Annotated in this window: 50 protein-coding genes and 1 pseudogene (2 of these 51 only partly in view); 28 read left to right on the top strand and 23 right to left on the bottom strand. The window is 72.8% G+C overall.

All coding sequences use genetic code 11. The features are described 5' to 3' along the window. Positions 1–714 carry the 3' portion of an oxidoreductase gene (locus tag ACIG87_RS19320; protein WP_396852013.1) on the top strand. Its footprint begins 189 nt before the window's first position, so 714 of the gene's 903 nt are visible here — the last part of the coding sequence; the start codon falls outside the window, past its left edge; its stop codon occupies positions 712–714. Positions 715–749: 35 nt separating this feature from the next. On the opposite strand, the gene ACIG87_RS19325 is transcribed toward ACIG87_RS19320, so the two are convergent. Continuing rightward, positions 750–1,625, bottom strand: a complete 876-nt coding sequence (locus tag ACIG87_RS19325) for an LLM class flavin-dependent oxidoreductase (RefSeq protein WP_396852014.1) — start codon at positions 1,623–1,625, stop codon at positions 750–752. A gap of 24 nt (positions 1,626–1,649) precedes the next feature. Further along, entirely contained in the window at positions 1,650–2,669 is a 1,020-nt protein-coding gene (locus tag ACIG87_RS19330) for an aldo/keto reductase (RefSeq protein WP_396852015.1), read from the bottom strand. Between the two features lie 190 nt (positions 2,670–2,859). Here ACIG87_RS19330 and ACIG87_RS19335 point away from each other — a divergent pair, with 190 nt between their 5' ends. Continuing rightward, positions 2,860–3,438 (top strand): TetR/AcrR family transcriptional regulator, encoded by a 579-nt coding sequence (locus tag ACIG87_RS19335; RefSeq protein ID WP_396852125.1) that lies wholly within the window; start codon positions 2,860–2,862, stop codon positions 3,436–3,438. 52 nt (positions 3,439–3,490) lie between these two features. Here the strand turns inward: ACIG87_RS19335 and ACIG87_RS19340 are convergent, their stop codons facing one another. Next, on the bottom strand, positions 3,491–4,534 hold the full coding sequence (locus tag ACIG87_RS19340; RefSeq protein WP_396852017.1) for a hypothetical protein: 1,044 nt from the start codon (positions 4,532–4,534) through the stop codon (positions 3,491–3,493). A gap of 105 nt (positions 4,535–4,639) precedes the next feature. Here ACIG87_RS19340 and ACIG87_RS19345 point away from each other — a divergent pair, with 105 nt between their 5' ends. After that, positions 4,640–5,269 (top strand): TetR/AcrR family transcriptional regulator, encoded by a 630-nt coding sequence (locus ACIG87_RS19345; RefSeq protein WP_396852018.1) that lies wholly within the window; start codon positions 4,640–4,642, stop codon positions 5,267–5,269. Positions 5,270–5,448: 179 nt separating this feature from the next. Here ACIG87_RS19345 and ACIG87_RS19350 read toward each other — a convergent pair whose 3' ends face one another. The 12 genes from ACIG87_RS19350 to ACIG87_RS19405 form a co-directional block, all read right to left on the bottom strand. Beyond that, on the bottom strand, positions 5,449–6,141 hold the full coding sequence (locus tag ACIG87_RS19350) for a hypothetical protein (RefSeq protein WP_396852019.1): 693 nt from the start codon (positions 6,139–6,141) through the stop codon (positions 5,449–5,451). Continuing rightward, the gene (locus ACIG87_RS19355) at positions 6,141–7,106 is read right to left on the bottom strand and encodes an NAD-dependent epimerase/dehydratase family protein (RefSeq protein ID WP_396852020.1); all 966 of its coding nucleotides are present in this window, start codon (positions 7,104–7,106) and stop codon (positions 6,141–6,143) included. Before ACIG87_RS19355 ends, ACIG87_RS19350 begins: the two co-directional genes overlap by 1 nt. Beyond that, complete coding sequence (locus tag ACIG87_RS19360; protein ID WP_396852022.1) at positions 7,103–8,479, bottom strand: nucleotide sugar dehydrogenase; 1,377 nt, start codon at positions 8,477–8,479, stop codon at positions 7,103–7,105. Before ACIG87_RS19360 ends, ACIG87_RS19355 begins: the two co-directional genes overlap by 4 nt. A gap of 47 nt (positions 8,480–8,526) precedes the next feature. Continuing rightward, positions 8,527–9,423 carry an NAD-dependent epimerase/dehydratase family protein gene (locus ACIG87_RS19365; protein WP_396852024.1) on the bottom strand — a complete coding sequence of 299 codons (897 nt, stop codon included), beginning with the start codon at positions 9,421–9,423 and terminating at the stop codon, positions 8,527–8,529. Continuing rightward, positions 9,420–10,244, bottom strand: coding sequence for a sugar phosphate nucleotidyltransferase (locus tag ACIG87_RS19370; RefSeq protein WP_396852126.1), 825 nt, complete (start codon positions 10,242–10,244; stop codon positions 9,420–9,422). Before ACIG87_RS19370 ends, ACIG87_RS19365 begins: the two co-directional genes overlap by 4 nt. A gap of 37 nt (positions 10,245–10,281) precedes the next feature. After that, on the bottom strand, positions 10,282–11,814 hold the full coding sequence (locus tag ACIG87_RS19375; RefSeq protein ID WP_396852025.1) for a hypothetical protein: 1,533 nt from the start codon (positions 11,812–11,814) through the stop codon (positions 10,282–10,284). Then, on the bottom strand, positions 11,814–13,613 hold the full coding sequence (gene pelF, locus ACIG87_RS19380) for a GT4 family glycosyltransferase PelF (RefSeq protein ID WP_396852026.1): 1,800 nt from the start codon (positions 13,611–13,613) through the stop codon (positions 11,814–11,816). Before pelF ends, ACIG87_RS19375 begins: the two co-directional genes overlap by 1 nt. 46 nt (positions 13,614–13,659) lie before the next feature. After that, positions 13,660–15,795, bottom strand: coding sequence for a hypothetical protein (locus ACIG87_RS19385; protein ID WP_396852028.1), 2,136 nt, complete (start codon positions 15,793–15,795; stop codon positions 13,660–13,662). Between the two features lie 261 nt (positions 15,796–16,056). Continuing rightward, entirely contained in the window at positions 16,057–16,236 is a 180-nt protein-coding gene (locus tag ACIG87_RS19390; RefSeq protein ID WP_396852029.1) for a hypothetical protein, read from the bottom strand. 584 nt (positions 16,237–16,820) lie between these two features. Then, positions 16,821–18,014 carry an MFS transporter gene (locus ACIG87_RS19395; RefSeq protein ID WP_396852031.1) on the bottom strand — a complete coding sequence of 398 codons (1,194 nt, stop codon included), beginning with the start codon at positions 18,012–18,014 and terminating at the stop codon, positions 16,821–16,823. Between the two features lie 133 nt (positions 18,015–18,147). Then, on the bottom strand, positions 18,148–18,765 hold the full coding sequence (locus ACIG87_RS19400; RefSeq protein WP_396852128.1) for a DUF3515 family protein: 618 nt from the start codon (positions 18,763–18,765) through the stop codon (positions 18,148–18,150). A gap of 153 nt (positions 18,766–18,918) precedes the next feature. Next, on the bottom strand, positions 18,919–19,152 hold the full coding sequence (locus tag ACIG87_RS19405; RefSeq protein ID WP_067305404.1) for an Lrp/AsnC ligand binding domain-containing protein: 234 nt from the start codon (positions 19,150–19,152) through the stop codon (positions 18,919–18,921). Between the two features lie 122 nt (positions 19,153–19,274). Between ACIG87_RS19405 and ACIG87_RS19410 the strand changes: the two genes are divergently transcribed. Both ACIG87_RS19410 and ACIG87_RS19415 read left to right on the top strand, forming a co-directional pair. Next, positions 19,275–20,213, top strand: coding sequence for a thiamine-phosphate kinase (locus tag ACIG87_RS19410; RefSeq protein ID WP_396852033.1), 939 nt, complete (start codon positions 19,275–19,277; stop codon positions 20,211–20,213). A gap of 22 nt (positions 20,214–20,235) precedes the next feature. Continuing rightward, complete coding sequence (locus tag ACIG87_RS19415) at positions 20,236–20,697, top strand: GNAT family N-acetyltransferase (protein ID WP_396852034.1); 462 nt, start codon at positions 20,236–20,238, stop codon at positions 20,695–20,697. 166 nt (positions 20,698–20,863) lie between these two features. Here the strand turns inward: ACIG87_RS19415 and rpmB are convergent, their stop codons facing one another. After that, entirely contained in the window at positions 20,864–21,055 is a 192-nt protein-coding gene (rpmB, locus tag ACIG87_RS19420) for a 50S ribosomal protein L28 (RefSeq protein ID WP_007456456.1), read from the bottom strand. Between the two features lie 285 nt (positions 21,056–21,340). Between rpmB and ACIG87_RS19425 the strand changes: the two genes are divergently transcribed. Together ACIG87_RS19425 and recG are read left to right on the top strand one after the other, a co-directional pair. Beyond that, positions 21,341–22,957, top strand: a complete 1,617-nt coding sequence (locus ACIG87_RS19425) for a DAK2 domain-containing protein (protein ID WP_396852035.1) — start codon at positions 21,341–21,343, stop codon at positions 22,955–22,957. Continuing rightward, positions 22,954–25,158, top strand: a complete 2,205-nt coding sequence (gene recG / locus ACIG87_RS19430; RefSeq protein WP_396852036.1) for an ATP-dependent DNA helicase RecG — start codon at positions 22,954–22,956, stop codon at positions 25,156–25,158. Before ACIG87_RS19425 ends, recG begins: the two co-directional genes overlap by 4 nt. A 132-nt stretch (positions 25,159–25,290) precedes the next feature. Here the strand turns inward: recG and ACIG87_RS19435 are convergent, their stop codons facing one another. Further along, complete coding sequence (locus ACIG87_RS19435; RefSeq protein ID WP_396852037.1) at positions 25,291–26,577, bottom strand: hypothetical protein; 1,287 nt, start codon at positions 26,575–26,577, stop codon at positions 25,291–25,293. Positions 26,578–26,883: 306 nt separating this feature from the next. Between ACIG87_RS19435 and rsmD the strand changes: the two genes are divergently transcribed. From rsmD to ACIG87_RS19480, 9 genes and pseudogenes are all read left to right on the top strand, one after another. Continuing rightward, a complete protein-coding gene (gene rsmD / locus ACIG87_RS19440) occupies positions 26,884–27,447 on the top strand; it encodes a 16S rRNA (guanine(966)-N(2))-methyltransferase RsmD (protein ID WP_396852039.1) in 564 nt (187 codons plus the stop codon). Beyond that, a complete protein-coding gene (coaD, locus tag ACIG87_RS19445; RefSeq protein ID WP_396852040.1) occupies positions 27,444–27,929 on the top strand; it encodes a pantetheine-phosphate adenylyltransferase in 486 nt (161 codons plus the stop codon). Before rsmD ends, coaD begins: the two co-directional genes overlap by 4 nt. Positions 27,930–28,082: 153 nt before the next feature. Then, positions 28,083–28,580 (top strand): hypothetical protein, encoded by a 498-nt coding sequence (locus tag ACIG87_RS19450; RefSeq protein ID WP_328339164.1) that lies wholly within the window; start codon positions 28,083–28,085, stop codon positions 28,578–28,580. A 110-nt stretch (positions 28,581–28,690) separates the two neighbouring features. Next, positions 28,691–29,254 carry a YceD family protein gene (locus ACIG87_RS19455; RefSeq protein ID WP_396852041.1) on the top strand — a complete coding sequence of 188 codons (564 nt, stop codon included), beginning with the start codon at positions 28,691–28,693 and terminating at the stop codon, positions 29,252–29,254. A 5-nt stretch (positions 29,255–29,259) separates the two neighbouring features. After that, on the top strand, positions 29,260–29,433 hold the full coding sequence (gene rpmF, locus ACIG87_RS19460; RefSeq protein WP_030335284.1) for a 50S ribosomal protein L32: 174 nt from the start codon (positions 29,260–29,262) through the stop codon (positions 29,431–29,433). Between the two features lie 114 nt (positions 29,434–29,547). Further along, entirely contained in the window at positions 29,548–30,573 is a 1,026-nt protein-coding gene (locus ACIG87_RS19465) for a phosphate acyltransferase PlsX (RefSeq protein WP_396852042.1), read from the top strand. A gap of 109 nt (positions 30,574–30,682) precedes the next feature. Beyond that, positions 30,683–31,414, top strand: a pseudogene (gene rnc / locus ACIG87_RS19470) (ribonuclease III); the annotation flags it as partial. A gap of 253 nt (positions 31,415–31,667) precedes the next feature. Continuing rightward, positions 31,668–32,525 (top strand): bifunctional DNA-formamidopyrimidine glycosylase/DNA-(apurinic or apyrimidinic site) lyase, encoded by an 858-nt coding sequence (gene mutM / locus ACIG87_RS19475; RefSeq protein ID WP_396852043.1) that lies wholly within the window; start codon positions 31,668–31,670, stop codon positions 32,523–32,525. A gap of 222 nt (positions 32,526–32,747) precedes the next feature. Next, positions 32,748–34,955 carry an MMPL family transporter gene (locus tag ACIG87_RS19480; RefSeq protein ID WP_396852045.1) on the top strand — a complete coding sequence of 736 codons (2,208 nt, stop codon included), beginning with the start codon at positions 32,748–32,750 and terminating at the stop codon, positions 34,953–34,955. Between the two features lie 76 nt (positions 34,956–35,031). Here the strand turns inward: ACIG87_RS19480 and ACIG87_RS19485 are convergent, their stop codons facing one another. Together ACIG87_RS19485 and ACIG87_RS19490 are read right to left on the bottom strand one after the other, a co-directional pair. Then, positions 35,032–35,838 (bottom strand): endo alpha-1,4 polygalactosaminidase, encoded by an 807-nt coding sequence (locus ACIG87_RS19485; protein WP_396852046.1) that lies wholly within the window; start codon positions 35,836–35,838, stop codon positions 35,032–35,034. A gap of 213 nt (positions 35,839–36,051) precedes the next feature. Then, positions 36,052–37,566 carry a CAP domain-containing protein gene (locus ACIG87_RS19490; protein ID WP_396852048.1) on the bottom strand — a complete coding sequence of 505 codons (1,515 nt, stop codon included), beginning with the start codon at positions 37,564–37,566 and terminating at the stop codon, positions 36,052–36,054. Between the two features lie 359 nt (positions 37,567–37,925). On the opposite strand from ACIG87_RS19490, the gene ACIG87_RS19495 reads away from it, so the two are divergent. The 3 genes from ACIG87_RS19495 (at position 37,926) to ACIG87_RS19505 (ending at position 42,636) form a co-directional block, all read left to right on the top strand. Next, the gene (locus ACIG87_RS19495; protein ID WP_067305353.1) at positions 37,926–38,120 is read left to right on the top strand and encodes a hypothetical protein; all 195 of its coding nucleotides are present in this window, start codon (positions 37,926–37,928) and stop codon (positions 38,118–38,120) included. Positions 38,121–38,410: 290 nt separating this feature from the next. Beyond that, positions 38,411–42,019, top strand: a complete 3,609-nt coding sequence (gene smc, locus ACIG87_RS19500; protein ID WP_396852049.1) for a chromosome segregation protein SMC — start codon at positions 38,411–38,413, stop codon at positions 42,017–42,019. Continuing rightward, complete coding sequence (locus tag ACIG87_RS19505) at positions 42,019–42,636, top strand: HAD family hydrolase (protein ID WP_396852050.1); 618 nt, start codon at positions 42,019–42,021, stop codon at positions 42,634–42,636. Before smc ends, ACIG87_RS19505 begins: the two co-directional genes overlap by 1 nt. A gap of 95 nt (positions 42,637–42,731) precedes the next feature. Here ACIG87_RS19505 and ACIG87_RS19510 read toward each other — a convergent pair whose 3' ends face one another. The 4 genes from ACIG87_RS19510 to ACIG87_RS19525 form a co-directional block, all read right to left on the bottom strand. Further along, entirely contained in the window at positions 42,732–43,259 is a 528-nt protein-coding gene (locus tag ACIG87_RS19510) for a DinB family protein (RefSeq protein WP_396852051.1), read from the bottom strand. A gap of 137 nt (positions 43,260–43,396) precedes the next feature. Next, positions 43,397–45,010 carry an MDR family MFS transporter gene (locus ACIG87_RS19515; protein WP_396852052.1) on the bottom strand — a complete coding sequence of 538 codons (1,614 nt, stop codon included), beginning with the start codon at positions 45,008–45,010 and terminating at the stop codon, positions 43,397–43,399. 128 nt (positions 45,011–45,138) lie between these two features. Continuing rightward, on the bottom strand, positions 45,139–45,576 hold the full coding sequence (locus ACIG87_RS19520; RefSeq protein ID WP_396852053.1) for a MarR family winged helix-turn-helix transcriptional regulator: 438 nt from the start codon (positions 45,574–45,576) through the stop codon (positions 45,139–45,141). Between the two features lie 24 nt (positions 45,577–45,600). Further along, entirely contained in the window at positions 45,601–47,313 is a 1,713-nt protein-coding gene (locus tag ACIG87_RS19525; RefSeq protein ID WP_396852054.1) for an alkaline phosphatase D family protein, read from the bottom strand. On the opposite strand from ACIG87_RS19525, the gene ACIG87_RS19530 reads away from it, so the two are divergent. The 9 genes from ACIG87_RS19530 to ACIG87_RS19570 all read left to right on the top strand — a co-directional run. Further along, entirely contained in the window at positions 47,291–47,449 is a 159-nt protein-coding gene (locus ACIG87_RS19530; RefSeq protein ID WP_396852056.1) for a hypothetical protein, read from the top strand. The two genes, ACIG87_RS19525 and ACIG87_RS19530, sit on opposite strands and share 23 nt — an antisense overlap. A 12-nt stretch (positions 47,450–47,461) precedes the next feature. Continuing rightward, positions 47,462–48,643: a signal recognition particle-docking protein FtsY gene (ftsY, locus tag ACIG87_RS19535; protein ID WP_396852058.1), complete on the top strand. Its 1,182-nt coding sequence runs from the start codon at positions 47,462–47,464 to the stop codon at positions 48,641–48,643. Further along, positions 48,603–49,514, top strand: coding sequence for a phosphotransferase (locus ACIG87_RS19540; RefSeq protein WP_396852060.1), 912 nt, complete (start codon positions 48,603–48,605; stop codon positions 49,512–49,514). The genes ftsY and ACIG87_RS19540 overlap by 41 nt, the downstream gene beginning before the upstream one ends. A 393-nt stretch (positions 49,515–49,907) precedes the next feature. Beyond that, positions 49,908–51,320 (top strand): ammonium transporter, encoded by a 1,413-nt coding sequence (locus tag ACIG87_RS19545; RefSeq protein WP_396852062.1) that lies wholly within the window; start codon positions 49,908–49,910, stop codon positions 51,318–51,320. Positions 51,321–51,345: 25 nt separating this feature from the next. Then, positions 51,346–51,684 (top strand): P-II family nitrogen regulator, encoded by a 339-nt coding sequence (locus tag ACIG87_RS19550; RefSeq protein WP_067307311.1) that lies wholly within the window; start codon positions 51,346–51,348, stop codon positions 51,682–51,684. 13 nt (positions 51,685–51,697) lie between these two features. Next, entirely contained in the window at positions 51,698–54,055 is a 2,358-nt protein-coding gene (locus tag ACIG87_RS19555) for a [protein-PII] uridylyltransferase (protein WP_396852064.1), read from the top strand. A gap of 384 nt (positions 54,056–54,439) precedes the next feature. Next, entirely contained in the window at positions 54,440–55,996 is a 1,557-nt protein-coding gene (gene ffh, locus ACIG87_RS19560) for a signal recognition particle protein (RefSeq protein WP_396852066.1), read from the top strand. A 69-nt stretch (positions 55,997–56,065) separates the two neighbouring features. Next, positions 56,066–56,647, top strand: a complete 582-nt coding sequence (locus ACIG87_RS19565) for a Uma2 family endonuclease (RefSeq protein WP_396852067.1) — start codon at positions 56,066–56,068, stop codon at positions 56,645–56,647. 18 nt (positions 56,648–56,665) lie between these two features. After that, a protein-coding gene (locus tag ACIG87_RS19570) for an amidohydrolase family protein (RefSeq protein WP_396852069.1) crosses the window boundary here: on the top strand, positions 56,666–57,671 show its 5' portion. It continues 74 nt past the right edge of the window; only the first 1,006 of its 1,080 coding nucleotides appear in the window; its start codon is at positions 56,666–56,668; its stop codon lies beyond the right edge, outside the window.

Genomic DNA, 57,671 nt, shown 5'->3' on the forward strand with positions numbered 1-57,671 from the left:
GTACGACGGCTCGACCTCGCCGACCTCGCCTCGGTGCGCGCGTTCGCCGGAGGCTTCACCGAGCCGATCGACCTGCTGATCAACAACGCGGGCCTGATGATCCCGCCGCTCGGCCGTACCGTCGACGGCTTCGAGCTCCAGTTCGGCACCAACCACCTCGGGCACTTCGCACTGACCAACCTGTTGCTGCCGCAGATCCACGGCCGGGTGGTCACCGTCTCCTCCTCCGGGCACCGGGCGGGAGCGATCGACTTCGCGGACCTCAACTGGGAACGCCGTCCCTACCGGGCGTTCCCCGCGTACGCCCAGTCGAAGCTGGCCAACCTGCTGTTCACCGCGGAACTCCAGCGCCGCCTCACCGAGGTCGGATCGCCGGTCCTCGCGACCGCCGCCCACCCCGGCCTGGCCGCCACCAACCTGGTCCGGCACCCCGACGGGAAGCGGTCCCTGCCGCACCGGATCAACGAGGCGGTCGTCAACCTTCTCGCGCAGAGCGACGACGACGGGGCACTGCCCACGCTCTACGCGGCGGTGGCCGAGGTCCCGGGCGGCAGTTACGCCGGGCCGGGCGGCTTCCTCGAGGGGCGCGGTGCGCCGAAGCTCGTCGGCCGGTCGAAGGCAGCCCGGGACGGCGGTGTCGCCCGTCGGCTGTGGACGGTCTCCGAGGAGTTGACCGGCGTCACCTTCCCGCTGGCCGCCCAGCCCACCCGGTAGGCGGCGGGGGTCGGCGCGTGGCGGCGGCGTCGGCTTCAGCGCGACGGGATGACGAGTTCGTCGGCGACCCACCGGGCGACACCGGCCGGATAGGGTGCCGACAACCCGAGGATCACGTGCCCGAAGCCGGCGGCGGTCGCCGCGTCGATCGCCTTCCGGGTCTCCTCGGGCCGGTCGTAGGAGACCGGCAGGTGGATCGAGCGGGTGATCGAGGCGGGATCCCGGCCGATCGCGGCGCAGTAGCGGTCCAGCAGCGCGCTGCGGGCGATCACGTCGTCGATGTCCCCGCCGGGGATGTTCCACAGGTCGGCGTGCTCGGCGACCACCCGCAGCACGGCGGCGGAACGTCCGCCGATGAGGATCGGCGGGTACGGGCGCTGGACCGGCTTCGGGTTGCCGTACGCCCCGACCAGCCGGACGTGGTCGCCGTGGAAGTCGAACGGCGCGTCCTCGGTCCACAGTCGCCGGATGACCGTGCACGCCTCAGCGAGGCTCTGCACCGAGTGGGTGAAGTCGTGGAAGGGCAGGTCGTGGGCCTCGTATTCGCGGCGGGCCAGCGGGTGTGCGGGGCGCGACCCGGCACCGATGCCGAAGTCGAGCCGTCCGCCGGAGACGACGTCGACGGTCGTGGCGATCTTGGCCAGCATCGCGGGTGGCCGGAAGCGGTTGCTGGTGACGAGCACGCCGAGGCGCAGCCGTCGGGTGTGGGCAGCGAGGGCCGCGAGCAGGGTCCAGCCCTCGTACGCCGGTCCGGCCGGGTCGCCGCCGATCGGCATGAGGTGGTCGAACAGCCAGGCGTGCGCGATCTCGGGGATGTCGTCCGCCTCGCGCCAGACCCGCAGCACGTCGTGGTAGTCGACCTGCATCGGTGCGGTCATGATCCCGAAACGGGGTGGGGTGGGCTGCGGCATGGTCCGCCCTTCCTGATTCTGTGCTCAGCGTCGGCGCAGTGCCGGGTCGAGCAGGGCCGGCGGGGTGTCGTGCTTCTCGTCGGGGGCGAGGTCCAGGCCGGGGGCGACGATCGCGTCGATCGCGTCGAGCACGTCGGCGGTGAGCGCGGTGTCGGCGGCGGCGAGCTGGGATCGCAGGTGGTCCATCGTGCGCGGGCCGATGATCGCGCTGGTCACGGCGGGGTGCGCGGTGACGAAGCCGAGCGCGAGCTGGATCAGGGTCAGGCCGGCCTGGTCGGCGACCTTGGCCAACTGCTCGACGGCGTCGAGCCGGGCCCGGTTGGCTGGAATGGTCAGGTCGAAGCGTTGCGGCAGGACGGCGGCGCGGTGGGTGGCGACCTCCCGGCCGGCGCGGACCGCGCCCGACAGCCAGCCCGAGGCGAGCGGGCTCCGCGCCAGCACGCCGAGGCCGTACTGCTCGGTGACGGGCAGGACGTGGGCCTCGATGCCGCGTTGCAGGATCGAGTAGCTGGGCTGCTCGGTGACGTACCGGCCCAGGTGGTGCTCCCGGGCCGCCCACTCGGCCTGCACGATGCGGTACGCGGGGAACGTCGAGCAGCCGAAGTAGCGGATCTTGCCGGCCCGCTGGAGGTCGGTCAACGCGGACAGCGTCTCCTCGTCGCTGGTGGTCGGATCCCACCGGTGGATCTGGTAGAGGTCGATGTGATCGACGCCGAGCCGGCGCAGGCTGTCGTGCAGCGCGGTGAACAGCCAGCGGCGTGAGCCGCCCCGGTGGTTGCGCTCGTCGCTCATCGGCAGGGTCGCCTTGGTGGCCAGCACGATGTCGTCGCGGCGGCCGGCGATGGCCCGACCGACCAGTTCCTCCGACTCGCCCTGGCTGTACCGGTCGGCGGTGTCGATGAGGTTGATCCCGGCCGCCAGGGCGGCGTCGATCATGGCGGTGGCCTCGGCCTGGGTGGTTCCGCCCTGGCTGCCGAAGTTCATCGCGCCGAGCACGAGCGTGCTGACCTCCACGCCGGTGCGGCCCAAGGTGCGGTATCGCATGACTGTTCCTCCGAGCGGGGTGCCGGGCGATGGGGTGCCGGCCGGTGGGCTGGTGCTGCATGGGAAGGTGACGCGTGGCCTGGTCCCGGGTCGCCGGTTCTGGCATCATGGGATCAAGCGGAACCGCGTTCCGCTTGGAACTATACGGAACAGTGTTCCGCTTGCCAAGGGGGTGTCGGAGGTGGTGGCGATCGTCGACCCCGAAGCCGGATCGGGGCCGCCGCTGCGCAAGCGGGCCGACGCCCGGCGCAACGAGGCGACCCTGCTGGAGGCCGCCGCCGCGGCCTTCCTCGCCGCCGGCGTCGATGCGCCCGTACGCGACATCGCCGCTCGGGCCGGCGTCGGGGTGGGCACGATCTACCGTCACTTCCCGACCCGGGCCGACCTGATCGTCGCCGTCTACCGACACCAGGTGCAGGCGTGCGCCGAGGCCGCGCCGACCCTGCTCGCCACCAGTGGTACGCCGCACGCCGCCCTGGCAGCCTGGATCGACCTCTTCGTCGACTTCCTCGTCACCAAGCACGGCCTCGCCGAGGCGCTGAACTCGGATACCGCCGCCTTCGAGACGCTGCACGGGTACTTCCTCGACCACCTCGTCCCCGCGTGTGCTCGCCTGCTCGACGCCGCCGTCGAGGCCGGCGAGATCCACCCCGGGACCAACGCCCAGGAACTGCTGTTCGCCGTCGGCAACCTCTGCGCGGGCCGGGCCCCCCACTACGACGCCCGCCGCATGGTCGGGCTCCTCGTCGCGGGGCTGCGCCTGCGCTGAGGGGCGGTGCCCGGCATCCCGGACACCGCCCCCTCAGGCGGACGTCGTCCGCTCAGCCGTGCCGGTCGGCCGACCGGGAGTAGTGCTCGGCGACGGCGGCGAAGGCGGCCTTCGGCTCCCAGGGCAGGCCGGGGTACGTGTCGCCGGTGCGGCCGTCGAGCACCTTGACGATCCCGGGGCTGGCGAGGTCGAGGTCGTCGCGGGGGTCGCCGTCCGGCCGGTGCGGAAGGCTGGGCAGCGCGAAGAGGTGGACGAACGTGCTGTCGACGCCCTCGCTGTCGAAGATGTCGAGTAGTTCGCGCAGGTAGTCGGCCTGGCCCTGCTCGTCGCGCTCGTACACCCCGTTCAGTCGCTGGGGCATGCCGCTGGCCGCGTCGTACTCGATGATCTCCATGCTGCGCGGCGCGACGTCGCCCGCGCCGCGCCAGGTCGCGGTGCCGAAGCCGGTGACGGCGACCGGCTTGGGCTGGTCGACGAGCCGGCGTACGCCGTCGCGGAACTGGTTGGCGACCTCGGCGGACCGGATGAGTTCGAGGGTCACCACGTCGAACAGGTCCCAGTCGACGCCCTCGAACGGGATCGCGGCGTAGGTGACCTTCCCGTGGAAACGTTCGCGGACCGCCGCCACGGTGGTGCGCAGGAACCGGCCGAGGCGGTCGCTGACCTCGGCCATGCGCTCGGCGCGACCGTTCGGGTCGGTCAGCAGGTGGTCGAGGCGGTCCCCGAGGCGGTCCCCGGCGATGAAGCCACGGTTCATGATGCTCAGCTCGGCGCCGGTGACGAACACGACCTCGGCCCCCGTCGCGCGGAGTCGCTCGGCCCGCTCGGCGCAGTCGAGGAACAGCGCGCGGATCAGGTCGGGTTCCAGCTCCAGCGGATACGGCGAGAACCAGATCTCCAGGCCGAGTTCGGCGGCGACGCGGGCGGCGGACTCCAGCCGCCCGGGGTCGCCGCCGACCAGGTGGACGGCGGTGCAGTGCAGGTCGTCCCGGATGATGGCCAACTCCCGCCGGACCAGGTCGAGGTCCCAGTGCGGCACCGAGTTGACGCCGTTGGTGACGAAGCCGGTGTCGTAGGCCATGCCCTTGGCACGCATGTCGGTCCCTTTCGGTCGTGGTGCTCCAGAGGTCGGGGGGACCGTAGCATATTTTTGCGTGCACGCAATTTTGCGTGCACGTACCATGTGTGCGACAGTGGCGTCGTGACCGGTCCATCGACGCTGCGGGAACGGAAGAAGCGGGCCACCCGGGAGGCGCTCCAGTCGGCGGCGCTGCGCCTCGCGCTGGAACGCGGGCCGGACAACGTCCGCGTCGAGGAGATCGCCCAGGCGGCAGGTGTGTCGCCCCGGACCTACAACAACTATTTCCAGAGCCGCGAGCAGGCGATCGTCGCCGGGGTCGCCGCAGTTCGCGCGGCAGGGATCGCGGCAGCCGTGGTCGCCCGGCCGGCCGAGGTCAGCCTCGGCGACACCGTCGTCGACGCCGTCGTGGCGCTGTACACCGATTCGGGCGACCACCCGCGCGACGCGCTGCTGATGATCGCCGCCAGCTCCGCGCTGCGGGCCTGTTACGTCGACGCCGTCACCACGATCGAGGAGCCACTCGCCGAAGCGATCACCGCACGCTGTCCGGGCATCGCACGCCTGACCGCCCAGGTGTTGGCCGCCGGCGTCGGCGCGGCGGCGAAGGTGGCACTTCGGCAGTGGCTGCACGCCACGAGCGAGATGCCGTCGATGGTCGGTTTCGTGGTGCCGTCCGGGTCGCTGCCGGATCTCGTCCGGGCCGCACTGACGCCGCTCGCCCCCGCGCTCGACGCCGCCGCGAAGCCCTGACCCGCTCGGCCGCCGGCCGTGATGCGCTCAGCCGCCGCGAGGGCCTGACCCGCCGTACTCGTGCCGTCCGAATGGTCCACGGGCCCCGCCCCGCCGGGCGGGAGCCGGTCGCGGGTCGGTACGACTCGCGATCCGGTCCCGGCCCGGCCCCGGCGGGGCGGGTGCGCGGGGTGGGGTGGTCAGGTCCGGGACAGGGCGCGGTCGCTGACCGAGGACTGGAGCCCGAACTGGCGGGCCCGGCGCTCGGCGAAATCGGTGAGCCCCTGGCTGTCGGCGTAGTCGAGGCTGTAGAGGTCCAGCTCCAGCTGGAGCAGTTGCTCGGCGATCTGGGCGTGGAACTCCAGCACGTCGGGCGGCCACGGGGCGTAGCCCTCGTCGGTCCACCGGGCCGAGAACGACTCGAAGACGATCCCGTCGACGATCTCGGCCAGCCGGGGCAGCATGCCGAACCCCCGGTTGGCCAGCAGGTACGCCGGCTCAGCCTCCTCCCGTACGGCGGCGACCAGGGTGAGCAGGTGCGGCACGTCCTCGGGGAAGGTCAGCTCGACGTTGAGCGTGTCCAGGAAGAGCCCCGCGAAACCCTGCGCCATCGCCTGCTTCGCCTGCCCGACCACGTGCGCCACCCAGAGTGGATGGTCGACGTGGACGAACGCGCCGCCCCAGTCCGGGTTGCGTTCCTGGCGCTGCCAGGGCGCGGGCGGCCCCTGGTCCTCCGACAGCGACAGGTAGCCGAGCGTCTGCACGTCCTGCTCCGCGAGGTAGCGCAGCTCGGCGGGCCGGTAGAAGTCCGGTTGCAGGACGACCCGGACGTACCCGGCGAGGTCGGGCAGGCGTCCCTCGCCGTAGTAGAAGCAGATGGGACGTCGGCTCACTACGTCCACCCGTGCTCCCGGTACCAGGCGAACGTGCTGCGTACGCCCTCTTCCAGGCTGACGCTCGGTTCGTAACCCGTCAGCTCCCGCAGCCGGGACAGGTCCGGGCAGCGGCGGGCGACCGATCCCGGCGGCGCGGTCTCGGGTGCGATGGCGGGGCTCACCCCGGCCACCCGCAGGACCAGCTTGGCCAGGTCGCCGATGTTGGTCTCCTCCCGGTCGTTGCCGATGTGCACGATCTGACCGGCGGCGGCCGGGGCGGCCATCAGCCGCAGCATCGCCTCGACCGCGTCGTCGACGTGGCAGAACGCCCGGTACTGGTCGGCGCCGGGGACCGGGAACGGGTCGGCCCCCCGCAGGGCGCGCAGGGACATCTCCGGGATGACGTGGTCGGCGCCCATCCGTGGGCCGTACACGTTGTGGAAGCGGCCCACCACGGTCTCGAAGCCGCGCGCCCGAGCCGTGTGCAGGAAGGCGGCCTCGCCGAGCAGCTTGCTGGCCGCGTACGCGAAGCGGGGCGCCGTGATGTCGGAGATCATCGTCGGCACCGTCTCGGCCGACGGCACCGGCACCACCCCGGCCGTCACGCCCCCGGCGTAGACCTCGCTGGTGGAGGCGAAGAAGACCCGCTCACCCGGGGCCACCCAGTCGAGCAGGTGCATTGCGGACAGGGTGTTGACCCGGACCACCCGGGCCGGGTCCTGCTCCACGTTACGGACGCCGACGACGGCGGCGAGCAGGTAGATCTGGTCCCAGCCGGTCGGCAGGGCGGCCCAGGTGTCCGGGCTGGTCAGATCGCCGGAAACCACCTGCACGGCCGGATCGCCGCGCAGCAGGTCGAGGTCGGCGTCGTCGCGCCCCCGGGAGAAGTCGTCCACGATCGTCACCTGGTGACCGTCGGCGACGAGGCGGCGGGCCAGGTGCAGGCCGATGAAGCCGGCCCCGCCGAGCAGGAGAGCCCTCATGCCGACACCGCCTCGGCGGTCGACGCGCCCGTACCGGCCGGGTCGACGGCTGACGTGTCCGTACCGGCCGGGTCGGGGGCGGGCGGCAGGTAGCCGAGTCCGGCGTAGCGGACCCCGGCGGCCATCACCGCGTCGCCGTCGAGCACCCGCCACGAGTCGTAGACGAAAGCCGGCGGCGTCGCGCCGAGCACCTCCGGGACCCGCAACGCCCGGTAGTCCGGGTGGTCGTTGATGATCAGCACGGCGTCCGCGTCGGTGAACGCCTTGTCCAGGCTGACCGGCTCGCCACCGTACTGGCGGATCACGTCGTCGGTGACCATCGGGTCGTGGCCGAGGACGGTGATGCCGGCGGCGGAGAAGACCCGCATCATCGGTTCGATCGGAGTGCCGCGCATGTCGTCGGTGGCCGGCCAGCCCTTGTACGCCCAGCCGAGCACCGCCAGGCGTGCGCCGAGGCTGCGCCCGCGCGCCTCGACCAGCATCCGGACCACGGTCTCACCGACGTGGATCGGCAGGTACTCGTTGAGCTGGCGGGCCTTGCCGACGAGGAACGGCCGGCGGTCGCCGGCGCTGTCGATCATGATGTACGGGTCCTTGGAGAGGCAGCCGCCGCCCACGTACCCGGGCTTGGCGAGGTCCGGGCGCGGGTAGTCGACGTTCGTCGCCCTGATCACCTCCAGCGGATCGAGGCCGTGCCGCTCGGCGATCAGCGCGATCTCGTTGCCGAAGGCGTAGATCAGGTCGGTGTGGCAGTTGTTCGACAACTTCACCAGCTCGGCGGTCTCCAGCCCGGAGACCGGGACGACGGTACGCACCAGCCCGTTGAAGAACTCGATCCCGGCGGCCAGACTCTCGGCGTCCAGGCCGCCGACCACCTGCGGCAGCTCGACGAGTTCCCGTAGCGCCTGGCCCTGGATGGTCCGCTCCGGTGCCATCACCAGCCGGACCTGTTCGCCCCAGGCGGCCTGCAGCTCCGGCAGCACCACCCGGCGGCTGGTGCCGACCGGCACCGTGCTGCGGACCACCACGAGGGTGTCCGGGCGGCAGCTGGCGGCCACCACCCGGGCCGCGGCGGCCAGGTTCGCCAGGTTGGGACGCTGGGTCATGTTGTCGACCGGCGTCGACACGCTGATCACCGCCACGTCGACGGTGTCCTTCGGCAGGTCGGCGCCGACGTGGATGCTCGTGCCGAGGTGGGCGGCGAAGACGTCCTCGATGCCGGGCTCGAAGATGTGCGGGCGGCCGTGCGAGAGCGCGTCCAGCACCGCTGGCGACACGTCCGCGCCGTACACCGTGAAGCCCTTGTCGGCGAGGGCGGCGGTGAGGGTGAGCCCCACGTAGCCCAGGCCCACGACCCCGATCTTCGTACTCATCTGCGGTGTCCTCTCGTGTTGCGGGTGTGTCGTGATGGGGGTGCGGGTCACCGCACCGCCCCGTCGGCCCAGATGTCCTTGATCGACGTCGCCAGGTCACGCAGCGGGGCCCAGCCCAGCTCGTGACCGGCCCGGCCGATGTCGGCCTGGATCCAGTCGACCGCCAGCGAGCGCTGCGGCCCGACGCCGGCCTCGCGGATCCGGCCGCCGTAGCCTGCCGCGTCGGCCAGCAGTTCGACCGCCTGCCGCGCGGTGACGGCCCGGCCGCTGCCCGCGTTGACGACCCGGTGGCGCAGCTCGGGCGCGAGGGCCGCCGCGACGATCAGCGCGGCGAGGTCCCGCACGTCGACGAAGTCCCGGTACGCCGACAGCGGCCCCAGGGTGATCTCCGTGGCCCCGTCGGCCAACGCGGCCCGGATCCGCGCCGCGGCCCGACCGAGCAGGTTCTCCTGCGACATGCCGGGACCGATGGGGTTGAAGACCCGCAGCGAGACCGCGTCGACCTGCCCGGCCTCCCCGGCGAGCTGGAACAGCCGGGTGCCGGCCAGATGGCTGACGCCGTACGCGCTGACTGGTCGGGCGGGGGCCTCCTCGGTGACCGGGACGCGGTCCGGCACCGGCCCGTACTCGCCGGCCGAGCCGAGCCGGACCAGTCGGGCCTGCGGCGCCGCGTCGGCGGTCGCCTCCAGCAGTTTCGCCGCGACCGTCGTGTTCGCCGTGACCAGTTGCGCGGCGGAGCCGGTGAGGGCGCCCACGCAGTTGACCACCGCGTCCGGGGCGACCTCGCGCAGCAGCGCCGCGAGCGCTGCCGGTTCGCCGTCGAGCAGGTCGAAGGTCGCCCGCCCCGGGCAGATCACCTCGGTCACCCGAGGGTCCGCCGCCAGGGCGTCGCGGGCGTGCCCGCCGATGAACCCGGACGACCCGAAGAGCAGTACCCGCGTCACGTCAGCTCCCCGGCCCGCACGACGCCCGGCAGGTCCGCGACGCCTGGCAGGTCCGCGACGGCCAACGGCTCGGCGGTGGCCGCCGCCCCGTCACCGACGGCCACCTCCACCGGCCTCGGCCGGGTGGGCAGCAGGATCGGCTTGAGCTGGGGGAACGAGCGGTTGGCCTCGTCGTAGTCCTCCGGTCGGCCGATGTCCAGCCAGAACCCGTCGAACGGGTACGTCATCGGCGGGTCGCCGCCCGCGAGCAGGTCCAGCACCAGCTGGTCGAAGCCGAGGGCCAACCCGGCCGGATAGGGGTCGAGCGTCCGGCGCGACATCCCGTAGACACCCATGCTGACCGGGTAGCGCAGCGCCGGCTTCTCCCGGAACCCGACGACCCGCCCGGCGTCGACGTCGAGCACGCCGAAGTCGATCCGGTGCACCCGTTCGGAGGTCGCCAGGGTCAGCCCGGCCCCGGAGAGCTGATGGCTGCGCAGCAGGTCGCCGTAGTCCAGGTCGGTGAGGACGTCCCCGTTCATCACCAGGAACTCGTCGGGCAGCCGGTCCTTCAGGCCGAACAGCGGACCGACCGTGGACAGTGGCCGGTCCTCCTCGATGTAGTCGATGGCGAGGCCCCACCGGTTGCCGTCCCCGACGAACGCCCGGATCAGCGGGCCGAGGTGGTTGATCGCCAGGGTCACCGAGGTGAACCCGCGCGAGGCGAGCTGGTCGAGCACGATCTGCAGGATCGAGTGGCTGTCCCCGATCGGCATCAGGGGTTTCGGCAGCGTCGTCGTGTACGGCCGCAACCGCACCCCTTTGCCACCGGCAAGGATCACCGCGTGCAACCGGACCTCCCCATAGGTCTCGCGTGGACTATCGGTAGTGCCGAACCTGCCCGATCACCGGAGCCAGACCGAGCGCGAACAGCGCCTGGAGCAGCAGCACGCTGCCCAGGTAGAGCGAGGTGTCGGCGACCGGATCGCCGCCCTGCCCGAGCAGCGGGGCGACACCGAGCAGCGCGCCGAGGCCGACGTGCAGCACGATCACGACCGTCATGGACAGACACAGCCAGCCGTACCGGCCCCGGCCGACCAGCAGGAAGGCCAGGTAGTACGCGCCGGCGAGGGCCACGTGCGCGGCCGTCATCACCACCCCGGCGGCCGAGAGCAGACCCGCGTAGGCGAGCCCGGCGAGCAGCACCGCCCCCAGCACCGCCGGCACCGAGAGGCAGGCCGCGACCTCCCGGCCGATCGTGCGCCAGACCCCGGCGACGAATCCGCTCGGCACCCGGGCCCGTCGGGACAGCGCGACCGCGCTCGCCCAGAACCGGCTGGTCCGCCACTCCACGAACCCCATGGACAGAATCAGCGGGACCGCCGCCGCCGCGACGTCCAACTGACCCAGCAGGTACGGCGCCTGCGCGTGGAAGAGCAGCGTCGCCGAGCAGAGCCCGTAGCCGACGACGCCGAGCAGCGCGGGCCACGGCGGCCAGAGCGGATCCCGGGGCGTCGGCTCCTCGACCCGGGCGGCCGAACGGGTGGCCCAGAGCCCGGCGGCGAGGGTGGCCAGCACGCCGAGGGCCGCCGCGCCCACCGCCCAGCGCCGCTGTGCCACGCCACCGGAGACCAGGAAGATCGCACCGAACAGCAGGGCCGGGAGCATGGCCGCGGCCAGCCACCACTCACGCCGGTAGAAGAGCAGCAGCGTGCTCGCCAGCTGGTACGTCAACTGGAAGACCATCATCGCGGCGAGCGGCACCCCGCCGTACGGCAGCATCGCGACGCCGGCCGCCACGCCGAGCAGGGGAGCGGTCAGCGCGGCGAGCCGCAGGACCCGGCTCGCCGAGCGGGGCCGGCCGAGGCCGAGCAGGCGGAACGCCGAGTAGGCGACCACGCCCGAGTAGATCCAGCCGACCGTCCCGGCGAGGATCATCCCGAGCACCAGGCCCGGTCGCCCGACCACCGCCAGCACGGCCGGGAACGCGGCGCTGGGCAGCACGTACAGCAGACCGTGCGAGATCGTCCGCAGGTCCCCACGACGGCCGGGGCCGGTCGTCGGCGCGGTGGGCGTCCGGTCGTCGCCCGGCGGGATCGGCCCCATCCGCCGGAACACCTCCGCGGCGAGGACGAAGACGTCGCGGTAGCCGTACTCGACCTGGGCGGTCCGGTCGGTGTGCCCGTCGGCCTCGAGGGCGGCGGCGACCTGGAGCGCGTCCACCGCCCGGGTCAGCTGGGGCCGGACCCGCTCGACCAGGTCGTCGACCGGGTCGGTGGAGATCCGGGGCAGCAGGATCGTGCGCTCGGGCCCGTCCGCCCGGTCGTCGGCGCGCGGCCCCGCCTCGGTGGTCATCGTGGCGGTGGGCCGGAACAGCGGGTCGGTGACCTCCGGGTCGCTGGCGTCGGTCATCAACGACCGCCGGTGGGGCGCAGGATGCCGACCGTCGGCTCGTCGTCCGGGTGCGTCCCGGCAGGAAGCGGCAGCGGATCCCCGGCCGAGTTCGGGTCGTGGCGGGTCGGGTACGCGGCGGACGAGTACTGCTCGGGCCCACGCTGGCGGGGCACCCGGGCGACGACGGGCGTCACCTCGGGCCCGGCGGCGACTGGCGTGAGGTCGGGACCGGCGGCGACGGGCGTCAGGTCGGGCCGGGCGGCCACGGACGCCACCCCGGGCCGGATCGTCCGGTTCGGAACCCGGACCCAGCCCTGCGCCTGACCGCGCAGGTGCTTCGGCGCGGGGGACGCCGTCCGGGGCGCGGCGAGGCCCTCGTAGATGTCGCGGTACGCCTGCAACGAGCGTTGCAGGGTGAACCTCTCCAGCACCCGGGCGCGGGCGTTCGCGCCGAGCCGCAGCCGCAGCTCCCGGTCGTTCAGCATCCGTACGCAGGCGTCGGCGATCGCGGCGACGTCACGCGGCGCGACGACGAAGCCGGTGTCGCCGACCGCCTCGGCGACACCACCGACGTTGGTGCACACGGTCGGCCGGCCGCACGCCATCGCCTCCACCACCGTGTAGGGGAAGCCCTCGGAGATGCTGGTGAGCGCGACCAGGTTGCCGGCGTGGTACGCCTCGACGGCATTGCCGACCCGACCCTCCAGGACGGCCTGCCCGGTCAACCCGAGTTCCTCGATCAGCGCCAGGCAGCTCTCGTGGTAGACCTTGTTGGCGGCCGGCGTGCCGCCGAAGATGCGCAGCCGGGCGTTCGGGATCTCCACGCGGACCAGCGCGAACGCCCGGATCAGGGTGTGCAGGTCCTTGAGCGGGTCGATCCGGCCCATGAACGAGATGGTCGGCACGTCCGGCTCGCCGGCCGCGGGCGGAAACTCGTCCGGGTCGACGCCGTTGTACATCGTCCACATCCGCTCGGGGTCGGCGCCGTTGTGCAGCTGCCACCGCCGGTTGTACTGCGAGTGCGGCGCGAGCGCGCCGGTGATCAGGTAGGCCGCGCCGGCGAGCGAGCGGAAGAAGCTGAGCACCAGCACCCGGACCGGGTGCGGCGCGTCGTCGTGCAGATAGGAGATGTAGCGTTCGCGCAGGTAGATGCCGTGCTCCGAGAGCACCAGCGGGGTGCCGTACGTCCAGGTCGCCGCCATGCCGACGAGGGTGGCGAGACCGTTCATCGACGAGTGCACGATGTCGGCGCGTACCGGCGGCGCGCTCAACGGTCGCAGCATGTGCGAGATGAGCCAGGCCGCCTCCAGCGCGTCGGCGACGGTGGGCGCGGGCCCGGTCTCCTCGACCCGCAGGGTGTGCCAGGCCTCCAGCATCATCCGCAGCGCCTCGTTGGAGAGCAGACCCGCGCCCAGGTCGCCGCCGCCGGCGGCGTACTCGAACATGCCGCGCAGGGCGAGCAGGAAGGTGCTCCGGTTGACCGCGCCGGCCTGGGAGCGGGTCGACTCCAGGGGGGTGACCAGCGCCCGCAGGAACACCTCGTAGGACTCGATGAACTCCGCGCCGGGTCGCCCGGACGGGACCAGCGCACCCCGCCGGGGGCGGCGGCCTGCCGGCCGGCCGCCCCACAACGGGATCGAGTGCACTCGGTCGAGGTTCGCCGGCCGCTCGAACACCGGTTCCTCGCTGCCGTCCACGGTGAGCGCCACGACCTCCCACCGGTAGTCCGGCATCCCCCGGATGAGCTGCTCGCACCAGATGCTCACCCCACCCATCGCGTACGGGTAGGTGCCCTCCGAGACCAGCGCGATCCTCACCGATTGCCCCCGTTCGCCTTCGTCTATCTGAGCCCGCTGCCCGGCCCTACGGGCGGGGAGCGGCGTCGAACGTCACGGCGGTGTTCGCCGCCAGCGTCACCGGCACGGTGACGTCGGTGCCGTAGCTGGTGGCACCCGTGGTGGCCGCGGTCACGCCCCCGAGTTGGAGCGAGCCGGCGGCCGGCGAGGTCACCGTGATCTCACCGGTGGTCCGGTCGTAGACCGCCGACGCCCCGGCGCTGAGCGCGGCGAAGTGGGCGTTGCGCGCCTTGGCGTAGGCGGAGATGCCGGTCCACGCCGTGTTCAGCAGCGGCACCGAGTAGTAGGAGCTGTACTTGGTCAGCACCGCCCCGACCCAGTCGGTGATCAGGCTGTTGCCCGAGCCGTAGTCCCGCACGTTGGCGATGTGGAACGTGTGCGCGTAGATCGAGCCGGACGACACGTGCTGCAGCCCCACCGTGGCCTCGTACTCCAGGACCTGGGCGTAGGTCCGGTCGGTGGGCCAGTAGGGGAACTGGCCGTTCGGGCCGTAGAAGGAGTTGTAGAAGTGCGCTTCCTCGGCCTGGTTGGTGGTGTGGTAGGCGATGTTCGTCGGCCAGCACGGCACCACCGCGATGCTCGGGTCCAGCGGGTGCGCGGTGGACCCGTTGAAGTTCGCCGGAACGTGGCCGGCGAACGACATGTTGCCGGCCACCGTGTCGACGCCGAGATCGGCCGCCGCCTCGATCAGGTCCGGGTTGGACGCGGCGAGGCCGTAGTCGGTGAGCACACCGCTGGGGTTGTTGTAGACACCGAGGCCGGAGTACTCGGGAGTCTTCAGCACGCTGTTCGGGGCGTTCAGCCCGATCGCGGTCCCCGCGGTCCGGTTCTCGGCGATCTCTTCGTGGTTGGTGGCGTAGTCCGTCGTGTTCAGCGCGGGGTGGCTGTACGTGTGGTTGATCCACCGGAAGTTGTTCTTCAGGCACTTCGAGGTGGCGGTCAGGGTGTTGGCGTCCCCGTTCGGGCTGCACGTGTCGCCAGCGAACGGGTCGATCTGGGCCCCGTTGTAGGGGATGTTGAAGGTGAAGCCGGACGCCAGCGGGTGCGCGGTGCGCAGCGCGGTCTGCTTCGCGTCGAGGTTGACCGCGTCGTGCCCGGTGAGGTGGTAGCCGGGGGTGTACTCGACGGTGCCGTCCTCCTTGTAGTGGGCCGAGACGGCGAACCAGTCGTCGATGTCGACGTTCAGGTGGTGCTTCTGCTCACCGAGGAACAGGCCCTTGGACGCCCACCGGAACAGGCCGTAGACCAGCAGGTCCGCGTGGAGCAGGTACTGGTTCGCGGTGAAGGTCAGCGCGACCCGCTCCCGGCCGTCGGTCGAGGTGGTGCGTACGGCCAGCACGTCGGAGCCGTTGGTCATCAGGGCCTCGGCGTTGCACCCGGACCTGATCGAGGTGCGGTAGACGTACGACTGCGTCACCGGGATCTGGGCGGCGCTGTTGAGGTAGTCGAAGATCGCCGCGCCGGTGCTGGTCAGCGAGACGGGCAGGGGCGTGTCGCCGACCGCGCCCTCGCCGGCGGAGTCGAGGCAGTAGTCCTCCGGCCAGGTGCCGTAGCTGGTGTAGAGGGCGACCTGTCGCACCTGGAAGTTGCGCTCGTAGGCCCAGAGGGTGTTCCACTCCGTGCTGGTCAGGCCGCTGAGGTAGCTACCGCCCGACTCGTAGAGCTGCATGCTGTTGGTGAGGAGGATCGCGTTGTACTTGCCGACCCCGTTGGCGTCGGCGAGCGTGCTCGCCGAGAGCGTCTGGGTGGTGGTGTAGAGGATGTCGTAGCTCGCGCCGACCCGGTTGAGGGTGGTGGTGAGCGTGGCGACACCGAAGTCCGCCGGGTCGGTGGCCAGGATCAGCGCCCGGAGCGCGACCTTGTCGTTGATCGCCTGGGTGCCCGCGCCGCCGCTGCGGGCGCTCGACTTGGGCTCGGTGACCTTGACGGTGCCGGATCTGGTCGGCAGCGGGCCGGGGCGGGCCTCCTTCTTGCTCGCGACCTGACCGAGCCCGGGGGCGCTCGGCGGTTGGGCCAGCGCGTTCGGCGCGGTCGGCGGCTGGGCGAGGCCCGGAGCCTGGGTGCCGAGGACGACCGTGAGCGCGGTCAGCCCGGCGAGGGCGAGTCGTTTCGCGCGACGGGGCGCAGGTCCGGTGGGGACCATGTGGTGACCTCCGATGAGGAGATGAACAATGCCGCGATCCTGTATGGACGGCGGGTCGCCATCGAAGGCTAGCAATTGTTCGTTCGGATTCCGGGCCTGATCCTGTCGCAAGTAGAGCATTGACGCAAGCATGGCCGGATGTTAGTGCCGCACTCACGAAAGCAACTTTCGGTAGCGTGCTTTTGGCGGCTCTTGATGGCGAGTTCTCCCGGTGTCCGGCGTGCTGACGTGCTCTTTTTCGGAGGTGCCGAAACATGTCATTCACGTTTGCTTCACAGGGGCGTAGCCGATGGCGGCCAGAATGAGGTCGTCGGTGGGGTGCGGATCGGTGGGCGCATCGGCCGTTCGCTTCGCGTGGTGCAATTGCCGTGCCGTAAGTATGACCGATCGGTCCATGCTGTCCGGCTGATCAGTCGAACGCCGAACCATCCCTTTGGTCATCCGGCGTTGGATATTGGCGGACCAGGGTGTCCGAAGGGCGGAGCTCTCTGGTGTTTCCGCAGTTGGGAGCCCCAGCTGATCCGTGCTGGCCGGAAATCCTGTGCGTCTCCTGTGGTGCGATCTCCTGATCGACCGCGAATGGCGGAGAACGCCGCGGTGACCGCTGGATCGACAAGTGTCGCCGTCCGCTGTTCCTGGCTCCAGGAATTGCTCATTCCCACCCGTTGGAACCTGTCGCTTTTCCGTCAATCAGGCTCTTGGCGAAACCGTTCCTGGTAGGTCGACCGGTCTGCTGGAACTTCCGTGGTCTGCAAATGAATGAATCGATGTTCATGGCTTTCCTGTTGCCCGGCGGGGTGACTCGGCAGGCACCGAACCCGATAGCCACCAGCGCGGTCCGATCAGCAGATCGACGGAGGTGGTTCGTCTCCCCGCCGACCCCGCACTCTCCGACGTCGGCGGCTTTCTCGCGAACACCCGCCGGCAGCGGGCCGGCGCGGCGAACCGCGTCGGCCCGCTGGGCGGGCCTCGGTGCCGTCGGGTGGACCGGCACCGACGGGATCATGTGACCGGCAGCGACGGGATCACGGCCGCTGTCGGTCGGGTGTCGTGGCCAGCAGGAGCGTCGAACCGGCCGCGAAGACGGCCGCGCCGGCGAAGACCAGGCCCGGTGACGCGTACGCCAGCGACCACCCGAACGCCACGCTGGCCGCGACCGGCACCACGGTCTCCGCGGCGGCCCCGATCCCGGTCAGTGCCCCCTGTACGGTGCCCTGCTCGTCGGCCCGGACAGCCCGCGAGATCCACGACTGCGCGGCGGCACCGCCGACCGAGGCGAGCACGCCGACCGCCTGGAGCAGGTAGAGCATCCAGGGCACGGTCACGACCGCCGTACCTGCCAACGCGGCGACGGCGAGCAGGCTGCCGAGCACTGCGGCAGGCTTGTCGCCGAGCCGGCGGACGACCGGCCCGACCGCCCTGGCCTGGAAGACCGCCCCGGCGAGCGCGCCCGCCGCCAGCACGGCCCCGATCTGCGCGGTGCCCCAGGCGAACTGGTGGGTGAGGAAGAACGTCCAGGTCGACTGGTGGGTCATCCGGGCGACGTCGGCGCAGAGGCGGGCGTACGCGAGCCGCCCGAGCACCGGCCGGCGTAGGACGACGGCGATGGCGCTGACCGGGTTCGTCGTCCGCAGGGTCAACGGGGTGGTCCGGTCGCCGGGCCGGGACTCGGGCAGGACGAACCAGCCGTAGCCGACGTTGGCGAAGGAGAGCGCGGCGGCGGCGAGGAACAGCAGGCGTACGTCGACGCCGCCGAGCAGGCCGCCGATGGTCGGGCCGGCGACGAAGCCGAGCCCGAACGCGGCACCGACCAGCCCGTACGCGCGGGCCCGCGCCTCGGGTGCCGTGACGTCCGCGAGGTACGCGTTGACCACGGTGTACGTACCCGCGCAGGCGCCGGCGAGCGCGTGGAACAGCAGCAGCGTCCACGGGGTGGGGGAGGCCGCGTGGGCCAGCCAGTCGACGCCGAGGCAGCTCAGCGAGACCAGCAGGACCGGCCGCCGGCCGTACCGGTCGGAGAGCCGGCCGAGCAGCGGCGAGACGACGAACTGCAGCAGGCCGTAGACCGAGCCGAGCAGGCCGGACCAGCGGACAGCGGCGGCGGCGTCCTCGGTGACGGTGGTCAGCAGGGCCGGCATGATCGGCACGATCAGGCCGAGCCCGAGCATGTCCAGGAAGACGGTGACGAGGAGGAAGGAGAGGGCGGGTGCCCGGCGCATCGAGGCTCCTGGGTGGTGAGAGGGCAGGGCCCCCTCGCCACCCACGGTCAGCCGCGGGTACGGAGGATCAGATTATCGGTGCCGTCAAAGGGTTTTCTGCCGTCGCACCCGTGGCCGGGCTGCTGCCGGACCGTCAGCCCCGGCAGCCGGACGGGCTGTCGCCGCCGGACGGTACGGCGCTGACCACCGCGTCGGAGATCGGGGAGAGCCACTGCAACGGCGCCTCGTAGGCCCGCGGCACCGTCACCGTGACCGCGGTCTCCCGGTCGAGCGTGGTGAGCACGGTGGCGTCCGACGTCTCGGCGGCGTACCAGCAGACCCGGTTGACCGTCCACAGGTCGGCGGTGGCCTCGACGGTCGGCTCGGGGCCGCCGCAGGCGACGGTCAGCGCCGGGTCGCCGTACGCGGCATTCTGCTCGGGGCCGGCGGTCACCGGACGCTGGGCGAGTTCCCGGACGGTGGCCGGCAGTTGGGACACCAGCGCCCGGCAGACCACACCGGGCCGCTCGGCCAGCGCCGGGGCGGCCATCTCGACCGGGGTGCTGGACTGGGGGCGGAGGCTGGTGGACGACGGGCTCGGCGCGGCGGCCGGCACGTCCGGGGACAGCTTGGCAAGGATGAAGCCGGCCACGGCCACCGTCACCGGAACGGCGACCAGGGTGGCGAGCAGCGCCGCCCGCCGGGTCGACCGGTCCCCACCGGCCCGTCGACCGTCGGCCGACCCCACGGCGGCCTCGGACGGATCGGCCACCGGCGAAGCGGCGACCTCGGACGGGTCTTCGACCGGGGCGGCGGCGGACCCCTCGGTCGCACCGGCTGCCGGGGCGGCGGACGCCCCGGTCACCGGGTCGATGGCGGGCACGGAGGCGGCCGGGGTTGCTGGGGAGGGAGTCTTGTCGTCCACTTACAGGCGCACCACCGAACACGTGAGGGTGCGGGTGATGCCGGGCACCATCTGCACGTTGCTGACGATGAGTTTGCCGAGTTCGTCGACCGTGTTCGCCTCGGTGAGGACGACCACGTCGTACGGCCCGGTGACGGCGTCGACGCGTACCACGCCGGTAAGGTCCGCGATCAGACCGGCCACGTCCCGCGCCCGGCCCACCTCGGTCTGGATGAGGATGTACGCCTGTACCACGACTCGACCTCCGTCCGTCGCCGCCCAGGGGCGGCCCGAAGGGTGAAAATACCCTACGGAGCAGGCGTGATCCCTATCGGTGGCCGAGGGTAAGCAGCGAGCGAGCGCGTCGGAAGGAAAACATGGGTGTCGCGGACGTCGGCGAGTTCGGCCTCATCGACCGGGTGACCGCCCGGCTGACCCACGGATCGGCCTGCCTGCTCGGGCCGGGTGACGACGCCGCCGTGGTGGCCGCCCCCGACCGGCGGGTGGTCGCCTCCACCGACGTGCTGGTCGAGGGGCGGCACTTCCGGCGGGACTGGTCGAGCGCGCGGGACGTCGGGCACCGGGCGGCGGCGGCCAACCTCGCCGACATCGCCGCGATGGGCGCCACCCCCACCGCCCTGCTGGTGGCCCTCTGCCTCCCCGCCGATCTGGACACCGCCTGGGCGGAGGAGCTGGCCGACGGGCTGGCCGCCGAGGCGGCGCTGGTCGACGCGGGAGTGGTCGGCGGGGACATGTCCGCCAGCCCGACCCTGACCATCGCGGTGACCGCCCTCGGCGACCTGGGCGGCCGACCGCCGGTGGTCCGTTCCGGTGCCCGGTCGGGCGACGTGGTGGCGCTCGCCGGCCGGACCGGCTGGGCCGCCGCCGGGCTGACCGTGCTCTCCCGGGGCTTCCGGACACCACGGGTGCTGGTCGAGGCGTACCGGCGGCCGGAGGTGCCCTACCCGGCCGGGCCGGACGCCGCCCTGGCCGGCGCCACCGCCATGATCGACGTCTCGGACGGGTTGCTGGCCGATCTGGGTCACCTGGCGAAGGCCAGCGGTGTCGGTGTCGACCTGCGCCGGGACGCCTTCGAGGTGCCCCCGCAGATGCGCGACGCCGCCCGGGCGCTCGGCGTCGACCCGTACACCTGGATTCTGGCCGGTGGCGACGACCACGCCCTGGTCGCCACCTTCCCCCCGGCGGTCGCCCTGCCGGAGTCGTGGCGGGCGGTGGGCCGGGTGGTCGAGGGGGCCGGGGTGACCGTCGACGGTGACGCGTACGACGGACCGCCCGGCTGGGACCACTTCCGGTAAGGGGTGGTCGTACCCTTCACCCGTGAGTGAGATCGAGATCCGCCCGCTGGGCTTCGACTCGCCGGTGGCGCAGACGCTGATCCGGGCGACCCTGGCCGACCTGGGCAGCCGGTACGGCGGCGGAGGCGACGAGACCCCCGTCGACCCGATCGAGTTCGTGCCGCCGCACGGCGACTTCCTCGTCGCCCGCCTCGACGGCGAGCCGGTCGGCTGCGCGGGGTGGCGCAGCCACGGCGACGACAGCGCCGAACTGAAGCGGATGTACACCGTCCCGGCCGTCCGGGGGCGCGGGGTGGCCCGCGCGGTGCTCGCCGCCGTCGAGGACTCGGCCCGCCGGCACGGGCGCAAGCGGATCATCCTGGAGTGCGGCGACCGGCAACCCGAGGCGGTCGCCCTGTACACCTCGGCGGGGTACGAGCGGATTCCCAACTTCGGCTACTACGCCGACGCCCCCGGCTGCCTGTCGTTCGGCCGGGTGCTCTGACAGTCGCGCCCGCTTACCGACCCCTCGGCGAAGCCCGGTGTCCCGCGACCGTCCCGGGGCGGGCACGACGTCGGTCAGCCACCGGGTACGGGGACACGACAGTACCGGCGGGCCGTGACGGCCCGCCGGTACCGGTGAAGCTGGAGCAGTGGAGGGTGTTACCGGGTCAGGCGCGGGTGACCTTGCCAGCCTTGATGCACGAGGTGCAGACCTGGAGCTTCTTGGTGTTGCCGCCACCGGCCGGGGTACGCACCGACTGGATGTTCGGGTTCCAGCGGCGGTTGGTCCGCCGGTGCGAGTGGGACACGTTGTGGCCGAAGCCCGGCCCCTTGCCACAGACGTCGCACACGCTAGCCACGGGATACTCCTGAGATTGATACGTTCATGAGGTCGCCGGCAGGCGCTGCCCGGACAACCTGGCCAGGTTACCCGATGGACCCGGGGCCGGACCAACCGGCCCGCTGCGGTGTGCTGCGGTGTGCGGCCGGTCACCGCCCACCCGCCCCTGCCGACCGGGCCGGTCACCGTCCGGGTCGCCCGTGCCGACCGGGCCGCGCACCGGTCCGGGGCGTCGGGTCGACCGGTGCGGGGACACGCCGGCCGACCCCGGCGGGTGTCGGCCGCCGCCAGTAGGCTTCTGGCCGTGCTGGAGACCCTCGACGCCGCCGCGGTACGCCGCTGGTGCGCGAGCGGCCTCACCGCGCTGCGGCGGCACCAGGGCGAGATCGACGACCTCAACGTCTACCCCGTCCCCGACGGGGACACCGGCACCAATCTCGTGCTCACCCTCACCTCGGCCCAGCAGGCGCTGGCGATGGACCTCGGCACCCTGCCGGAGGACGGCGTCACCGCGCACGGGCACGCGTTGCGGCTGATGGCCCGGGGTGCGCTGCTCGGCGCCCGGGGCAACTCCGGGGTGATCCTCTCGCAGATCCTGCGCGGCCTCGCCGACACGCTCGGTGACGTGCCCACCGTCGCCGGCCGGGCGCTTGCCGGCGCGCTGCGCGACGCCACCACCACCGCCTACGCCGCGGTGGCCCGGCCGGTGGAGGGCACGGTGCTCAGCGTGATCGCCGCCGCCGCGACCGCCGCCGAGCAGGCCGACAGCGACGACCTGCGTACGGTGGCGCGGGCCGCCGCGGGGGAGGCCGCCCGCGCGCTGGCCCGTACCCCCGAGCAACTGCCCGCGCTGGCCCACGCCGGCGTGGTCGACGCCGGCGGCCGGGGGCTCTGCCTGCTGCTCGACGCGCTGGTCGAGGTGATCACGGGGGAGACCCCGCCCCGGCCGACGCCGGTGACCCGCACGGTGCGTCCGCCGCTGACCGCCGTCCGGGAGACCGGCTCCACCGAGTACGCCTACGAGGTGCAGTTCCTGCTCGACGCCCCGCACGAGGCGGTGACCCGGATGCGCGCCGAACTGGCCGCGCTGGGCGACTCGCTGGTGGTGGTCGGCGACGGCGGCTCACCCGCCACGTCCACCACCTGGAACGTCCACGTCCACGTCAACGACGTCGGGGCGGCCGTCGAGGCCGGGGTGACCGCCGGTCGGCCGTACCGGATCTCGGTGACCCGGTTCGCCGAGCAGGCCGCGTCGGCCCCCGGGCCCGCCGACAGCCGGGCGGCCGTGGTGGTCGCGGCCGGCGTGGGCATCGCCGAGCTGCTGGGCGGCGAGGGGGCGACCGTGGTGCCGGGCAACCCGTCCACCGGTGAGCTGCTGGACGCGATCCGGGCCACCGCCGCCGCCCGGGTGGTGCTGCTCCCCAACGACCCGAACACCCAGGCCGTGGCGCACGCCGCCGCCCAGGAGGCGCACCGGCTCGGGGTGAAGGTGAGCGTGGTGCCGACCCGCTCGCCGGTGCAGGCGCTGGCGGCGCTCGCCGTCCGGGATCCGCAGCGCCGGTTCTCCGACGACGTCATCGCGATGGCCGAGGCCGCCGGCGCCTGCCGGTACGCCGAGGTGTGTCACGCCAGCCGGGAGGCGCTGACCGTCGCCGGCCCGTGCCGTCCGGGTGACGTGCTGGCCCTGGTCGAGGGGGAGGTGCACCTGATCGGCAGCGACCTGGTCGACACCTGTGCCGCCGTGGTCGACCAGATGCTCGGCGGCGGCGGCGAGCTGGTCACCCTGCTCACCGGCGCGGACGCCCCGGCCGGCCTCGCCGAGGCGGTCCGGGCGCACGTGGGTCGGCGCTGGCCCTTCGTCGAGGTGCAGGCGTACCCGGGTGGACAACCGCACTATCCGCTCCTGGTGGGGGTCGAATGACGACGTCCGAGCCGGCCACGGTGGACACCGCGTTGAAGAAGCTGGTCGGGGAGAAGACCGCGAAGGCGCTCGCCGGTCACCTCGGCCTGCACACCGCCGGTGACCTGATGTACCACTTCCCGCGCCGCTACGACGAGCGCGGCGAGCACACCGACATCCGCTCGTTGGACGTCGGTGAGCAGGTCACCGTGCTGGCCCAGGTGCAGCGCACCGCCGTACGGCCGATGCGGCAGCGCCGGGGCAACCTGCTGGAGGTGACCGTCGGCGACGGTTCCGGCGGGACGTTGACGTTGACCTTCTTCGGCAACCAGGCGTGGCGGGAGCGGGAGCTGCGCCCCGGCCGGTGGGGGCTCTTCGCCGGCAAGGTCACCGAGTTCCGGGGCAAGCGGCAACTCAACGGCCCCGAGTACGTCCTGCTCGGCGAGGGCGGCGAGGGTGAGGTGGCGGCGTCCGAGGAGGTCGAGGAGTTCGCCGGTGCGCTGATCCCGGTCTACCCGGCTGCCGCGGCCGTGCCGACCTGGGTGATCGCCCGCTGCGTACGGGTGGTGCTGGACACCGTCACCCCGCCGGACGATCCGCTGCCGGCGCAGCTGCGGGTCGGCCGGAAGCTGGTCGGCATCGACACCGCGCTGCGCGAGATCCACCGGCCGTCCAGCAAGGAGGAGCTGTACCGGGCCCGTCGCCGGCTCAAGTGGGACGAGGCGTTCGCCGTGCAGCTGACCCTGGTGCAGCGCAAGCTGCGGGCGGCGTCCTGGCCGGCCAAGCCGCGCCCGGCGAAGGCGGGCGGCCTGCTCGACGCGTTCGACGCCCGGCTGCCCTACGAGCTGACCCCCGGGCAGCGCGACGTCGGCGTCGAGATCGCCGCCGACCTGGCCACTCCGCATCCGATGCACCGGTTGTTGCAGGGTGAGGTCGGTTCCGGCAAGACGGTGGTCGCGCTGCGGGCGATGCTCCAGGTCGTCGACGCGGGCGGCCAGGCAGCGCTGCTCGCCCCGACCGAGGTGCTCGCCGCCCAGCACCACCGGGGCATGCTCGACCTGCTCGGCCCGCTCGCCCAGGCCGGTGAGCTGGGCGCGGCCAACGACGCGACCCGGGTGGAGCTGGTCACCGGCTCGCTGGGCGCGGCGGCCCGACGGCGGGCCCTGGCCGAGGTCGCGCAGGGACGGGCCGGCATCGTGCTCGGCACCCACGCCCTGCTCTACGAGGGGGTCGACTTCGCCGACCTTGGCCTGGTGGTGGTCGACGAGCAGCACCGTTTCGGGGTGGAGCAGCGCGACGCGCTGCGGTCCAAGGCCGACCAGCCGCCGCACGTGCTGGTGATGACCGCCACCCCGATCCCGCGCACGGTGGCGATGACCGTCTACGGCGACCTGGAGACGTCCACCCTGTCCCAGTTGCCGCAGGGCCGCTCGCCGATCGCCTCGCACGTGGTGCCGGCGGCGGAGAAGCCGGCCTTCCTGGACCGGGCCTGGCGTCGGCTGCGTGAGGAGGTCACCGCCGGCCACCAGGCGTACGTGGTCTGCCCGCGGATCGGGGAGGGGCCGGCAGGCGAGGAGGAGCCGCCCCGGGAGGACGACAACGGGCGACGCCCACCGCTGGCGGTGACCGAGGTGGCCCCGCTGCTCGCCGAGGGGCCGCTGCACGGGCTGCGGATCGCCGTCCTGCACGGCAAACTGCCCGCCGACGAGAAGGACGCGGTGATGCGGTCCTTCGCCGACGGCAAGCTGGACGTGCTGGTCGCCACCACGGTGGTGGAGGTCGGCGTGAACGTGCCCAACGCCACCGTGATGATCGTGCTGGACGCCGACCGGTTCGGTGTCTCGCAGCTGCACCAGCTCCGTGGCCGGGTCGGCCGGGGCTCGGCCGCCGGGCTCTGCCTGCTGGTGAGCGAGGCGGCCGAGGGCTCGTCGGCGCGCGAGCGGCTGGACGCGGTCGCCTCCACCACCGACGGGTTCAAGCTGGCCGAGCTGGATCTGGAGCAGCGTCGGGAGGGTGACGTGCTGGGGGCGACCCAGTCCGGCCGCCGTTCGCACCTGCGGCTGCTGTCCCTGCTGCGCGACGCCGACCTGATCCGGGACGCCCGCGCCGAGGCGCTCACCCTGGTCGAGGAGGACCCGGAGCTGGCGCGGCACCCCGCGCTGGCCGCCTCGGTCGCCGCCCTGGTCGACGAGGAGCGTGCGGAGTACCTGGAAAAGGGCTGATCCCCGCGCGGCCCGGTCGGTCGACGGGCCCGCGGGCCGTCCTCAGGTGCCGGGCGGTGAGCCCGCCGGGTGGGCCGGAACGACGGAGGCGCACGCCGACCACCGGTCGGCGTGCGCCTCGGGACGTACGGGTCAGACGGTGAAGCGGATCCGTCGGCGTCGGGCGATGACGAAGAGCACCGCGCCGGCCGCCAGCAGGGCGGCCGCGCCGGCCGCGATGGCACCGGCTGCCGCGCCGGTCACCGGGAGGCCGCCGTCCTGGCCACCGCCGCCACCGCCGCCGGCGGACGGGCAGTCCTTCGGCTGCTCCCACTTGAGCGGGCCGCCGGAGTCGAGGTCACCGGTGACGGTGACGGTGAGGCCCTTGCTGGCGGGGAAGGTGACCGTGCCGGTCCGGCCGGGCTCGACGGTGAGCTTCTTCGGCTCGCCCTTGCTGGGGGTGAAGACGGAGGTCAGCGGGGTCCCGTCCTCCGGGTTGCTGATCCGGAAGGTCATCTTTTCGCAGCTGGACTCGTAGCTGGCGTCGGGGGTGCCCACCTGGGGCTGCTGGCAGTCCTCGGGCTTCTGCCAGCCACCGGTGAAGTCCTTCATGCCGGGGGCGGCCACGGTGATCTCCTGGGCCTGCCCGGCGCTGAGCTTCCGGGTCTCGATCTTGCGCATCGGGACGGTCACCTTCTCGGTGAAGCCGCCGGTGCCGGTGATGGTGAAGGTCGCGGCGGCGTTGCCGCTGCGGTTGACCAGGGTCAGCTCGATGTTGCCGTCGCAGTCGGACTCGGCGATCACCTCGGGCGCCGCCGAGCAGGTGCCCGAGCCGCCGTTGTACCAGGCCTGTGGGCCGGTGGAGCGGGCACCGATGCCGGTGGGGCTGCCGACCTTACGGTCGCCGTACCGGTCGCTGGTGTCGGTCAGCGGGTCGATCAGCTTGCTGCCGAAGACGAAGTCGACCTGGGTGTAGCAGCTCGGCACCTCGACGACGAAGTCGAGGGTGGCCACGCCCAGCTCGCCCGGGGCCACCCCGGTGAACTTCTTGATCGACTTGTCGAGCACGTACTGCGGCACGGCGAACTTCGCCGACGGCGTCACGTACGACACCAGGGCCAGTTCCTGCTCCTCGCCACGGCAGAGCGGGCCGTTGGTCAGGGTGATCGAGGCCTTGCCCGCCGGACCGTCGAAGGTGTGCGTGTACCGCGCGTCGGCGGCGGCGACGCAGGTCGACGCGGGCGGCTCGTCCGACGGGGCGGTGGCCGTCGCGCTCGGCGTGGGGCTCGGCGTGGCGGTCGCACTCGCCGAGGGCGTCGGGGACGGCGAGGCATTGGTGGCGCTCGCCGGAGCGGTGCAGGCGAAGACCGTGGCCAGGCCGGCCACGGCGGCGGCGGTCACGGCGAGCGGTCGCCGGAGCGACAGCTGGGGACGGATCACGCGTACTCCCGGGGTAAAGGTGCGTCAGGGCGCGGCGGGGGTGGCGTTGCCGGGTCGCGGCGCGCGTGCGGAGCGCCGCGACGGCGCCTTCCGGCGCCCTGGCCGGCGGAGCGGCACCGGCACCGGGCCGACCCTAGTGGGCTTGCCCCGGCGGGCACAGCGCACAGGTTGCACCAAGTACGTTGTTATGCATTTGAGATCTTTGATGTACGGCAGGTGATCACCTGAACACCCGGACGGGACGCACCGCGTCGCCCACCCGCTCCACCCGTCGCGTAGCGTCACAGGCATGGACAGGGGGAGACCGTGACCCGGATCGTGGCCGGCACGCTCGGCGGTCGGCGGATCGCCGCACCCGCCGGCGCCGGCACCCGGCCCACCTCCGACCGGGTGCGCGAGGCGTTGTTCAGCGCCGTCTCCGCCGAGGTGGACCTGGTCGGCGTGCGCTTCGCCGACCTGTACGCGGGCTCCGGCGCGGTCGGGTTGGAGGCGCTGTCCCGGGGCGCCGAGCACGTGCTGCTGGTCGAGTCCGATCCCCGGGCCGCCCGGGTGATCCGGGAGAACGTCGCCGCGCTCCGGGCCGCCCCGGCCGCGCGGCTGGTCACCGGGAAGGTCGCCGGCGTGCTCGCGGCCGGCCCCGGCGGCGAGCCGTACGACGTGGTCTTCGCCGACCCTCCCTACGCGGTGCCGGCGGCCGAACTCACCGCGCTGCTGGCCGCGCTGGTCGACCACGCCTGGCTCGCCCCCGACGCGCTGGTGGTGGTCGAGCGGTCCACCCGCAGCGGACCGGTCGACTGGGTGCGGGGCCTCACCGCCGAGCGCAGCCGGCGTTACGGCGAGACCACTCTTTGGTACGGTCGCCGATCATGAGACGTGCGGTGTGTCCCGGCTCGTTCGACCCGGTCACCAACGGACACCTCGACATCGTCGGACGAGCCAGTCGGCTCTTCGACGAGGTGATCGTCGGCGTGCTGGTGAACCAGTCGAAGAGTGGCCTGTTCACCGTCGAGGAGCGGATCGACATGCTCCGTGAGGTGACCTCCTCGTACGGCAACGTGCGGGTCGCGTCCTTCCGTGGGCTGCTTGTCGACTTCTGCCGGGCGCAGGAGGCGAGTGTGCTGATCAAGGGCCTGCGGGCGGTCAGCGACTTCGACTACGAGTTGCAGATGGCCCAGATGAACATCGGTCTGGCCGGCGTGGAGACGCTCTTCATGCCGACCAATCCGCTCTACTCGTTCCTCTCCTCCAGCCTGGTGAAGGACGTGGCCAAGTGGGGCGGCGACATCTCCTCCCACGTTCCCGACACCGTCCGCCAGGCCCTCCAGGCCCGCCTCACCGCCCCCGGACCCTGATCGTCCGTTCCGGCCCCGAGGGCTCGGGCGGCGCGTCGGGTCGGGGTGGTGGCGGTGGGGGTGGCCGGGGCACGACATCATGTGTGCAGCGCCGAAGCCGGGCGCAGGCCGCATCATGTAGGTCGGCCGACGAACGACAGGAGTGAGGTACCGGTGGACCCGCTCGATCGCATCGACGAACTGATCGCCATGGTGGAGCAGGCGCGCTCCGTCCCGATGTCGCGCAACAACTGCATGGTCGACCGGGGCGAGATGATCGCCGCCCTCGACGAGATGCGCGCCGACCTCCCCGCCGACCTGCGCCGCGCCGCCGCCCTCCTGGAGGAGCGCGACAAGATCATGGACGCCGGCAAGCGGGAGGCCGACCGGATCATCAGCGAGGGTGAGGCGGAACACGCCCGGCTGGTGTCGGTGAACGAGATCACGGTCTCCGCCGAGCACGAGGGGGCCCGGATCATCGCCGAGGCCCGTGCCGAGGCGCAGCGGCTGCGGGATGAGGTCGACGACTACGTCGACACCGCGCTGGCGAACTTCGAGCAGTTCCTCACCCGGGCGCTGGCGTCGATAGAGCGGGGGCGGGACAAGATGCACGCGCTACGGGAGATCGGCACCTTCGGTGGGGACGAGGCGGAACGCCCGCTACCCTTCTGAGCGGCACCTCATCCCACCGACGGACGGGTCGGGCGTCGCCCCCGGTTCGACGACCCGGCGGTCGCCCAGGTAACCTTTTTTGTCGGCCTCTCACCGGCCGGAGTCTGACTATGCCCAAACACTCGCCATCATCACTCAACCCCAGGGCGCCGCTGGTCCTCGACACGAGGGACCTGCCGCGTCGCCCTGGTGCGTTGCGTACGCATCGGCGGGTCGTGCCGGCACCGGCGGACCTCGGCGTGGAGTTGATCGGCGTGCCGGAGGGCGCGGACCTCGACCTCGACCTGAGGTTGGAGTCGGTGTCCGAGGGCGTGCTCGTCTCCGGGACCATCACCGGTCCCGTTCAGGGCGAGTGCGGTCGTTGCCTGCGCGTGATCGACTACTCGGTGGCCGTGAACATCCAGGAGCTGTACGCGTACGAGAACAGCACCACGGACATCACGACCGACGAGGACGAGGTGGGCCGGATGCAGGACGATCTGATCGACCTGGAGCCGGCGCTGCGGGACGCGGTGGTGCTCACGCTGCCGACCAACCCGCTCTGCCGGGAGGACTGCCCAGGGTTGTGCCCCGAGTGTGGGGTGCACTGGGACGATCTGCCGGCCGATCACAGCCACCAGCAGACCGACCCGCGTTGGGCGAGCCTGTCGCAACTGAACCGTACAGAGGAGTAGGAACCGTGGCCGTCCCCAAGCGCAAGATGTCGCGCAGCAACACCCGGTCCCGCCGGGCGAACTGGAAGGCGACCGTGGTCGCGACCGTGGCCTGCCCGCAGTGCAAGTCCCCCAAGCTGCCGCACGCAGCGTGCTCCGTCTGCGGCACGTACAACGGCCGCCAGGTTCTCGAGGTCTGACCTGGACGCCGAGTGACGCCCCCGACCACGGGTCGGGTGGCGCGCGCACCCAGGCGATCGCCCGGTGCCCCGGCTCCGTCCGACGTCGGCCGGCCTGCTCCGGCCGGCGTACCGATGGAGCCGGGCACCGCGCGGATCGCCGTTGACCTCCTCGGCGGGGACGATGCTCCCGCCGTCGTGGTTGACGGCGCTCTGCGGGCGGTGCGCGCCGACCCGAACCTGCACCTGCTGCTCGTCGGCCCGACCGAGGTCGCGGCCGGGGTGGTCGACGCCCTGACCCCGGCACAGCGGACCCGGATCACGGTCCGGGTGACCCGTACCGCCGCCGGGTCGGCCGACCATGCCCCCCGCGCCGACAGCACCGTCCGTGCGGCCGTCTCCGCCGTGCGCGACGGTGCCGCCGACGCGCTCGTCTCGGCCGGGTCCACCGGCGCCACCGTCTCCGCCGCCGCCCTCGGCTTCGGCCGCTGGGCCGACGTCCGCCGGCCCGCGCTGGTGGCGACCCTCCCGGCGGTCTCCGGCCCGGTGATCCTGCTCGACGTCGGCGGCTCGCTGGAACCCCGTCCGGCCACCCTGGCCCGGCACGCCGTGCTCGGCGCGGCCTACGCCGCCGTCGCGCACGCGGTCGTCGCGCCCCGGGTCGGCCTGCTCTCGGTGGGCACCGAGGCCGGCAAGGGGGACCGCCCGCGCCGGATCGCCGATCCGCTGCTCGCCGCCACGCCGCTGCCCTGCGACGCCAGCTACGTCGGCCTGGTCGAGGGGTACGACGTGACGCTCGGGCTCCGCGCCGACGTGGTGGTCACCGATGGCTTCACCGGTAACGTGCTGCTCAAGGCCATCGAGGGGGCGTACGCGATGGCCGGGGGTCCGCCTGCCAGCGGTGGCGCCCCACGGGCGGCGGCCCTGCTCGGGGTGGCCGGCACCGTGGTGGTCTGCCACGGCGCGGCGACCCCGGAAGACGTCGCCTCCGGTATCGCCCTGGCCGCCCACCTGTGGCGTCGCCGGGCCGCCGACCAGGTCCGGGAGCAGGTCGCCCTCCTTCCTGCCGGCGACGGTCCCGATCCGGAGTGCGGGGACGCGCCGGCCCGGTCCGCCGGTCACCCCGGCACAGATCGAAGCGAGACGAAGAGGTGGCCATGAGCGCGAGCCGTGACCCCGCCAGCCCCGCAGTCGTGAACGAACAGGTTGCCGGGTACGCGAGCCGTGGGCCCGCGTACCCGGCAGTCGTGAACGAAGCAGAGGTAGGAGCATGACGATCGACAAACGGCGGCGCGCACCGATCGGCCACCTGGAGGCGGCGTTCGGGGTGACGCTCGACGCCGAGCTGTTGGAGCGGGCGCTGACCCACCGGTCGTACGCGTACGAGAACGGCGGGCTGCCCACCAACGAGCGGCTGGAGTTCCTCGGTGACTCGGTGCTCGGCGTGGTGATCACCACGGCGCTCTTCCGCAACCACCCGGACCTGCCCGAGGGGCAGTTGGCGAAGCTACGGGCCAGCGTGGTCAACATGCGTGCCCTGGCCGACGTGGCCCGGGGGCTCGGCCCGGACGGGCTCGGCGCCTATCTGCTGCTCGGCAAGGGGGAGGAGAGCACCGGCGGGCGGGACAAGGCGAGCATCCTCGCCGACACCCTGGAGGCGCTGCTCGGCGCGATCTACCTCCAGTACGGCCTGGACACCGCGGCCATCGTCATCCACCGGCTGTTCGATCCGCTGATGGCCGAGTCGGCGGGCCGGGGCGCTGCGTTGGACTGGAAGACCAGCCTCCAGGAGTTGACCGCCGCGCTGGGCCTGGGCGTCCCCGAGTACCGGATCGAGGGAACCGGCCCGGACCACCTGAAGACCTTCACCGCGTGGGTGGTGGTGGCCGGCAACCGCTACGGCGGGTCCGAGGGCCGTAGCAAGAAGGAAGCCGAGCAGCGGGCCGCCGAGGCGGCCTGGCGGGAACTCACCGAGCAGGCCGAGCGGGACCGGGCCGAGGCCGCGCAGCCCGACACCGTCGCCCCGGCCGAGACCCCCGGGTCTGACCCGGCCCCCGGGTCTGACCTGGCTCCTGGGTCCGACCCGGCCCCTGGGTCCGACCTGGCCCCCGGGCCGAACGGGTCGGACGGGTCCGACGAGGCCCGGCTGAACGGGTCCGACGGGGTCGCCGGGCCGAACGGAAGCGGGGGGCCGGACGGGCCTGCCGGTGCGGTGGAGCCGACGGTGGACGAGACCGTCGAGGCGGGGCTGGGTCGTGCCTGAGCTGCCCGAGGTCGAGACGGTCCGGCAGGGGCTGGCCCAGTGGGTCACCGGCCGGCGGATCGCGACGGTGGAGGTGCGCCATCCCCGGGCCGTCCGGCGACACCTTCCCGGCCCGGCGCACTTCGCCGACGTGCTGGCCGGCCGGACGGTGACCGACGTGCGGCGTCGGGGCAAGTACCTCTGGCTGCCGCTGGACAGCGGTGACGCACTCGTCGGCCACCTGGGCATGTCGGGGCAGCTGCTGCTCCAGCCGGCCGAGGCGGCCGACGAGCTGCACCTGCGGGTCCGGTTCCGGTTCGCCGACGACGGCCCGCAGCTGCGCTTCGTCGACCAGCGCACCTTCGGCGGCCTCGCGGTCAGCGAGGGCGGCGCGGAGCTGCCCGGCGAGATCGCGCACATCGCCCGCGACCCGATGGACCAGGAGTTCTCCGACGCCGGGTTCGTCGCCGCGCTGCGCCGACGGCGTACGGAGGTGAAGCGGGCCCTGCTGGACCAGACGCTGCTCTCCGGAGTGGGCAACATCTACGCCGACGAGGCGTTGTGGCGGGCCGGCCTGCACGGCGCCCGCCCGACCGACGTGTTGACCGCCCCCGCCGCCGGCCGGCTGCTCGGGCACGTGCGGGACGTCCTCGGTGAGGCGATCAAGCAGGGCGGCACCAGCTTCGACGACCTCTACGTCGACGTCAACGGGGAGAGCGGCTACTTCGACCGGTCGCTGAACGTCTACGGCAGGGAAGGTGAGCCCTGCCGGCGCTGCGGCACGCCGATCCGCCGGGAGGCGTTCATGAACCGGTCGTCGTACAGCTGCCCCCGCTGTCAGCCCCGTCCCCGGGGTGCCCTGAGAGGGTGACCCCGGGCCGGTTCGGGGTCGGGGTGGTGTGCTGCGCCGACGCCACCCCGCAGCGCCGCCGGAATTCGCCCGATCCATCCGATCGGCCGTACCGGGCGGCCCGCACCGACCCGCTCTCGGCCGTCCGGGGCGGGCCGGGGCTGTTCCCCGATGTGCCCGGCCGCCGTAGTCCCTAGCGTCAGCACCGTCGGCAGGGTGCCGGCGGGAGGGGGCCTGGCGGAGATGGGTGGCAGACCGGTGACGGTGCGGTTGGCGCGGTGGAGCGCCGAGCATCCGTGGCGCGCGATCGCGCTCTGGGTGGTCTTCGTGGCGGTGTGCTTCGTCGGGGGCAACGCCGCCGGACTGAACGAGGCCACCGAGGCGGACCAGGCGATCGGGGAGTCCGGTCACGCCGACGTGATCGTCACCGAGGGGAACTTCACCGACCCGGCGGTGGAGAACATCCTCATCACCCCGCGTACCGGTGCCCTCGACCAGGTCGCCGCGAAGGCGGCGGCGACCGACGCAGCCGACCGGCTGCGGCAGGTCACCGGCGTGGCCTCGGTCGGTACGCCGGTGCCGGCCCGCGACGGTGCCGCGCTGCTGGTGCCGGTCACCATGAGCGGGGACCGGCAGACCGCCGCGGACCGGGTGCAGCCGTTGCGCGACGCCACCGCCCAGGTCCAGGACGCCCACCCGCGGCTGCGGATCGAGCAGGTCGGCGGGGCGTCGATCGACCAGGCGCTGAATGACACCCTGAGCCGGGACTTCAGGCAGGCCGAGCTGCTCAGCCTGCCGGTCACCCTGGCCATCCTGATCGTCGCGTTCGGCGCGCTGATCGCCGCCGGGGTGCCGGTGCTGCTGGCGCTGTCGTCGGTGGCCGCCGCGATGGGGCTGTCCACCCTCGCCTCCCACCTGGTGCCCGCCACGGACACCACGGCCAGCGTGATCCTGCTGATCGGGATGGCGGTCGGGGTGGACTACTCGCTGTTCTACGTCCGCCGGGAACGGGAGGAACGGGCGAAGGGCCGGTCCGGCCTGGACGCGGTGGAGATCGCCGCCGAGACGTCCGGGCACGCCGTGGTCGTCTCCGGCGTCGCGGTGATCGTCTCGATGGCAGGTCTGCTGCTCGCCGACGACGTGGTCTTCTCCTCCCTCGCCATCGGCTCGATCCTGGTGGTCGCCGTCGCGGTGACCGGCTCGCTGACCGTGCTGCCGGCGCTGCTGGCCAAGCTGGGCCGGTGGGTGGACCGGCCCAGGGTGCCGCTGCTCTGGCGGCTCACCGCGCCCCGCGCCGGGCAGCCGGCGCGGCCCCGGTTCTGGCCGGCGGTGCTGCGGCCCGCGCTGCGGGCGCCCCGGGCCACCCTGATCGTCTCGGTGGCGCTGCTGCTCGCCCTGGCCGCTCCGGCGCTCGGCATGAAGCTGAAGCAGGTGGGCATCGAGGACATGCCCCGGACCATCCCGGCGATGCAGACGTACGACCGGTTGACCGCCGCCTTCCCGAACACCGGCACCAGCCACACGGTGGCCGTCCGGGCCCCGGCCGGGCAGGCCGACCAGGTCCGTGCCGCGCTGACCGGGCTGGCCCGCACTGCCGGGGCCGACCCGCTGTTCGCCCCGGTCGAGGCGGACGGCCCGAAGATCGAGGTGTCGGCGGACCGCCGGGTGTCGGTGCTGGAGCTGCCGACCCCGTACGCCAGCCGGGACGACCGGGCGGTGCGTTCGCTGCACGAACTCCGCGACGACCTGCTGCCGGCCGCGCTGGGCGGCATCCCCGGTGTCGAGTACGCCGTCGGCGGCGGTGTGGCCGCCAGCGAGGACTACGCCCGGCACATCAGCGAGAAGCTGCCCCTGGTGATGGCCTTCGTGCTGGCGTTGACCTTCCTGGTGATGATCTGGACGTTCCGCTCGGTCGTGGTGGCGTTCACCGCGATCCTGCTCAACCTGCTCTCCGCCGGCGCCGCCTACGGCCTGCTGGTGCTGGTCTTCCAGGGCAGCTGGGCGGAGGGGCTGCTCGGCTTCACCTCGATGGGGGCGATCGTCTCCTGGCTGCCGCTGTTCCTCTTCGTGGTGCTCTTCGGGCTCTCCATGGACTACCACGTCTTCGTGGTCAGCCGAATCCGGGAGGGAGTCCGGGGCGGCCGGTCCAACGCCGACGCGGTGGCGTACGGCATCACCTCCTCGGCGGGAGTGGTGACCAGCGCGGCGATCGTGATGGTCGGGGTGTTCGCGATCTTCGCCACGCTCAGCACGATCGACCTGAAGCAACTCGGGGTCGGGCTGGCCGCGGCGATCCTGCTGGACGCCACGATCATCCGGGCGGTGGTGCTGCCGTCCCTGATGACCCTGCTCGGCGAGGCCAACTGGTGGGCCCCGCGTTTCCTGCGCGGGCGGAGCCGTGCCACCACACCGTCGGCCGACCCGACAGCGGAGCTGGTGGGATCCCGCTGACCGGCCGTCCGGTGATCGACCGTCCCGCCCCGGTGGTCGGCCGTACGGGTGACCCGGACCGCAGCTCCGGTCCGGGTCAACCCGGCGTGGCGCTGGCCGGATTCGGGGCGGTGGGGCAGGGCGCCCGCCAGGCGTCCAGGGCGCGGTTCTTGCGGATCGAGGCGAAGCCGTAGCCGACGGTGGTCACGCAGAACCGCGCCGGGTCGCCGGTGTACTCGACGTGGAACACCGGTTTGTGCGCGTCGGCGAAGGGGAGCAACTTGGCGCAGTGGCGCAGCCGGACGCACTCCTCGTTGACCACGAAGTCGAAGTCCGGTGCCAGTGCGGCCACCTGGCCGACGTCGCCGACCAGGCCGGGGGAGAGGCCCAGGGTGCGGGCCAGCACGGCCGACCGTCGGTTGAACGCCAACTGGTCGTCGAAGTCGAACGGGAAGCCGGACCGGTGGGCGTACCCGTCGGCGTCGACGAGGGCCACCGCGCCGAAGCCCTTGCCCCGGCAGAGCCGGAACCGATCGGCCAGGACGGGATGCAGCAGGTCCCACCGCCGGACGTCCAGCCAGCGGCTCCCGGTCCGCCCGGCCGGGCCGCCGCGGACCGCCGCCGGGAAGCGGTCGGCGTCCGGATCGGTTCCGGTGTACGTCCCGACGGGCACGTGGCAGACCAGCCGCCGGTCCCGTCGACGCAGCGCGTCCGTCTCGGCGGTGCTCACCCGGACCGGGTCGAGGAGGAAGACGTCGACGTCGACGGTGGTGTCGACCGGACCGGTGAGCTGCCACTGCCACCGCCACTGCCGAGCGGCAGCAGGCGGCCAGGGGGTCGGTGCGCCGGGCGGCCCGAGGTCGGGACGGCAGGCGTACACCGGGGTCAGCAGGGCGAGTGCCACGGCAGCCGGCAGTGCCCGGCGGGCCGGGTGTTTCCGCGGCGGCCGGACGGGCCCGGTGGGCCGCCCGCCGCGCGTCGCGGACGTTGGCAGCCGGATGCGCATTGGCAGCTCCCGGATCCCGTGCGGTGCCCGCCGCACGCCTCACCAGGTCAAACGAACGCCTCCCGGCGACGACGCGGTCACGTCGTCACCGGGAGGCGTGGGCCGTCCCGTTCAGCGGGGAGCGGCGAAGTCCTGCGTCCAGTACGGCCCGTTGCTGCTGGCCACGCCGACACCGATCTCGGTGAACGCGCAGTTGAGGATGTTGGCCCGGTGGCCGGAGCTGTTCATCCAGGCGTCCATCACCGCAGCCGGGGTCTGCTGGTTCCAGGCGACGTTCTCGCCGTAGGTGCGCCAGGAGTAGCCGGCCCGGTCCAGCCGCTGACCGGCGTCGCTGCCGTCGCTGCCGGTGTGCGTCATGCTCTTGTGGTCGGCCTGGTCCTGGCTGTGTTGCTGGGCGGCGAGGGTGAGCTTGTCGTCGACCTTGACAGCGGCGCAGCCGGCCTTGGCCCGTTCGGCGTTGACCAGGTCGACGACCTGCTGGACCTGGCTGCCCCCACCCCCGCTCACCGCGGCCCGGGTGGTGGTCGCCGCGGTGGGGATGTTGCCACCCCGGGCGGTCTGCCGGGACGCCGCCTGGGTCCGGCTCGGGGTGGGTGTCGGCCGGGCGGTCTTGCTCGGCGACGGGCTCGGGGACGCCGACGGGCTCGGGGACGGGCTGGGGGAGGCCGGGGCGTCGGTGCTCGGCACGGTGTCCGGCACGACCGGAGCGGTGGCCACCGGCTCGTCGAGGGCGGTCCGGTCGGCTTGCTCGTCGTCGGGCAGCACCAGCGCGCCGATGCCGAGGCTCACCACCAGGGTGGCCGCAGCGGCGGCCCCGCCGATGAGCAGTGGACGCTTCAGCCGGCGGCGCGGCCGGGTGCGGTCGTTCGCCGTCGGACGCCTGGCGGCCGGCGCGACCGCCGGGGCGAGCGCGGTCGCATCCCGGTCGACGTCGATGTCCACCGGCCCGGCTCCGGCCGGGTACGCCTGCTGCCCGACCTGTCCGGCGTCCCAGGGGTCGCCGTGTGCGGCGGCCCAACCCGTCCCGTCGCTCTGCTGGCCGCCCTGCTGCTCGTGCCACTGACCGGTCTGTTGCTCGTGCCACTGGCCGGTCTGCTGGTCCCCCCACTGGCCCGTCTGTTCGTCCTGCCATGGCCCGGCCTGTTCGCCCTGCCGGTGCCGGGCCGGCTCGTCGGTCCACTGCCCGGTCGGCTCACCGGTCCACTGCCCGGTCGGCTCACCGGTCCACTGCCCGGTCGGCTCGTCCCGCCACCGATCGGTCGGCTCGGGTGACCACTGGCCGGCCTGCTCGTCGTGGTGCCACTGCCCGGTCGGCTCCGTCGGGTGCTGGCCGCGCGGGGCGTCGGGCCAGTGGTCACCGGACGCCGCCGAGGGAGGTGGCCCGGCCGGGTCGCCCCAGCGGTCCGGCGCGGCCTCGAAGCGCCCGGCGGGGGCGTCGGCCCCGCCGGCACCCGGCCGGTCGTACGCCGGTCCGTCCTGCGCCGGTCCGTCACCGAAGAGGTACGCCGAGCGGGGCTCGGGGCGGTCGGTCAGCCAGGCCGGGTCGTCCGTCGACGGCTGAGGCCGTCGGTATGCGGCGTCCGGGTCGTTCGGATCGGTCCAGCCGTACACGCCTGTCGCCTCCACGGGTCGATTGCGGGCCGGGGTGACGCTACGGCGGCGACGGGAACAGCAGCAATGTGGCTAAGGAAGAGTTAAGGCGAGACAGGCATCCAGGTTGACCATACCCGCTTCGGAAGGCGTAGAGTCAGGAAGTCCGGACAGAGAGTGTCCGAGCCTTGCGGCCCCCCGGCAGGTGGACAGGGTAGACGTAGAGATGATCTACGGCCTGCGAGAACTTGACGAACGCGGGGTTGTCGCTCAATATGTAGATGTCGCCAGTCGCGCCCAGCCACGCCCGAATTTCGGTGGCCTGGTAGTAGTCGCGAACACGAAATGGGCGCGCGTTGGCCGGCTTTTCCGGCAGCGCATATCAAGGAGTCAGCATGGCGAAGGCCCTCTACGGCCACGTAGGTGCAGCGCCCGACCGGCGTCTGCTCGACGAGGTCACCCGACTGCGTTCCAGGGTCCAGGCCCTGGAGTTCGAGATCACGCGCCTGCGTGCCGACAATGATCGGCTCGCGGCGGCTGCGGCGGAGGTGGACGACCTCCTCCGACTGGCCGAGCCGGCGCTCACCTGATCTTCGGGTACGCAGACAAAACTGAACAGCACCACCGCGAAAAAGCGCGCCGACACATTCGTGCCGGCGCGCAGTGCTGTCTTCGACGTATTTCGCCGGTCCGCCAATTCGCGATCTTGGGTGCCGATGTGGCACAACACACCCGGACATTTTCCGGCGGGGTGGGGCCCGTCATCGGGGGCGGGGCGGGTCGCGTGCCGGCGACCCCGTACCGACGGGTTAGTCTGCGGGTTCACCAGGTCCGCGCAGCCCGCGACGCCTGCGGTGGCCACCGGACGAGGATCGAGAAGGTGCATCTCAAGAGCCTGACGGTGAAGGGGTTCAAGTCCTTCGCCTCCGCCACGACGTTGAAGCTGGAGCCCGGGATCACCTGCGTGGTCGGCCCGAACGGCTCCGGCAAGTCCAACGTCGTCGACGCCATCGCCTGGGTGCTGGGCGAGCAGGGCGCGAAGGCGCTGCGGGGCGGCAAGATGGAGGACGTCATCTTCGCCGGCACCGCCGGGCGGGCGCCGTTGGGTCGGGCCGAGGTCACCCTCACCATCGACAACACCGACGGCGCGCTGCCGATCGAGTACACCGAGGTCTCCATCACCCGCCGGATGTTCCGCTCCGGCGAGAGCGAGTACGAGATCAACGGCGACTCGTGTCGCCTGCTCGACATCCAGGAGCTGCTCAGCGACTCCGGCATCGGCCGGGAGATGCACATCATCGTCGGCCAGGGCCGGCTCGACGGCATGCTGCACGCCAAGCCGGAGGACCGCCGCTCGTTCATCGAGGAGGCGGCCGGCGTCCTCAAGCACCGCAAGCGCAAGGAGAAGGCGCTGCGGAAGCTCGACGCGATGCAGGTGAACCTCAACCGGCTGACCGACCTCACCGCCGAGCTGCGCCGCCAGCTCAAGCCGCTGGGCCGGCAGGCCGAGGTGGCCCGCCGGGCCGCCGCCATCCAGGCCAACCTGCGCGACGCCCGGCTCCGGCTGCTCGCCGACGACCTGCACACCCTGCGGGCCACCCTGGACAAGGAGATCGCCGACGAGACGGCGCTGCGCGAGCGACGTGAGCAGATCGAGGGCGAGCACACCGAGGTCCAGGGCCGTCTCGGTGAGCTGGAGGCGGCCCTCGCCGAGGACGCGCCGCTGCTCGCCGCCGCCCAGGACACCTGGTACAAGCTCTCCGCCCTCTCCGAACGGTTCCGTTCGGTGGAGCAGTTGGCCCGGGAACGGCTGCGCCACCTCAGCGCCACCGGCGACGACGAGCGCCCCGGCCGCGACCCCGACCAGTTGGAGGCCGAGTCGCAGCGGGTCCGTGAGCAGGAGGAGGAGCTGCGCGCGGCGCTCACCGACGACCAGATCCGGCTCGCCGAGGCGGTCGAGCACCGGCAGGAGCTGGAACGCCAGCTCGCCGCCGCCGAACGGGAACTCGTCGCCGCCGCCAAGGCGATCGCCGACCGGCGCGAGGGGTTGGCCCGGCTGACCGGTCAGGTGAACTCGGCACGGGCCCGCACCACCAGCGCCGGCGAGGAGATCGACCGGCTCGCCGCCGCGCACGCCGACGCCCTGGCCCGCGCCGACCAGGCCCAGGCCGAGCTGGACGCGGTGGCCGAACAGTCCACCGAGGCCGACCGGGACAACGCCGAACTCGACGACCGGCACGCCGAGGCGGTCGCCGTCCACGAGCGGGCGCAGGCCACCGTCCGGGCGCTTGCCGACACCGAGCGGGCCGCCGAGAAGGACGCCGCCACCTGGAAGGCCCGCGAGGAGGCGCTCGCCCTCGGCCTGCGGCGCAAGGACGGCGCCGGGGCGCTGCTCGCCCGCGCCGACGAGGTACCCGGCCTGCTGGGCAGCCTGGCCGGGCTGCTCACCGTCGCCGCCGGCCACGAGGCGGCCCTCGCCGCCGCGCTCGGCGGGCTCGCCGACGCGGTCGCGGTCAGCGGGGTCGACGAGGCCGTCGAGGCGATGCGGCTGCTGAAGATCTCCGACGCCGGCCGGGCCGGTCTGCTGGTCGGCAGCCCCGCCGGCCCCGGCATGACCGGCTCCGCCGACGCGCTGCGCCCCAGGCTGCCGCAGGCCGCCCGGTGGGCCCCGGACCTGGTGGAGTGCACCCCCGAGCTGCGTCCCGCCGTGTACCGGGCGCTGCGCGACGTGGCGCTCGTCGACGACCTCGCCGCCGCCGCCGAGCTGGTCGCCGGCAACCCGGAACTGCGCGCGGTCACCCCGGACGGCGACGTGGTCGGGGCGTACGCGGCTGCCGGCGGGTCGGCCAAGGCGGCCAGCTTCATCGAGGTGCAGGCCGCCGTGGAGGAGGCCCGGACCAACCGGCTCACCGCCGAGCGGACCGGTGCCGAGCTGCGCGACCAACTCGTCGACGCCCGTGCCGAGGTGGCCGCCGCCAAGGAGGCGGTGCAGCACGCCGCCGCCGCGAAACGGGAGGCGGAGAGCCACCGCAACGCCGCCGCCCGCCGGTTGGCCGAGCTGGGCGCGGCGGCCCGGTCGGCGAAGGCGGAGACCGACCGGCTGGGCGAGAGCCGGTCCCGCGCCGAGGCGGCCCGGGAACGCGACCTGGCTGCCCTCGCCGAGCTGGCGGAGCGGCTGCGGCTCGCCGAGGACACCCCGATCGACGCGGAGCCCTCCACCGAGGAGCGGGACCAGCTCGCCGCGATGGTGCCCCGGGCCCGGCAGAACGAGATGGAGGTCCGGCTCGCGGTGCGTACCGCCGAGGAGCGGGTGGCCTCGATCGCCGGTCGGGCCGACTCGCTGGCCCGGCAGGCCAGCGCCGAGCGTGCGGCCCGGGAGCGGGCGGCGGCCCGGCGGGCGGCGCGGACCCGGGGCGCGGCGATCGCCCGCGCCGTGGTAGGCGGTGCCCGCGAGGCGTTGACCCGGCTCGGCACGTCCATCGCGCGGGCCGAGGAGCACCGCGACGCGGTCGCCCGCGAACGCGCCGCCCGGGAGGCCGAACTCCAGGAGGTACGCGGCGCGGCGAAGCGGCTCGGCGCGGAGCTGGAGCGGTTGACCAGCCAGGTGCACCGGGACGAGGTGGCCCGCGCCGAGCAGCGGTTGCGCATCGAGCAGTTGGAGGCCAAGGCTGCCGAGGACTTCGGCCTGGACGTGGAGACCCTGGTCGCCGAGTACGGCCCGACGCAGCCCGTACCGCCGACCCAGGTGGACGTGGCGACGGCCGAGCGGGACGGCCTGCCGGTGCCCGAGCCGGTCCGCTACGAGCGGCCGGTGCAGGAGAAGCGGGCCGCCAAGGCGGAACGGGAGTTGGCCCTGCTCGGCAAGGTCAACCCGCTGGCGCTGGAGGAGTTCGCCGCGCTGGAGGAGCGGTTCAAGTTCCTCTCCGAACAGCTGGAGGACCTCAAGGCCACCCGGCGTGACCTGCTCACCGTGGTCAAGGACGTCGACGAGCGGATCCTGGAGGTGTTCGCCAGCGCGTTCGCCGACACCGCCCGCGAGTTCGAGCAGGTCTTCACCGTGCTCTTTCCCGGCGGTGAGGGCCGGCTGATCCTCACCGAGCCCGACGACCTGCTCACCACCGGCGTGGAGGTGGAGGCCCGGCCGCCCGGCAAGAAGATCAAGCGGCTGTCGCTGCTCTCCGGCGGCGAACGGTCGTTGACCGCGGTGGCGATGCTGGTGGCGATCTTCCGGGCCCGGCCCAGCCCGTTCTACATCATGGACGAGGTGGAGGCGGCCCTCGACGACGTGAACCTGGGCCGGTTGATCACCCTGCTGGCCCAGCTGCGGGAGAAGAGCCAGTTGATCGTCATCACCCACCAGAAACGGACCATGGAGATCGCCGACGCGCTCTACGGCGTGACCATGCGCAGCGGGGTCACCCAGGTGATCAGCCAACGGCTCAACCGGACCGACGACGAGCGGTCCGACCGAACTGAGGAGAATCAGTAGTGGCACGGGAACGGCCGACGGCGCTCCTGCTCGACTTCGACGGCGTGCTCCGCCGCTGGGACCCGGCGGTGGCCGCCGGCATCGAGCGGGAGTACGGCCTCTCCGAGGGGGTGTTCGGCGAGATCGCCATGCACTGGGGACGGCTCCAACCGGTGCTGACCGGCCAGGTCAGCCATGCCGACTGGGTGTCCAGCGTGGCCGACGCGCTGACCGAGTCGGTCGGGCCGGGGCGGGCCCGCGCGGCGGTGGAGCAGTGGCAGCGCTACCGGGGTGAGGTCGACGCCGAGGTGCTGGCGTTCGTCCGCGAGGCACGGGCCGGCGGGGTCCGGGTCGGGCTCGGCACCAACGCCACCGACCTGCTCGACACCGACCTCGCCGTGCTGGGCCTGGTCGGCGAGCTGGACGTGGTGGTCAACTCCTCGGTCGTCGGGGTGCACAAGCCGGCGAAGGAGTACTTCCAGGCGGCCTGCGCGGCACTGGAGACCCCGCCCGCCCGGGTGCTCTTCGTCGACGACGAGGACTGGGCGATCCGGGGGGCCCGCGCGGCCGGGCTGTCGGCGTACCGGTGGGACGGGCCGGCGGGGCTGCGCTACCTGAGGGCGGCGCTGGCGTACTGACCCGGCTCCGGCGGGCCGTCGGGTGTTCGGCGAGGTGGCGGCGTCCTGGTCCGGGTGACGCCGCCACGTCGGCGACCCACCATCTTCCCGGCGGGTCAGTCGCCGGTGACGCCGTCGAGGCGTTCGCGGATCAGGTCGGCGTGGCCGTTGTGCCGGGCGTACTCCTCGATCATGTGCAGGTAGACCCAGCGGAGGCTGATCGTCGCCGTCCGGTCGCCCCGGGGCAGCTCGAAGGTGTCCTCCAGCGAGCGGTCGGTGGCCGCCGTCCGGGCGGCATCGATCTCGGCCTGGAGGGTGGCGAGGGCGGCCTCCGCGTCGGCGTCGGCCAGGTCGTGGAAGTCGGCGTCCCGATCGGTCGTGTAGTCGTACAGGTCGGGCAGCTGTTCGCCGGCGGCCCGCTGGCGGAACCACGACCGTTCCACGTCGGCCATGTGCCGGACCAGGCCGAGCAGGGTCAGCCCGGACGGCTCGACGCTGGCGGTCTTGAGCTGTTCGGCGGTCAGGCCGGCGCACTTCAGCAGCAGGGTCTGCCGGTGGAAGTCGAGCCAGCCCTCGAGCATGGTGCGCTCGTCGCCGACGTACGGTTCGTTCTTCCGGGTGATCTCCGGTGCTCTCCACGTCATGTCGGCATCCTCGCCGTCCGGTCCGACAGCCCGCGACCGGTATTCGCCGTCGTGTAGTCGGCAGGGCCCCTGTGCTTCCCGCTCAGAGGCCCGGCGGGCACTGTTGCCTCTCGCGCTCGGCGGGGAGGCTGACCGGGTCAGTCCCGGGTGCGGACCACCGCCGCCCCACCGCCCGCCGCGACGGTGGACTCCTGGTCGACGGTGTCGGTCAGGGGGTCACCGTTGTGCTGGCGCAGCGGGATCTCCTTGATGAAGATCACCGCGATCAGGGCGATCAGCCCGAACGGGGCGGCGGCCAGGAAGATGTCGCCGGCACCGTGGCCGTAGGCGCTCTCCACCACGGTGCGGACCGGCCCCGGCAGGGTGTGCACGTTCGGCAGCACGCCGCCGCTGCCCGAGCCGGTGCCCGGAATGCCCCGCGCGGCCAGGCCGTCGGCGATGTAGTCCTTGACCCGGTGGCCGAGGACCGCGCCGAGCACGGAGACGCCGATCGCGCCGCCGAGGCTGCGGAAGAAGGCGACCACCGAGCTGGCCGCGCCGAGTTCGTGCGTGCCGACGGTGTTCTGCACGGCGAGGACGAGGTTCTGCATGGTCATGCCGAGCCCGAGACCGATCAGCGCCATGTAGATGCTCAGGTGCCAGTACGGGGTGTCGTAGCGGATCGTGCCCATCAGCGCGAAGCCGGCGGTGAGCAGCGCCGACCCGGCGACCAGGTAGCGCTTCCAGCGGCCGGTGCTGGTGATGATCCGGCCGACGACGGTGGAGGAGACCAGCAGGCCGAGGATCATCGGCATGGTCATCAGACCGGACATGGTCGGGCTCTCGCCCCGGCTGATCTGGAAGTACTGGCTGAGGAAGACCGAGGCGCCGAACATCCCCACGCCGACGGCGATGCTGGCGACGACGGCGAGGGTGATGGTCCGGTTGCGGAACAGCCGGGGCGGGATCATCGGCTCGCTGGCCCGGTTCTCCACCCGTACGGCGAGCACACCGAGCAGCATGGCGCCGGGCACCATGACGGCGCTCTGCCAGGAGAGCCAGTCGTACTTGTCGCCGGCCAGGGTGACCCAGACCAGCAGCAGCGACACGGCGGCGGTGATCAGGGTGGCGCCCCACCAGTCGATCTTCACCTGACGTTTGACCACGGGCAGGTGCAGGGTCTTCTGGAGCACCACCAGGGCGGCGATGGCGAACGGCACGCCGACGTAGAAGCACCAGCGCCAGCCGAGCCAGGAGGTGTCGACGATGACGCCGCCGATGAGCGGGCCACCGATGGTGCCGAGGGCCATCACCGCGCCGAGGTAGCCGCTGTACCGGCCGCGTTCCCGGGGCGCGATCATCGTCGCCATGATCACCTGGGCCAGCGCGGTGAGGCCGCCGGCCCCGACGCCCTGGAGCACCCGGCAGGCGATGAGCTGCTCGGTGGACTGGGACAGGCCGGCCAGCACGGAGCCCAGCACGAAGATGGTCAGCGAGAGCTGGACCAGGATCTTCTTGCTGGTCAGGTCGGCGAGCTTGCCCCAGATCGGGGTGGTCGCGGTGGTCGCCAGCAGGGTCGAGGTGACCACCCAGGTGTAGGCGGACTGGCCGCCCTTGAGCTCGGTGATGATCCGCGGCAGCGCGTTGGAGACGACCGTGGAGGAGAGGATCGCGACGAACATGCCCAGCAGCAGTCCGGAGAGGGCCTCCAGGATCTGCCGGTGGGTCATCTCGACGGCGGTCGCCCGGGTGGGCGCTGTCGCCTGGGTCATCGTTGCTGCCTCCGGGGAAGGGAAAGGGTACCTCGGGCAACCGTAGGCGTTTGTTGCCTCAAGCAACAACCGGACGTGACGAGGTTCTATTCCGCCCGGGGCGGGCCGAGGGGTGGAGCGTCGGAGCGTCAGAAGGTCTCGTTGAACCGGTGCATCAGCCGGGCGAACTCCTCGACGTCCCGCTTCGGCCACTTCTCCATGGACCGGCTGATCTGTTCCATCCGGGCCGACCGGGCCGCGTCGAAACGCCGGGTGCCCTCCTCGGTCAGCCGTAGCTGCGCCGCCCGCCGGTCGGCCGGGTCCGGATCGCGGCGCACCAGCCCCAGCGTCTCCAGCCCCTGGATCTGCCGGCTCAGCGTGCCCTTGCCGATGCCCAGCAGGACGGCCAGGTCGGTGAGCCGGGTCGAGCCGGACCGGCGTAGCCAGAGCAGCAGGCCGTACGCGTTCGGCTCCAGGTTGGGGTGCACCTCCCGGGCGATCTCCAGGGAGAGTGCCCGGCCCCGGCGGAGCAGCGCCGCCAGTTCGTGCTCCAGCACGCGCATCGTCTCCGGCAGATGATCGTCCACGGGACCGAGCGTACGTGCCGTTCGTCACTTCTCCGAGGAGAGTTTCTGCCGGGCCACCTCACGCAGGTGCCCGTCGCTGGTGGTGCCCTCGATCAGCACCTCGGCGTCCCGCCCCGTGTGTCGCAGCGTGCTGACCGCGTTGCCGAAGTACGGGCCGGCCAGCTTCTTCCAGCGCACCGTCGGGCGGCGTACCCCGGCGGACCGGGCCAGCGCCCGGGTGGCCGCCGCCGGCCCCGCACTCCAGCCCAGTTTCATCAGCGGGCGCATCGCCGCCGGCACCTGGTTGTGGATCGGCGAGCAGGTGAGCTGGTGCACCGGGGTACGCACCCCCGGGTCGTCGAACCGGGCGCGGGCCACGTACGAGTGGTGCACGTCGCCGGAGAGCACGCTGATCGACGCTGGCGCAGGGTAGGCGGGTCCGGCGCCGACCCGGTCCCCGGGCGTGCCCGGCGTACCGCTGCCCAACCGGACGAAGAGCGCGCCGAGGGCGTCGAACGAGTGGCGGAACGCGGCCCAGTGCTCCAGGTCGAGGGCGCGACGCAGCTTCTCGGCGAGCCCGGCCACCCACGGCCGGCCGGAGTCGGCCAGCTTCTCGTTCCACGCCTCGACGTGGTGGATGCCCGGCGGCAGCAGCCAGGGCAGCGACGCCCCGATCACCAGGTGGTCGTAGACGCCGTGCGCCCGATCCAGGAACCAGGACCACTCGCCGGCGGGCAGCATCGCCCGGCCGCCCGGTTCGAGCACCCGGCTGCACCGGTTGTCCAGCATGACCAGCCGGGTCCGGCCCAGGTCCAGCGCGTAACTCCACTGGTACTGCACGGCCCGCCAGCGCTCGGTGTCGTGCGCCTCGTCCGCCTCCCGGTCGACCCGTTCGCCGAACTCACGCAGCACGTCGGTGGCGTCCCCGGCGGCGACCACCTTCGCGTAGAGCGGGTCGGCGGCGATCTCGTCCGGGGCCAGGTTGCCCAGGTGCTGATAGACCCAGTAGGAGGCCAGGCCGCTGCGGATCCGCTCGGCCCACCAGGGCTGGAGGCGCATCTCGGCCCGCCACGACCGGGAGGTGTTCCAGTCGTCGATCACCTCGTGGTCGTCGAAGATCATCACGCTCGGCACGGTGGAGAGCAGCCAGCGGATCTCCGGGTCGCGCCACGACTCCAGATAGAGCTTGGTGTACTCGTCGAAGCTGACCACCTGGTCGACCGGGGCGTCCTTCGGCCGCCGCCGGCGTCGCTTGAGCAGCCGTTTGACCGTGGGCGACGTGACGTCGGCGTAGACCTGGTCACCGAGGAGCACCAGCAGGTCGGGCAGGTCGTCCGGGTCGGGCGCGGCCATCAACCGCCGGGCGTACGCGTCCAGCGCGTCCGGGGGTAACCGCCGGGTGGTGGAGTGCTGGGTGGTCTCCCGGCACGACCCGAAGATCAGGCTGACCGGCTGGTCCCGGTCGTCGGTCGCCCTGGTCCGGATCACGCTCGGCGGGAAGCCGTCGCGGGGTGCCGGCCAGACCACCTCGTCGTCGACCAGCACCTCGTAGCTGGTGGCGTGATCCGGGGTGAGCCCCTCCACCACCACCAGCGCGTAGTGGTGGTCGTACGCGGAGAAGGTCGGCGCGGAGCCGGTGACGCCCTCGGCCGTGCGGACGGTGACCACCGCGGGCCCGCTGGTCTCCACCCACACCGTCGCCCGGGTGCCGACGACCCGGCGCAGCAACGGGCCGATGAGCAGACGCGGCTCGGGCATGGGCGGCACCTCCGAGGAGAAGACGATTCATCTTTTCTACCCCGTGGGCGGGCGGGTCACCCCCGGCAGCGGCGAGCGTACCCGCAGCTCGCTCACCTCCGGCGGCGGTGAGTGGGACGCCGTCGCGGCCATCTGACAGGATTTCGGCATGACGGATTACCTCCTCGTCGCACTCGCCCTGCTCGGCGTGCTGATCCTCGGCGGCCTCGGCCTGGTGGTGCCCCGGCTGCGCCGGCGTGCCGAACCCCCGCTGCCGCAGACCGAGGTCGACACCCGGGCCGAGGAGGAGCTGGCCGGTCCCCCCGTCGAGGCGGCGGAGTCCGACCTGTCCACCGGTGTCCTGGTCGAGTCGCCCGTGGTGTCGGCGCCGCCGCTGGAGGTTCCCGAGCCGACCGCCGGCCGGCTGGTCCGGCTGCGTTCCCGGCTGTCCCGCTCACAGAACGCCTTCGGCAAGGGCCTGCTCGGCCTGCTCGCCCGGGACCACCTGGACGAGGACGCCTGGGAGGAGATCGAGGACAGCCTGATCACCGCCGACGTCGGCATCGACGCCACCCGGGACATCGTCGACCGGCTCCGCGAGCGGACCCGGGTGCTCGGCACCCGCTCCGCCGGTGAGCTGCGCGACCTGCTCGCCGCCGAACTGGTCAACGCCCTCGACCCGAGCCTGGACCGGTCGCTGCGCACCACCGGTCGGGACGGCCTGCCGGCGGTGCTGCTGGTGGTCGGGGTCAACGGCGCCGGCAAGACCACCACCTGCGGCAAGATCGCCCGGGTGCTGGTCGCCGACGGGCGCTCGGTCACCCTCGGCGCGGCCGACACCTTCCGGGCCGCCGCCGCCGACCAGTTGGAGACCTGGGGCGGCCGGGTCGGCGCCGAGACGGTCCGTGGCGCCGAGGGCGCCGACCCGGCCAGCGTGGCCTTCGACGCGGTCCGCCGGGGCATCGACGCCGGCACCGACACCGTGCTCATCGACACCGCCGGCCGGTTGCAGAACAAGATCGGCCTGATGGACGAGCTGGGCAAGGTCAAGCGGGTGGTGGAGAAGCACGGCCCGATCGACGAGACCCTGCTGATCCTGGACGCCACCACCGGTCAGAACGGGCTGGAACAGGCCCGGGTCTTCACCGAGGTGGTCAACGTGACCGGCGTGGTGCTGACCAAGCTCGACGGGACGGCCAAGGGGGGCATCGTGATCGCCGTCCAGCGCAAGCTCGGCATCCCGGTCAAGCTGGTCGGCCTCGGCGAGGGCGCGGACGACCTGGCCCCGTTCGACCCGGCGCAGTTCGTCGATGCGCTGCTCGGCACCGAGCCGCTCGCCCGGGACGCGTAACCTCGCGGTGAGCAACGACGATCGCGCGTACGCCGGGTGGCGTGACCCCCGCCATGCGGCACCGGGCCTGGGGAGACCGTACGTGACTTCGCAGGAGATCCCGCTGCACGGCGGGAACGTGAGCACCGTGGTACGGGTCGGCGACACCGTCCGGCGCAACGCCGGCCCGTGGACCCCGTCGGTGCACGCCCTCCTGCGCCACCTGGAGTACGTCGGGTTCACCGGCGCTCCCCGGGCGCTGGGCATGGACGAGCGCAACCGCGAGGTGCTGTCGTACCTGGAGGGGGAGTGCGGGGAGTACCCGCTGGCCCCGCACTGGGTCACCGACGAGGCGCTGGTGACCGTGGCCACCATGCTGCGGATGTTCCACGACGCCCAGTACGGTTTCGCCCCGCCGTCCGGCGCGGTCTGGCGCTCGTTCGGGCCGCCGCCGCCGGACACCGAGGTGATCTGCCACCACGACGCCGCCCCGCACAACGTGATCTGGCGGCCGGACGGCACCCTCGGACTGATCGACTTCGACCTCGCCTCGCCCGGTGCCCGCATCTACGACGTGGCGTACGCGGCCTGGACCTGGGTGCCGATCTTCGCCGACCGGGACTCGATCACGCTCGGCTGGAAGCACCCGGACCGGCCCCGCCGGCTGCGCCTGTTCGCCGACGCGTACGGGTTGATCCCCCGGGACCGGCACCGGCTGATCCGGACCATCCGCAAGCGGATCGTCGACCACGTGGAGGGCATCCGCCGGATGGCCGCCGCGGGGGAGCCGGCGTTCGTCCGGATCGTGCACAAGGGCCACCTCCGTCGCCCGATGCGCGACCTGCGCCTGCTCGACTACGAGCGGCACGCCCTGGAGTACGCCCTGCGCTGAGCCGACACACCCCCGCGCACCGAGCCCGGCCACCACGGCGAGCCAAGCGCGGCGCACCCCCGCGCGCGCCGAGCGCGGTCCCTGCGCGCGCCCGGCCCGGCACGCCCCACGCGAGCCAGGCCCGGTAACCCCACGCGCCGATCACCCGGACCACCCCTCCGACTGGTCGCCATCGGCGGAAGAGTGGCCGTTCGCTGCCGGAACGGCCACTCTTTCGTTTTCCGAGTTTCATGATCGCGGTTCTTCACACGCCGGAAACAACCCGTCACGTGTCGGAAATCGAGGGGTGTCGGTACAGGAAACAGCCGCCGACCAAGCTTCCGCGCAACCGGCGTACGGGCGACGCTGCCCCGGAAGCCGCGAAGGAGGGAACTTCACCTTTAGGAGGCCAGCGTGCCTGAAGCACCGACGATCGACGGCGGCAACACCGTTTGGCTGCTGGTTTCGACCGCTCTCGTGCTGCTCATGACCCCGGGACTGGCGCTGTTCTACGGCGGCCTCAACCGGGCCAAGGGCGTGCTCAACATGATGATGATGAGCTTCTCCGCCATCGGACTCATCTCTGTTCTGTGGTGGTTCTACGGTTTCAGCATCGCCTTCGGGACCGACGTCAACGGTTTCTGGGGCGACCCCGGTGCGTACCTGGGCACCAAGACCTTCCTCGCCGAGACCGACCTGTGGGGTGCCACGGCGGAGAACCCCAGCGGCATCGGCGTCCCGCTGTACGTGTTCATGGCGTTCCAGATGGTCTTCGCGGTGATCACCGTCGCGCTGATCAGCGGCGCGATCTCCGACCGGGCCAAGTTCGGCGGCTGGCTGCTGTTCGCCTTCGGCTGGGCCACCCTGGTCTACTTCCCGGTCGCCCACTGGGTGTGGGGCGGCGGCATCATCGGCGCCAAGATCCACGCGCTGGACTTCGCCGGTGGCACCGCGGTGCACATCAACGCCGGTGCGGCGGCCCTCGCCGTCGCCCTGGTGCTCGGCAAGCGGCTCGGTTGGCCGCGTGAGGGCATGAAGCCGCACAACATCCCGCTGGTCGCGCTCGGCGCCGGTCTGCTCTGGTTCGGCTGGTTCGGGTTCAACGCCGGTTCGGAGCTGACGGTCGACTCGGTCGCCGGTCTGGCCTTCATCAACACCCAGCTGGCCACCGCCGCGGCGGTGCTCGGCTGGATCGCGGTGGAGTGGATCAAGGACAAGAAGCCGACCATGGTCGGTGCCTCGTCCGGTGCCGTCGCGGGTCTGGTCGCCATCACCCCGGCCTGTGGTTTCATCGCCCCCTGGGCGGCAGTCCTGCTCGGCATCGTCGCCGGTGTGGTCTGCGCGCTCGCCATCAGCCTGAAGTACAAGCTCGGCTACGACGACTCGCTCGACGTGGTCGGCGTGCACTTCGTCGGCGGTTGGATCGGGTCGCTCTGGCTCGGCCTGTTCGCCACCAACTCGGTCAACGCCGCGATCAGCGACGTGGTCGGCGCTTCCGACGGCCTGTTCTACGGCGGCGGCGTGACCCAGTTCGGCCGCCAGGCCCTCGCCGGCCTGATCGTGACCGTCTGGTCGTTCGGTGTCGCCTGGGTGCTCGCCTTCGTCATCGACAAGACCCTCGGCTTCCGGGTCAAGGCCGACGACGAGGTCGAGGGCATCGACATCACCGAGCACGCGGAGAGCGGCTACGACCTGTCCCCGAGCACCGGCGGTGCCGGTGGTGGGGCGTTCGCGATGGCCGGGATCACCCCGGGCGGCGCGAAGCCGGCCTCCCCGGAGGCCCCCGAGCCGGCCACCGCGCCGGTGGACGAGAAGGTCGCCGGATAACGTTCGGAGAATGGAGGGCTTGGACATGAAGCTGGTGACCGCGGTCATCAAGCCGTACCAACTGGACGCGGTGAAGGAGGCCCTGCACGCCCTCGGCGTGGCCGGCCTGACCGTCAGCGAGGTCCAGGGGTACGGGCGTCAGAAGGGGCACACCGAGGTCTACCGGGGTGCCGAGTACACGGTCGAGTTCCTGCCCAAGATCCGGGTCGAGGTGCTCACCGACGAGATGGACGTCGACAAGGTGGTCGACGCGATCGTGGCCGCCGCCCGGACCGGCAAGATCGGTGACGGCAAGGTCTGGGTGACCGGCGTGGAAGAGGTCGTCCGGGTCCGTACCGGCGAACGCGGCCTCGACGCCCTGTAGGAGGACCAACCAGATGACCTCGTTGATCAAGAGGAATGCGTCGGACGACATCGGCGACGGAGACGCAAACCTCTTGGTCAACGGGGTCGTCGGGGTACCCGGGGGGATCGGGGAACCGGCTCGGGTGGGGCGGGCGGGGGCGTTCGACTCGTGGCTCTCCGGGCTCCTGCCGGAGCGGGCGGGCATCGCGCTGATCGCCGTGGGCGGGCTCGGGCGGCGGCAGTGCGCGCCGTACGGGGACCTCGATCTCGTGCTGCTGCACGCCGGGGTGGCCGGGGTGGACGAGTTGGCGGCCTCGCTGTGGTACCCGATCTGGGACGCCGGGGTTCGCCTCGACCATTCGGTCCGCACCCTCGCCGAGGCGCTGTCGGTGGCCCAGGACGACGTCAAGGTCGCCCTCGCCCTGCTCGACGCCCGGTTCGTCGCCGGTGACCGGACGCTCGCCGACACCCTCACCCGCACCGCCACCGACCACTGGCGGCGTACCGCCGTCCGTCAGCTGCCCGCTCTGCGGGAGATCACCGAGGTGCGCTGGCGTACCCACGGGGAGCTGGCCTTCCTCCTCGAAGGCGACCTCAAGGAGGCCGCCGGCGGGCTGCGTGACGTGGGCATCCTGCGGGCCATCGCCACCGCCGGGATCACCGACGCGCTGCGCCCCGCCGTCCGCGCCGCGCACCGGCGGCTGCTGGACACCCGCGACGCCCTGCACCAGCAGGTGGGCCGTCGGGTCGACCGGCTGGTCGCCCAGGAACGCGCCGGGGTGGCCGCGCTGCTCGGCCTGCGTCAGCCGGCGTCCGACGCCGCCGACGCGGGGCCCCGGGCGGAGGCCGGCGACGGCGACGCCCTGCTGCGCCGGGTGGCCGGCGACGCGCGCACCGTCAGCCACGCCCTCGACGACGCCTGGCGGGCCGCCGACCGGCTCCGCTCCGGCCGCCGCCGGGGAGCCGACGGTCGGCCGCTGCGCCGCCCGGTGGCCCGGGACGTGGTCGAACACGACGGGGAACTGGTGCTCGCCCGTACCGCCATCGGGGCCCGCCCCGACCCGAGCCTGTCGCTGCGGATCGCCGCCGCCGCGGCCACCACCCGGCTGCCGATCGCCCGCGCCACCTGCGAGTGGTTGGCCGCGTACTGCCCACCGCTGCCCGCGCCCTGGCCGCCGGCCGCCCGGGCCGCGCTGATCACCCTGCTCGGGGCCGGTCCCGGCCTGGTGCCCGCCTGGGAGACCTGCGACCGGTACGGGTTGATCGACGGCTGGCTGCCCGAGTGGACCCGACTGCGCAGCCTGCCCCAGCACAACCCGGTGCACCGGTTCACCCTGGACCGGCACCTGGTGCAGACGGCCCACGAGGCGAGCCGGCACACCCGTGAGGTGGACCGACCCGACCTGCTGCTGGTCGGCGCGTTCCTGCACGACATCGGCAAGGGGCTGCCGGGCGGGGGTGTCGACGGTGACGCCGGCGCTCCTGCGGACCACAGCATCGTGGGCGCCCCGATCGCCGAGGCGGTGGCCACCCGGATCGGCCTGCCCGCCGACGAGGCGGCGCTGATCGGCACCCTGGTCCGGCTGCACCTGCTCCTGCCCGACGTGGCCACCCGCCGCGACCTGGCCGATCCGAAGACGATCGCCGGGGTGGCCGAGCGGGTCGGTGACACCACCACGTTGGACCTGCTGCATGCCCTGGTCCGGGCCGACGCCGCCGCCACCGGCCCGGCGGCCTGGTCGGACTGGAAGGGCCGGCTCGTCGCCGAGCTGGTCTCCCGGGTACGCACCGCGCTGGACACCGGCGCGCTGCCCGCGCCACCGGCCCCCGACCCGGCGCTGGTGGCCGGACCGCTGCCGGTCGTCCACCTGACCGAGGACGTGGTGGCGGTGGCCGCCGCCGACCGACGTGGCCTGCTCGCCACGGTGGCCGGTTGCCTGGCCCTGCACCGCCTGGAGGTGATCGCCGCCGACGCCTCCACCGTCGACGGCCGGGCCCTGGTGGAATGCCGGGTGCAGCCCCGTTACGGGCTCGCCCCCGATCCGATCGCGCTCAGCACCGACCTGCGGCGCGCGGTCAACGGTGACGTCTCGGTGACCCAGCGGCTGCGGGGCCGGGCCCTCGCCGCTCGGGCCGAGGGCGCCGCTCCCCGGGTGGTGTGGCACCGGGAGGCGGCCACCGACGCGGTGCTGCTGGAGTTGCGCGCCGCCGACGCCGCCGGCCTGCTCTACCGGGTGACCTGCGCGTTGGACGAGGCCGGCGCGCAGGTCCGCGCGGCCCGGATCTCCACCCTCGGTGGCGACGTGGTGGACGCCTTCTACCTGGTGGGCGGCTGGCCCGACGACGCCGAGCGGGCCCGGCTGGAGGCAGCGGTGCTGGCCGCGGTGTGAGTAGGGACGGACGTGCCGGCAGGCGGGGGCGCTGGCCCGCCGGGGGAGCGCGGACGCACGTGGCGTGCGGGCGGCCCGGCGTGCGTGGCGGCGTGGCGCGCGGGCGCGCGATGCCCGTGGCGCGTGCCTCTGCTGCCCGTGAAGCGTGCTCCCACTGCCCGTGGTGCCTACCCCTGCTGCCAGGTGGTGCGGGGGAGAGCCGGGCGGGGTGGGTACGGATGCTGTCGAGCTGATGACGTTGACGGATCAGGGGCGTTCCGGGCCTCGGGGAGCGCGGCTGGGCCGGGCCGGAGCGCGGTGGCGGGTGGCGGGCTACCCTAGCGGTGGCTGGACTCCTGCCCGGCCGCGTTGTGCCCGCCGGAATACGACAAACGGGATGTTCGCGTGTTTGACACCTTGAGTGACCGCCTGTCCGGGATCTTCACCAAGCTCCGCGGCAAGGGGCGGCTCACCGACGCCGACATCGATGCCACCGCGCGCGAGATCCGCCTGGCACTGCTGGAGGCGGACGTCGCGCTGCCGGTGGTCAAGGGCTTCATCGCGAACGTCAAGGAGCGGGCCCGCAGCGCCGAGGTCTCCCAGGCGCTCAACCCGGCCCAGCAGATCGTCAAGATCGTCAACGAAGAGCTGATCAACGTGCTCGGCGGCGAGGGGCGACGGCTCCAGTTCGCCAAGCACCCGCCGACCGTGATCATGCTGGCCGGTCTCCAGGGCTCCGGCAAGACCACCCTGGCCGGCAAGCTGGCCCGCTGGCTCAAGGCCCAGGGGCACCAGCCGCTGCTGGTCGCCGCCGACCTCCAGCGCCCCAACGCCGTCGGGCAGCTCCAGGTGCTCGGTGGCCGCGCCGGCGTCGAGGTGTACGCCCCGGAGCCCGGCAACGGCACCGGTGACCCGGTGCAGGTCGCCCGCGCCTCGATCGAGCACGCGAAGCGGGCCGCCCGGGACATCGTCATCGTCGACACCGCCGGCCGGCTCGGCATCGACGCCGAGATGATGCAGCAGGCCGCCGACATCCGCGACGCGGTCGAGCCCGACGAGGTCATCTTCGTCATCGACGCCATGGTCGGCCAGGACGCGGTCCGCACCGCCGAGGCGTTCCGGGACGGCGTCGGCATCACCGGCGTGGTCCTGTCCAAGCTCGACGGCGACGCCCGGGGTGGCGCCGCGCTGTCGGTGCGCGAGGTCACCGGCCAGCCGATCCTGTTCGCCTCCACCGGCGAGAAGCTGGAGGACTTCGACGTCTTCCACCCCGACCGGATGGCCAGCCGGATTCTCGGCATGGGCGACGTCCTCACTCTGATCGAGCAGGCCGAGCAGGCCTTCGACACCGATCAGAAGGAGAAGATGACCGCCAAGCTGATGGGCGGTGAGCAGTTCACCCTGGAGGACTTCCTCGACCAGCTCATCGCGGTGCGGCGGATGGGCCCGATCGCCAACGTGCTGGCCATGATGCCCGGCATGGGGCAGATGAAGGACCAGCTCGCCGAGCTGGACGACAAGCACTTCGACCGGGTCACCGCGATCATCCGGTCGATGACCCCGGCCGAGCGCACCAACCCGAAGATCATCAACGGCTCCCGTCGGGCCCGCATCGCCGGCGGCTCCGGGGTCACCGTGATGGACGTCAACCAGCTGCTCAACCGCTTCACCGACGCGCAGAAGATGATGAAGCAGATGGGCGGCATGATGGGCCTGCCCGGCGGCGGCCGGCGCAAGGCGACCAAGTCGCCGAAGAACAAGCGGAAGGGCACCAAGGGCGGCAACCGGCCGCGCAGCGGCGCGGGTGCCGGGCTGCCGGGCGGCTTCCCGGGTGGCATGCCGCAGCTCCCGCCGGGGATGGACCCGAACGACCTGGCCGGCGGTCAGGGCCTACCGCCGGGCTTCAAGCTCCCGAAGATCGACTTCAACAAGCTGGGCAAGGGCGACAACCGGCCCCGCTGACGCGTGTCGGTGACGGTGCGCGACGATTTCGTCGCCTAGGGTGGTTGCTGCCCCTTGGGAGGAGATGTCATGACCGCAGCCCCGATCCTGCCCGAACGGCACGAGTGGACGGTCGACGACCTCGGCGACCTGCCGAAGGACCTTCCGTACGAACTGATCAACGGAAGGTTGATCGTGCCGTCGCCCACTGCCCTGCATCAAGAGTTGTGCGTCGAGCTGCTGCTCACGCTCCGCGTCAACTGCCCGTCGGATCACCTGGTGAGCTTCGACCTGTCGATGCGGGTCGACCGCCGCAACGAGCCTCGGCCCGACGTGGTGGTCATCCACCGCAGGCACGCCGGTCGGTCGCCCGTCCCCGTCGAGGACGCCCTGCTCGCCGTGGAGGTGGTGTCGCCGACCTCCACCTTCCGCGACATGTACGACAAGGCGAAGGTCTACGCGCACGCCGGGGTCCGCTCGTACTGGGTGGTGGACCCGCTCCAGGAGCGGATCACGCTGACCGAGTACGCGCTCGGTGCCGGTGGCCGCGACTACGAGCAGATCACCCACACCGAGGACCTGTTCGTCACCGAGTCGCCGTGGAAGGTCTCGGTCGACCTGCCGGCGCTGACCGCCCGGAAGAACGACCTGCTCGCCCCCGACGGGCAGTGATCGGGTAGGACTGTGCGCATGGCTCTGCATGTGCGCGGTGTGCTCCTGCCCGACGACGAGGTCCGGGACATCTGGCTCGACGGCGACCGGGTCACCTTCGACCCGGTGCCCGGGGCGGAGACGGTCGCCGACGGCGGCTTCGTGCTGCCCGGCCTGGTCGACGCCCACTGCCACCTCGGCATCGCGCGGGGTGGCACCCCGATCACCTCGCTCGACCAGGCCCGCGAGCTGGCCCGTACCGACCGGGACGCCGGGGTGCTCGCGGTGCGCGACGCCGGTTCGCCGTACCCGTACCCCGAACTCGACGACGATCCGGAGCTGCCGCGCCTGGCCCGCGCCGGCCGGCACGTGGCCCCGCCGAGGCGCTACCTGCGCGACATCGGTCTGGAGGTCGACGCGGCGGAGGTGGCCGCGACCGTGACCGCGCAGGCCGCCGCCGGCAACGGCTGGGTCAAGCTGGTCGGTGACTGGATCGACCGGGGCCTCGGTGACCTCGCGCCGGCCTGGGACGCCGACACGATGGCCGCCGCGGTGGCCGCCGCGCACGCCGCCGGGGTGCGCGCCGCGGTGCACACCTTCAGCGAGTCGGCCGTGGAGATCATGGTGCGGGCCGGGGTGGACTCGGTGGAGCACGGCACCGGCCTGAGCCTCGACCTGATCGACCTGATGGCCCGGCAGGGCACCGCGCTGGTCCCCACGATGATCAACATTCGCACCTTCGGCGGCATCGCCGCCCAGGCCCGCGATCGGTTCCCCGGGTACGCCGACCACATGCTCGCCCTGCGGGACGGCTTCCCCGCCGTGGTCCGCGCCGCGCACGAGGCGGGGGTGCCGATCTTCGTGGGCACCGACGCGGGCGGCGGCATCGACCACGGACTGGCCGCCGAGGAGATGCTGCTGCTGCACGAGCAGGCCGGGATGTCGGCGGTGGACGTCATCGCCGCCGCCTCCTGGCGGGCCCGGGAGTGGCTCGGCTTTCCCGGTCTGGTCGAGGGCGGCCTGGCCGACCTGGTCGTCTACCCCG

The sequence above is a fragment of the Micromonospora sp. NPDC051925 genome (genome assembly GCF_044548625.1).
GTDB lineage: Bacteria > Actinomycetota > Actinomycetes > Mycobacteriales > Micromonosporaceae > Micromonospora.

Bases quoted from the DNA above. Each gene is read 5' to 3' on its own strand.
- ACIG87_RS19325 (WP_396852014.1), bottom strand. From the start codon at position 1,625: ATGCCGCAGCCCACCCCACCCCGTTTCGGGATCATGACCGCACCGATG.
- ACIG87_RS19330 (WP_396852015.1), bottom strand. From the start codon at position 2,669: ATGCGATACCGCACCTTGGGCCGCACCGGCGTGGAGGTCAGCACGCTC.
- ACIG87_RS19340 (WP_396852017.1), bottom strand. From the start codon at position 4,534: ATGCGTGCCAAGGGCATGGCCTACGACACCGGCTTCGTCACCAACGGC.
- ACIG87_RS19355 (WP_396852020.1), bottom strand. From the start codon at position 7,106: ATGAGGGCTCTCCTGCTCGGCGGGGCCGGCTTCATCGGCCTGCACCTG.
- ACIG87_RS19360 (WP_396852022.1), bottom strand. From the start codon at position 8,479: ATGAGTACGAAGATCGGGGTCGTGGGCCTGGGCTACGTGGGGCTCACC.
- ACIG87_RS19375 (WP_396852025.1), bottom strand. From the start codon at position 11,814: ATGACCGACGCCAGCGACCCGGAGGTCACCGACCCGCTGTTCCGGCCC.
- ACIG87_RS19385 (WP_396852028.1), bottom strand. From the start codon at position 15,795: ATGGTCCCCACCGGACCTGCGCCCCGTCGCGCGAAACGACTCGCCCTC.
- ACIG87_RS19390 (WP_396852029.1), bottom strand. From the start codon at position 16,236: ATGACCAAAGGGATGGTTCGGCGTTCGACTGATCAGCCGGACAGCATG.
- ACIG87_RS19395 (WP_396852031.1), bottom strand. From the start codon at position 18,014: ATGCGCCGGGCACCCGCCCTCTCCTTCCTCCTCGTCACCGTCTTCCTG.
- ACIG87_RS19410 (WP_396852033.1), top strand. From the start codon at position 19,275: ATGGGTGTCGCGGACGTCGGCGAGTTCGGCCTCATCGACCGGGTGACC.
- recG (WP_396852036.1), top strand. From the start codon at position 22,954: ATGACGACGTCCGAGCCGGCCACGGTGGACACCGCGTTGAAGAAGCTG.
- coaD (WP_396852040.1), top strand. From the start codon at position 27,444: ATGAGACGTGCGGTGTGTCCCGGCTCGTTCGACCCGGTCACCAACGGA.
- ACIG87_RS19455 (WP_396852041.1), top strand. From the start codon at position 28,691: ATGCCCAAACACTCGCCATCATCACTCAACCCCAGGGCGCCGCTGGTC.
- ACIG87_RS19465 (WP_396852042.1), top strand. From the start codon at position 29,548: ATGGAGCCGGGCACCGCGCGGATCGCCGTTGACCTCCTCGGCGGGGAC.
- ACIG87_RS19480 (WP_396852045.1), top strand. From the start codon at position 32,748: ATGGGTGGCAGACCGGTGACGGTGCGGTTGGCGCGGTGGAGCGCCGAG.
- ACIG87_RS19495 (WP_067305353.1), top strand. From the start codon at position 37,926: ATGGCGAAGGCCCTCTACGGCCACGTAGGTGCAGCGCCCGACCGGCGT.
- ACIG87_RS19510 (WP_396852051.1), bottom strand. From the start codon at position 43,259: ATGACGTGGAGAGCACCGGAGATCACCCGGAAGAACGAACCGTACGTC.
- ACIG87_RS19515 (WP_396852052.1), bottom strand. From the start codon at position 45,010: ATGACCCAGGCGACAGCGCCCACCCGGGCGACCGCCGTCGAGATGACC.
- ACIG87_RS19530 (WP_396852056.1), top strand. From the start codon at position 47,291: ATGAGCAGACGCGGCTCGGGCATGGGCGGCACCTCCGAGGAGAAGACG.
- ACIG87_RS19525 (WP_396852054.1), bottom strand. From the start codon at position 47,313: ATGCCCGAGCCGCGTCTGCTCATCGGCCCGTTGCTGCGCCGGGTCGTC.
- ftsY (WP_396852058.1), top strand. From the start codon at position 47,462: ATGACGGATTACCTCCTCGTCGCACTCGCCCTGCTCGGCGTGCTGATC.
- ACIG87_RS19540 (WP_396852060.1), top strand. From the start codon at position 48,603: ATGCGCTGCTCGGCACCGAGCCGCTCGCCCGGGACGCGTAACCTCGCG.
- ACIG87_RS19550 (WP_067307311.1), top strand. From the start codon at position 51,346: ATGAAGCTGGTGACCGCGGTCATCAAGCCGTACCAACTGGACGCGGTG.
- ACIG87_RS19555 (WP_396852064.1), top strand. From the start codon at position 51,698: ATGACCTCGTTGATCAAGAGGAATGCGTCGGACGACATCGGCGACGGA.
- ACIG87_RS19565 (WP_396852067.1), top strand. From the start codon at position 56,066: ATGACCGCAGCCCCGATCCTGCCCGAACGGCACGAGTGGACGGTCGAC.